The sequence below is a fragment of the Paraburkholderia fungorum genome (assembly GCF_046026025.1).
GTDB lineage: Bacteria > Pseudomonadota > Gammaproteobacteria > Burkholderiales > Burkholderiaceae > Paraburkholderia > Paraburkholderia fungorum_E.
Map to the genome: position 1 here is coordinate 56,052 of NZ_JAQQFL010000017.1, position 55,184 is coordinate 111,235.

The 55,184-nt window shown below is 62.9% G+C and carries 59 protein-coding genes, 1 tRNA gene and 1 riboswitch (2 of these 61 cut by a window edge); of the genes, 48 read left to right on the forward strand and 12 right to left on the reverse strand.

Going from position 1 to position 55,184, the window contains the following annotated elements; genetic code table 11:
• The 3 genes from PQR67_RS19590 to PQR67_RS19600 form a co-directional block, all read left to right on the forward strand.
• Positions 1-426, forward strand: the 3' portion of a protein-coding gene (locus PQR67_RS19590; RefSeq protein WP_408462633.1) for a shikimate kinase. It extends 126 nt beyond the left edge of the window; 426 of the gene's 552 nt are visible here — the last part of the coding sequence; the start codon falls outside the window, past its left edge; its stop codon occupies positions 424-426.
• A complete protein-coding gene (gene aroB / locus PQR67_RS19595) occupies positions 426-1,511 on the forward strand; it encodes a 3-dehydroquinate synthase (protein ID WP_408462636.1) in 1,086 nt (361 codons plus the stop codon). Before PQR67_RS19590 ends, aroB begins: the two co-directional genes overlap by 1 nt.
• 128 nt (positions 1,512-1,639) lie before the next feature.
• A complete protein-coding gene (locus tag PQR67_RS19600; RefSeq protein WP_408462900.1) occupies positions 1,640-2,791 on the forward strand; it encodes a deoxyguanosinetriphosphate triphosphohydrolase in 1,152 nt (383 codons plus the stop codon).
• Positions 2,792-2,857: 66 nt separating this feature from the next.
• Here the strand turns inward: PQR67_RS19600 and PQR67_RS19605 are convergent, their stop codons facing one another.
• Together PQR67_RS19605 and PQR67_RS19610 are read right to left on the reverse strand one after the other, a co-directional pair.
• Positions 2,858-3,238, reverse strand: a complete 381-nt coding sequence (locus tag PQR67_RS19605) for an ElaB/YgaM/YqjD family protein (protein ID WP_408462639.1) — start codon at positions 3,236-3,238, stop codon at positions 2,858-2,860.
• 350 nt (positions 3,239-3,588) lie between these two features.
• Positions 3,589-4,311 (reverse strand): OmpW/AlkL family protein, encoded by a 723-nt coding sequence (locus PQR67_RS19610; RefSeq protein ID WP_408462642.1) that lies wholly within the window; start codon positions 4,309-4,311, stop codon positions 3,589-3,591.
• 188 nt (positions 4,312-4,499) lie between these two features.
• Between PQR67_RS19610 and PQR67_RS19615 the strand changes: the two genes are divergently transcribed.
• The 3 genes from PQR67_RS19615 to PQR67_RS19625 all read left to right on the forward strand — a co-directional run bounded on the left by PQR67_RS19615 (position 4,500) and on the right by PQR67_RS19625 (position 11,808).
• The gene (locus PQR67_RS19615) at positions 4,500-5,207 is read left to right on the forward strand and encodes a transposase (RefSeq protein WP_028199609.1); all 708 of its coding nucleotides are present in this window, start codon (positions 4,500-4,502) and stop codon (positions 5,205-5,207) included.
• Between the two features lie 295 nt (positions 5,208-5,502).
• Positions 5,503-10,206, forward strand: coding sequence for a glutamate synthase-related protein (locus PQR67_RS19620; protein WP_408462645.1), 4,704 nt, complete (start codon positions 5,503-5,505; stop codon positions 10,204-10,206).
• Between the two features lie 132 nt (positions 10,207-10,338).
• Complete coding sequence (locus tag PQR67_RS19625) at positions 10,339-11,808, forward strand: glutamate synthase subunit beta (RefSeq protein WP_408462648.1); 1,470 nt, start codon at positions 10,339-10,341, stop codon at positions 11,806-11,808.
• Between the two features lie 243 nt (positions 11,809-12,051).
• Here PQR67_RS19625 and PQR67_RS19630 read toward each other — a convergent pair whose 3' ends face one another.
• Complete coding sequence (locus PQR67_RS19630) at positions 12,052-13,317, reverse strand: D-amino acid dehydrogenase (RefSeq protein WP_408462651.1); 1,266 nt, start codon at positions 13,315-13,317, stop codon at positions 12,052-12,054.
• A 17-nt stretch (positions 13,318-13,334) separates the two neighbouring features.
• Positions 13,335-14,594: an MFS transporter gene (locus tag PQR67_RS19635; RefSeq protein WP_408462653.1), complete on the reverse strand. Its 1,260-nt coding sequence runs from the start codon at positions 14,592-14,594 to the stop codon at positions 13,335-13,337.
• Positions 14,595-14,837: 243 nt separating this feature from the next.
• Here PQR67_RS19635 and PQR67_RS19640 point away from each other — a divergent pair, with 243 nt between their 5' ends.
• Complete coding sequence (locus PQR67_RS19640) at positions 14,838-15,764, forward strand: tyrosine-protein phosphatase (protein ID WP_408462656.1); 927 nt, start codon at positions 14,838-14,840, stop codon at positions 15,762-15,764.
• 208 nt (positions 15,765-15,972) lie between these two features.
• Here the strand turns inward: PQR67_RS19640 and PQR67_RS19645 are convergent, their stop codons facing one another.
• Together PQR67_RS19645 and PQR67_RS19650 are read right to left on the reverse strand one after the other, a co-directional pair.
• Positions 15,973-17,244, reverse strand: a complete 1,272-nt coding sequence (locus PQR67_RS19645; RefSeq protein ID WP_408462659.1) for an ATP-binding protein — start codon at positions 17,242-17,244, stop codon at positions 15,973-15,975.
• A complete protein-coding gene (locus tag PQR67_RS19650; RefSeq protein WP_408462662.1) occupies positions 17,241-17,981 on the reverse strand; it encodes a response regulator in 741 nt (246 codons plus the stop codon). The genes PQR67_RS19645 and PQR67_RS19650 overlap by 4 nt, the downstream gene beginning before the upstream one ends.
• 430 nt (positions 17,982-18,411) lie before the next feature.
• On the opposite strand from PQR67_RS19650, the gene PQR67_RS19655 reads away from it, so the two are divergent.
• From PQR67_RS19655 to PQR67_RS19670, 4 genes are all read left to right on the forward strand, one after another.
• Complete coding sequence (locus PQR67_RS19655; RefSeq protein WP_408462665.1) at positions 18,412-18,609, forward strand: hypothetical protein; 198 nt, start codon at positions 18,412-18,414, stop codon at positions 18,607-18,609.
• Positions 18,610-18,654: 45 nt separating this feature from the next.
• Positions 18,655-18,822, forward strand: coding sequence for a DUF6726 family protein (locus PQR67_RS19660; RefSeq protein ID WP_408462903.1), 168 nt, complete (start codon positions 18,655-18,657; stop codon positions 18,820-18,822).
• Positions 18,823-18,825: 3 nt separating this feature from the next.
• Entirely contained in the window at positions 18,826-19,563 is a 738-nt protein-coding gene (locus tag PQR67_RS19665; RefSeq protein ID WP_408462668.1) for a hypothetical protein, read from the forward strand.
• Between the two features lie 127 nt (positions 19,564-19,690).
• Positions 19,691-20,362 (forward strand): flagellar basal body L-ring protein FlgH, encoded by a 672-nt coding sequence (locus PQR67_RS19670; RefSeq protein ID WP_408462671.1) that lies wholly within the window; start codon positions 19,691-19,693, stop codon positions 20,360-20,362.
• Positions 20,363-20,423: 61 nt separating this feature from the next.
• Here PQR67_RS19670 and PQR67_RS19675 read toward each other — a convergent pair whose 3' ends face one another.
• The 5 genes from PQR67_RS19675 to PQR67_RS19695 all read right to left on the reverse strand — a co-directional run bounded on the left by PQR67_RS19675 (position 20,424) and on the right by PQR67_RS19695 (position 25,216).
• On the reverse strand, positions 20,424-21,164 hold the full coding sequence (locus PQR67_RS19675) for a response regulator (protein WP_408462674.1): 741 nt from the start codon (positions 21,162-21,164) through the stop codon (positions 20,424-20,426).
• A 101-nt stretch (positions 21,165-21,265) separates the two neighbouring features.
• Positions 21,266-21,907 carry a hypothetical protein gene (locus PQR67_RS19680; protein WP_408462677.1) on the reverse strand — a complete coding sequence of 214 codons (642 nt, stop codon included), beginning with the start codon at positions 21,905-21,907 and terminating at the stop codon, positions 21,266-21,268.
• 87 nt (positions 21,908-21,994) lie between these two features.
• Positions 21,995-22,456, reverse strand: coding sequence for a hypothetical protein (locus tag PQR67_RS19685; RefSeq protein WP_408462680.1), 462 nt, complete (start codon positions 22,454-22,456; stop codon positions 21,995-21,997).
• A 166-nt stretch (positions 22,457-22,622) separates the two neighbouring features.
• A complete protein-coding gene (locus PQR67_RS19690; protein ID WP_408462906.1) occupies positions 22,623-23,396 on the reverse strand; it encodes an SDR family NAD(P)-dependent oxidoreductase in 774 nt (257 codons plus the stop codon).
• Positions 23,397-23,464: 68 nt separating this feature from the next.
• A complete protein-coding gene (locus tag PQR67_RS19695) occupies positions 23,465-25,216 on the reverse strand; it encodes an ABC transporter ATP-binding protein/permease (protein ID WP_408462683.1) in 1,752 nt (583 codons plus the stop codon).
• Positions 25,217-25,564: 348 nt separating this feature from the next.
• A riboswitch (TPP riboswitch) is annotated at positions 25,565-25,688 on the forward strand.
• Positions 25,689-25,919: 231 nt separating this feature from the next.
• Here PQR67_RS19695 and PQR67_RS19700 point away from each other — a divergent pair.
• The 29 genes from PQR67_RS19700 (at position 25,920) to tatC (ending at position 48,049) form a co-directional block, all read left to right on the forward strand.
• Positions 25,920-27,050, forward strand: coding sequence for an FAD-dependent oxidoreductase (locus PQR67_RS19700; RefSeq protein ID WP_408462686.1), 1,131 nt, complete (start codon positions 25,920-25,922; stop codon positions 27,048-27,050).
• Between the two features lie 88 nt (positions 27,051-27,138).
• Positions 27,139-27,336: a sulfur carrier protein ThiS gene (thiS, locus tag PQR67_RS19705; protein ID WP_408236041.1), complete on the forward strand. Its 198-nt coding sequence runs from the start codon at positions 27,139-27,141 to the stop codon at positions 27,334-27,336.
• Between the two features lie 38 nt (positions 27,337-27,374).
• Positions 27,375-28,190 (forward strand): thiazole synthase, encoded by an 816-nt coding sequence (locus PQR67_RS19710; protein WP_408462688.1) that lies wholly within the window; start codon positions 27,375-27,377, stop codon positions 28,188-28,190.
• A complete protein-coding gene (gene thiE / locus PQR67_RS19715; protein ID WP_408462691.1) occupies positions 28,187-29,290 on the forward strand; it encodes a thiamine phosphate synthase in 1,104 nt (367 codons plus the stop codon). The genes PQR67_RS19710 and thiE overlap by 4 nt, the downstream gene beginning before the upstream one ends.
• 94 nt (positions 29,291-29,384) lie before the next feature.
• On the forward strand, positions 29,385-30,206 hold the full coding sequence (locus PQR67_RS19720; RefSeq protein WP_408462693.1) for an ABC transporter ATP-binding protein: 822 nt from the start codon (positions 29,385-29,387) through the stop codon (positions 30,204-30,206).
• The gene (gene mlaE, locus PQR67_RS19725) at positions 30,203-30,970 is read left to right on the forward strand and encodes a lipid asymmetry maintenance ABC transporter permease subunit MlaE (RefSeq protein ID WP_408462696.1); all 768 of its coding nucleotides are present in this window, start codon (positions 30,203-30,205) and stop codon (positions 30,968-30,970) included. Before PQR67_RS19720 ends, mlaE begins: the two co-directional genes overlap by 4 nt.
• Positions 30,971-31,061: 91 nt before the next feature.
• Positions 31,062-31,619, forward strand: a complete 558-nt coding sequence (mlaD, locus tag PQR67_RS19730; protein WP_408462699.1) for an outer membrane lipid asymmetry maintenance protein MlaD — start codon at positions 31,062-31,064, stop codon at positions 31,617-31,619.
• A gap of 11 nt (positions 31,620-31,630) precedes the next feature.
• A complete protein-coding gene (locus tag PQR67_RS19735) occupies positions 31,631-32,638 on the forward strand; it encodes an MlaA family lipoprotein (protein ID WP_408462701.1) in 1,008 nt (335 codons plus the stop codon).
• A gap of 114 nt (positions 32,639-32,752) precedes the next feature.
• The gene (locus PQR67_RS19740; RefSeq protein WP_408462704.1) at positions 32,753-33,385 is read left to right on the forward strand and encodes an MlaC/ttg2D family ABC transporter substrate-binding protein; all 633 of its coding nucleotides are present in this window, start codon (positions 32,753-32,755) and stop codon (positions 33,383-33,385) included.
• Positions 33,382-33,675 (forward strand): STAS domain-containing protein, encoded by a 294-nt coding sequence (locus PQR67_RS19745; protein WP_408462706.1) that lies wholly within the window; start codon positions 33,382-33,384, stop codon positions 33,673-33,675. Before PQR67_RS19740 ends, PQR67_RS19745 begins: the two co-directional genes overlap by 4 nt.
• A 171-nt stretch (positions 33,676-33,846) precedes the next feature.
• Positions 33,847-34,779: an ABC transporter ATP-binding protein gene (locus tag PQR67_RS19750; RefSeq protein WP_408462708.1), complete on the forward strand. Its 933-nt coding sequence runs from the start codon at positions 33,847-33,849 to the stop codon at positions 34,777-34,779.
• A complete protein-coding gene (locus PQR67_RS19755; RefSeq protein WP_408462711.1) occupies positions 34,776-35,540 on the forward strand; it encodes an ABC transporter permease in 765 nt (254 codons plus the stop codon). The genes PQR67_RS19750 and PQR67_RS19755 overlap by 4 nt, the downstream gene beginning before the upstream one ends.
• A 15-nt stretch (positions 35,541-35,555) precedes the next feature.
• Positions 35,556-35,795 carry a BolA family protein gene (locus PQR67_RS19760; protein ID WP_028199637.1) on the forward strand — a complete coding sequence of 80 codons (240 nt, stop codon included), beginning with the start codon at positions 35,556-35,558 and terminating at the stop codon, positions 35,793-35,795.
• Between the two features lie 111 nt (positions 35,796-35,906).
• Positions 35,907-37,169 carry a UDP-N-acetylglucosamine 1-carboxyvinyltransferase gene (gene murA, locus PQR67_RS19765; protein WP_494471408.1) on the forward strand — a complete coding sequence of 421 codons (1,263 nt, stop codon included), beginning with the start codon at positions 35,907-35,909 and terminating at the stop codon, positions 37,167-37,169.
• Positions 37,166-37,864 (forward strand): ATP phosphoribosyltransferase, encoded by a 699-nt coding sequence (hisG, locus tag PQR67_RS19770; protein WP_408462714.1) that lies wholly within the window; start codon positions 37,166-37,168, stop codon positions 37,862-37,864. The genes murA and hisG overlap by 4 nt, the downstream gene beginning before the upstream one ends.
• Positions 37,865-37,925: 61 nt before the next feature.
• Positions 37,926-39,260 (forward strand): histidinol dehydrogenase, encoded by a 1,335-nt coding sequence (hisD, locus tag PQR67_RS19775; RefSeq protein ID WP_408462717.1) that lies wholly within the window; start codon positions 37,926-37,928, stop codon positions 39,258-39,260.
• A 161-nt stretch (positions 39,261-39,421) separates the two neighbouring features.
• Positions 39,422-40,492 carry a histidinol-phosphate transaminase gene (gene hisC, locus PQR67_RS19780; protein ID WP_408462720.1) on the forward strand — a complete coding sequence of 357 codons (1,071 nt, stop codon included), beginning with the start codon at positions 39,422-39,424 and terminating at the stop codon, positions 40,490-40,492.
• Positions 40,493-40,606: 114 nt separating this feature from the next.
• A complete protein-coding gene (hisB, locus tag PQR67_RS19785) occupies positions 40,607-41,194 on the forward strand; it encodes an imidazoleglycerol-phosphate dehydratase HisB (protein ID WP_054036619.1) in 588 nt (195 codons plus the stop codon).
• 59 nt (positions 41,195-41,253) lie between these two features.
• Entirely contained in the window at positions 41,254-41,874 is a 621-nt protein-coding gene (locus PQR67_RS19790; RefSeq protein WP_408462723.1) for a YchE family NAAT transporter, read from the forward strand.
• Positions 41,871-42,512 (forward strand): imidazole glycerol phosphate synthase subunit HisH, encoded by a 642-nt coding sequence (gene hisH / locus PQR67_RS19795; RefSeq protein ID WP_408462726.1) that lies wholly within the window; start codon positions 41,871-41,873, stop codon positions 42,510-42,512. Before PQR67_RS19790 ends, hisH begins: the two co-directional genes overlap by 4 nt.
• A gap of 214 nt (positions 42,513-42,726) precedes the next feature.
• A complete protein-coding gene (gene hisA / locus PQR67_RS19800; RefSeq protein ID WP_408462729.1) occupies positions 42,727-43,479 on the forward strand; it encodes a 1-(5-phosphoribosyl)-5-[(5-phosphoribosylamino)methylideneamino]imidazole-4-carboxamide isomerase in 753 nt (250 codons plus the stop codon).
• A gap of 211 nt (positions 43,480-43,690) precedes the next feature.
• The gene (hisF, locus tag PQR67_RS19805) at positions 43,691-44,464 is read left to right on the forward strand and encodes an imidazole glycerol phosphate synthase subunit HisF (protein ID WP_408462732.1); all 774 of its coding nucleotides are present in this window, start codon (positions 43,691-43,693) and stop codon (positions 44,462-44,464) included.
• Position 44,465: 1 nt separating this feature from the next.
• Positions 44,466-44,876, forward strand: coding sequence for a phosphoribosyl-AMP cyclohydrolase (gene hisI, locus PQR67_RS19810; RefSeq protein ID WP_408462735.1), 411 nt, complete (start codon positions 44,466-44,468; stop codon positions 44,874-44,876).
• The gene (locus PQR67_RS19815; protein ID WP_408462738.1) at positions 44,873-45,265 is read left to right on the forward strand and encodes a phosphoribosyl-ATP diphosphatase; all 393 of its coding nucleotides are present in this window, start codon (positions 44,873-44,875) and stop codon (positions 45,263-45,265) included. Before hisI ends, PQR67_RS19815 begins: the two co-directional genes overlap by 4 nt.
• 96 nt (positions 45,266-45,361) lie before the next feature.
• Positions 45,362-45,757, forward strand: a complete 396-nt coding sequence (locus PQR67_RS19820; protein ID WP_408462741.1) for a DUF4870 family protein — start codon at positions 45,362-45,364, stop codon at positions 45,755-45,757.
• Between the two features lie 72 nt (positions 45,758-45,829).
• Complete coding sequence (locus PQR67_RS19825; RefSeq protein WP_408462744.1) at positions 45,830-46,195, forward strand: histidine triad nucleotide-binding protein; 366 nt, start codon at positions 45,830-45,832, stop codon at positions 46,193-46,195.
• A 242-nt stretch (positions 46,196-46,437) separates the two neighbouring features.
• Positions 46,438-46,677: a Sec-independent protein translocase subunit TatA gene (tatA, locus tag PQR67_RS19830; RefSeq protein ID WP_408462747.1), complete on the forward strand. Its 240-nt coding sequence runs from the start codon at positions 46,438-46,440 to the stop codon at positions 46,675-46,677.
• A 39-nt stretch (positions 46,678-46,716) separates the two neighbouring features.
• The gene (tatB, locus tag PQR67_RS19835; protein ID WP_408462750.1) at positions 46,717-47,235 is read left to right on the forward strand and encodes a Sec-independent protein translocase protein TatB; all 519 of its coding nucleotides are present in this window, start codon (positions 46,717-46,719) and stop codon (positions 47,233-47,235) included.
• Between the two features lie 34 nt (positions 47,236-47,269).
• Positions 47,270-48,049 (forward strand): twin-arginine translocase subunit TatC, encoded by a 780-nt coding sequence (gene tatC, locus PQR67_RS19840; RefSeq protein WP_408462753.1) that lies wholly within the window; start codon positions 47,270-47,272, stop codon positions 48,047-48,049.
• A gap of 220 nt (positions 48,050-48,269) precedes the next feature.
• Here tatC and PQR67_RS19845 read toward each other — a convergent pair whose 3' ends face one another.
• Complete coding sequence (locus tag PQR67_RS19845; RefSeq protein WP_028199653.1) at positions 48,270-49,493, reverse strand: Do family serine endopeptidase; 1,224 nt, start codon at positions 49,491-49,493, stop codon at positions 48,270-48,272.
• Positions 49,494-49,512: 19 nt separating this feature from the next.
• On the opposite strand from PQR67_RS19845, the gene PQR67_RS19850 reads away from it, so the two are divergent.
• The 8 genes from PQR67_RS19850 to PQR67_RS19885 all read left to right on the forward strand — a co-directional run.
• Positions 49,513-50,259 carry a Nif3-like dinuclear metal center hexameric protein gene (locus PQR67_RS19850; protein WP_408462756.1) on the forward strand — a complete coding sequence of 249 codons (747 nt, stop codon included), beginning with the start codon at positions 49,513-49,515 and terminating at the stop codon, positions 50,257-50,259.
• Positions 50,260-50,480: 221 nt separating this feature from the next.
• Positions 50,481-51,101 (forward strand): ubiquinol-cytochrome c reductase iron-sulfur subunit, encoded by a 621-nt coding sequence (gene petA / locus PQR67_RS19855; RefSeq protein ID WP_408462759.1) that lies wholly within the window; start codon positions 50,481-50,483, stop codon positions 51,099-51,101.
• On the forward strand, positions 51,101-52,480 hold the full coding sequence (locus PQR67_RS19860; protein ID WP_408462762.1) for a cytochrome b: 1,380 nt from the start codon (positions 51,101-51,103) through the stop codon (positions 52,478-52,480). Before petA ends, PQR67_RS19860 begins: the two co-directional genes overlap by 1 nt.
• A gap of 23 nt (positions 52,481-52,503) precedes the next feature.
• The gene (locus PQR67_RS19865; protein ID WP_408462765.1) at positions 52,504-53,259 is read left to right on the forward strand and encodes a cytochrome c1; all 756 of its coding nucleotides are present in this window, start codon (positions 52,504-52,506) and stop codon (positions 53,257-53,259) included.
• Positions 53,260-53,354: 95 nt separating this feature from the next.
• A complete protein-coding gene (locus tag PQR67_RS19870; protein WP_006052302.1) occupies positions 53,355-53,966 on the forward strand; it encodes a glutathione S-transferase N-terminal domain-containing protein in 612 nt (203 codons plus the stop codon).
• Between the two features lie 74 nt (positions 53,967-54,040).
• Positions 54,041-54,571, forward strand: a complete 531-nt coding sequence (locus tag PQR67_RS19875) for a ClpXP protease specificity-enhancing factor (protein WP_408462768.1) — start codon at positions 54,041-54,043, stop codon at positions 54,569-54,571.
• A gap of 19 nt (positions 54,572-54,590) precedes the next feature.
• Positions 54,591-54,666, forward strand: a tRNA-Thr gene (locus tag PQR67_RS19880).
• A gap of 426 nt (positions 54,667-55,092) precedes the next feature.
• A protein-coding gene (locus tag PQR67_RS19885) for a methyltransferase (protein WP_408462771.1) crosses the window boundary here: on the forward strand, positions 55,093-55,184 show its beginning. Its footprint extends 1,033 nt past the window's final position; 92 of the gene's 1,125 nt are visible here — the first part of the coding sequence; it begins with the start codon at positions 55,093-55,095; its stop codon lies off the right edge, out of view.

A 55,184-nucleotide genomic window follows, 5' to 3' on the forward strand; every position in this document is an offset into this window, starting at 1 on the left:
GAGGCGCGCACGGGTGCGCGCATCCCGGTGATCTTCGAGCTGGAAGGCGAAGCGGGCTTTCGCGAACGCGAGGCGCACGTGATTTCCGAGTTGACCGGGCGCGACAATATCGTGCTGGCCACGGGCGGCGGCGCGGTGCTGCGGCCGGAAAACCGCGAAGCGCTGCAAAATCGGGGCGTGGTGATCTATTTGCGCGCCAATCCGCATGATTTGTGGCTGCGCACCCGGCGCGACAAGAGTCGCCCGCTTTTGCAGACCGAAGACCCCAAAGCGCGCCTCGAAGCGCTCTACGAAGTACGCGATCCGCTATACCGGGAATGCGCGCACTTTGTGATTGAAACCGGCCGGCCTTCAGTCAACGGACTCGTCAACATGGTTCTGATGCAGCTCGAGATGGCCGGCGTCGCCAAACACCCTGCGCCATAATGGGCCATATGATTACCGTCAATGTCGAACTGGGCGAGCGTGCCTACCCCATCCATATCGGTGCCGATCTGATCGGCCAGACCGCGTTGTTCGCACCGCATATCGGCGGCAGTTCGGTCACGATCGTCACGAACACTACGGTCGACCCGCTCTATGGCGATACGCTGCGCGCGGCGCTCGCGCCGCTTGGCAAGCAGGTGTCCACGGTCGTCTTGCCGGACGGCGAAGCGTACAAGAACCTCGAAACACTGAACCTGATTTTCGACGCGCTGCTGGGCTCGCGCGCGGATCGCAAGACCACGCTGATTGCTCTCGGCGGCGGCGTGATCGGCGACATGACGGGGTTTGCCGCGGCCTGCTACATGCGCGGCGTGCCGTTCATCCAGGTGCCGACCACCTTGCTGTCGCAAGTCGATTCGTCGGTGGGGGGCAAGACCGGCATCAATCACCCACTCGGCAAGAACATGATCGGCGCGTTCTACCAGCCGCAGGCCGTGATCGCCGACATCGGCGCACTGCGCACGCTGCCGGCGCGCGAATTGGCGGCAGGCGTTGCCGAGGTGATCAAGACCGGTGCGATTGCCGACGCCGGCTTCTTCAGTTGGATCGAGGCGAACATCGAGTCGCTCAACCGCCGCGAACCCGAAGCGCTGGCCGAGGCGGTCAAGCGCTCGTGCGAGATCAAGGCGTCGGTCGTGGCGCAGGACGAGCGTGAAGGCGGATTGCGCGCAATCCTCAACTTCGGGCACACCTTCGGCCATGCGATCGAAGCCGGACTCGGCTACGGCGAATGGCTGCACGGCGAGGCGGTCGGCTGCGGGATGGTGATGGCGGCGGACCTGTCAGTGCGCATGGGGTATCTCGACGAAGCCGCGCGCAAGCGCCTGGTCGACGTGATCGTTGCGGCGCATTTGCCTACCCGCGCGCCCGCGCTCGGCGATTCGCGTTACGTCGAACTGATGCAGGTCGACAAGAAGGCGGAAGCCGGTGCAATCAAATTCATTCTGCTGAAGCGTTTCGGTGAGACGCTCATCACCCAGGCGCCTGACGCCGAGGTGCGCGCCACGCTGGCCGCCGCGATCTAGACCGATTCGGCGAGAGTCTGGCAGCAAGGCAACACGCACCAGCGTCACGAGGCGCCGCCCATGTTTCGGAGATTCCGGTGACTGACAGGCGCAGCGACGATGTAAAGCATGACCCGGCAGGCACGCCCGTGAGCGGCGTGCCATCGCAGGAAGCACTCGAAGCGCATCTCGCGCCGTATGCGGCGCATTCAGCCCAGTCGCGCGGGCGCCGCTATCCCGAAGCCGCGCCGAGCGCGCGCACCGAGTTCCAGCGCGATCGCGACCGTATCGTTCACTCGACGGCATTCCGCCGGCTCGAGTACAAAACTCAGGTGTTCGTGAATCACGAGGGCGACCTGTTTCGCACGCGCCTCACGCATAGCCTCGAAGTCGCGCAGATCGCCCGTTCGGTCGCCCGCAATCTGCGCGTCAACGAAGATCTCGTCGAAGCCATTTCGCTTGCGCACGACCTCGGTCACACGCCTTTCGGCCATGCGGGCCAGGATGCGTTGAACGAATGCATGCGCGAACATGGCGGTTTCGAGCACAACCTGCAAAGCCTCGCGGTGGTCGACGATCTGGAAGAGCACTACGGTGCGTTCAACGGCCTGAACCTCTGCTTTGAAACCCGGGAAGGCATTCTTAAGCACTGCTCGCGCGAGAACGCCCGGCGGCTCGGCGCGCTAGGCGAGCGTTTTCTGGAGGGGCGGCAGCCTTCGATAGAAGCACAGATCGCCAATGTCGCCGATGAGATCGCGTACAACAATCACGATGTCGACGACGGTTTGCGCTCAGGGCTGCTCACGGTGGAGCAACTCGCCGAAGTGGAGCTATGGCAGACACACTACGCGGCGGCGCGTGGCGACTTCCCGCAGATCGAAGGGCGGCGGCTGATTCACGAGACCGTGCGCCGCATTATCAATACGCTGATCGTCGACTTGATCGATACGACCTCGCTTAATCTCGCAAGGCTTGCACCCACCTCGCTGGACGCCGTGCGCGCGGTGCCGCCACTGGTCGCGCACAGCGAAGCGATCGCCACCCAGGCCGCGGCGCTCAAGCGCTTTCTGTTCAAGAATCTGTACCGCCACTACCGTGTCATGCGCATGGCCAACAAGGCGCGCCGCGTGGTGACCGGCCTGTTCGACGCGTTCACGGAAGATCCGCGGCTATTGCCGCCTGGCTATCAATCCGCCGACGCATCGCAGCAACCACGCCTGATCGCCCACTACATCGCGGGCATGACGGATCGATACGCAGTAAAGGAGTATCAGCGGCTGTTCGTGATCGACGACAACTGATCGGCCTGAGGCCGATCTCGCCGTTCAGCGCAATCCTCCCGGTGCAACCCGCCTGGCGCAACCTGCCTAGCGCAGCCGCGACGCCAGCAGCGCGCCCGCGATCAGTGCAACGCCGCCGACGATCGCAATCGTCTGCCACGGGTTTTCACGCACATAGTCGTCAGCGTCGGCGATCGCGACTTCGGCGCGTTCGCGCACGGCTTCGCGGGTATCGTTCAGGCGGACACGGGCGGCGTCAAGCTGTTTGCGCAGTTTGCTGCGCAGCGCCACGGCGTCGGCCTGGGTACCGTCTGCCAGGGTGGATTCGAGTTCCGACATCAGGGTGCGCAGTTCGCCTGCGATATCTTCGGCCGCATGGCGGCTATGGCGAGCGATGCGCCGGGCACGGCGGCTGGTGCTGGTCCAGGATTCGCCGAGGGCGTCTCGTGTGTTCGGAAGTGCTGTCATGGTCGCTCCATCGATGAAGGTGAAAGGGTCCCACGCTGTCACGGCACATACGCGTTGCTGCCGTGTGGGGAAAAACCACCGGAACGCAACTTCGGTGCCTAACTCACAGCCCCCATGAACCACGGCGTGGACCGCTATTCCTCAGCAGATATTGCACGAGCCAACCCGATAGCGGGTCAAATTTACAAACGCTTACGCCCGCCCGCCATAGGACTACGCAGATCGCGAAGGTCCCCGGCGCGCGCGAACGACGAAAAACGCCGTCGTTGGATCCATTGGATATTTGACGGCGTTGTCCAAGCCACGAAAATTCGACTACCCTAATTCAACGGCCCCAATTTCTTGACGCGTTAGAAACGGTAACCGATGTTGACGTAGGAAACGATCGGGTTCAGCTTGATCTTGGTTTGCGATTGCACGTTCAGTGTACCGACCGGGGTGTTTGCAGCGGTGTTCAGCTTGGCGGTCGTGCTGAGCGGCAGGTACGAAATCGACACCCCCGCGAACCAGTGCTGGTTGAACGCATAGGTGAAACCCGCATTAAACACCGGCTCCCACGAACTATCCGTGGAGACGCTGGTCGGACCATGCAGAACACCTGCTTCGAATGCACCATTGGTGATCTTGGCGTCGGTGAACCAGATGCGGCTCACACCAATGCCAAGATACGGGCGGAACGAGGCGGTGGGGGCGTTGAAGTAGTACTTGAACAGCAGAGTCGGGCTCCACTGTTTCGCCTGACCGAGCTTGCCGAATTGTTCGAGGTTGCCCGTGCCGTTCAGGTCGAACGAAGGCGGGACACCAATGACGAATTCAGTGGCGATGTGATCAGTGACGAAGTAGCCGGCGGTGAAGCCGAGCGTATCGGCTGAACCGAGTGATGCGCCGGTGTTGGCTTCAGTGATATTGGTCGGGCTGCCGCCTATGCTCGTCACGCTCAACGGTTGGCTACTCGATTGAGGCGCAAGATGGAACCAGCCTGTCGTGACGTAAAAGCTTCCGGCCGATTGCGCGTGTGCTGCCGTCATGCAGGCGAGCGCCGCGATCCCCGTTACGGCCTGTTTTAATTTCATATGTGCTCCTCCAGAAAAGGCCCGCTCATTATGACTACAACGTTTGAAACAAACCATACGCGGCGGTTAGAGCTTTCTCCCTAGGCCCCGCGCGGTTTCCGGCTTAGCCGCGCTGCGCCGAACCCCGGGCGCGCGAGGTTCCTTGGACCTTCGGGTATGTACCAACGCGACTAATTGGATACTCCAGCATGGCACGGCTTGCACGTCTCTATGTCCCTGACCAGCCGCAGCACGTCATCCTCCGTGGACTCGATCAGCAGCCCGCATTTGTCGACGACCAGGACTACGAGCTTTTCATCGACTGCTTGAAAGCGGCTTCTCGCGACCATCACTTGTCCATCCACGCGTATGCGTTGATGCCTGGCGCTGTGCAACTGCTCGTCACGCCGACTGAAGAGTCGAGTCTGCCGAAAGCAATGCAGGCGGTGGGGCGCCGATACGTGGCGCACTTCAACCGGCGCTACGCGCGCCGCGGCACCTTGTGGGAGGGGCGCTACCGCGCCACGGTGATCGAAGGCGAGCGCTACTTCCTGCTCGCGAGCCGGGTCGTCGAGATGTGCCCGGTGCGCACCGGGCTCGTGAGCGCGCCCGAGGACTACCGCTGGTCGAGCTACCGTCACCATATCGGCCTGACGCTAGACAGCCTGATTACCGATCACCCGCTGTACTGGTCGCTCGGCAACACGCCGTTCGAGCGACAGCGCGCCTACCGCGAGTTGTGCGAGCAGCCGCTCGACGAACGCGAAGCCAGTCAGCTTCAGCAGGCCACCCTGAAAGGCTGGGTTTTGGGCAGCGATACCTACCGCGAATGGGCGGCGCGGGCCGCCAACCGGCGCGTTTCACCGCTGCCGCGAGGACGGCCGCGCAAGGTCCGCGAAACGCCGCAGACGCAATAAAGCGTTTCGCATCAAAGGGCTGTATCGAAACGGCATCTTCGCATGCCGTTTTCTTTTGCACCTTTTTGATGTGGCACCAATAAAAAATAGCCGCGATGCACCAATCTGATAATTGGGGTTCAATCATCACGTTTTATTTGCTATTCCATTGATTCGTCGCGTATATTCCGAATTCCGGCGCTTTTCGATATGCGTAGCAACAAGCGTACTGAGTCGCCGACGTGGTTGCGGTGCGAACTGCGGCAATAGAAAAACGGTTTAACGGCCTGTCCGGCCCCTCACAGACGGTGTCCCCATGAACGACCACCAGCAACCGGTTCACCCGGTTCCCGCCGCGCAAGGTCTGTACGACCCGCAAAACGAACATGACGCCTGCGGCGTCGGCTTCGTCGCTCACATCAAGGGCAAGAAAAGCCACGAGATCATCGAGCAAGGCCTGAAGATTCTCGAGAACCTCGACCACCGGGGCGCCGTGGGCGCCGATCCGCTGATGGGCGATGGCGCGGGCATCCTGATCCAGATCCCGGACGGTTTCTATCGTGAGGAAATGGCCAAGCAGGGCGTCGTGCTGCCCCCGAACGGCGAATACGGCGTCGGCATGGTCTTCCTGCCGAAGGAACACGCCTCGCGTCTCGCCTGCGAACAGGAACTGGAACGCACGGTGAAGGCCGAGGGCCAGGTCGTGCTGGGCTGGCGCGACGTGCCGGTCGACCACACCATGCCGATTTCGCCCACCGTCAAGGCGAGCGAGCCGCTGATCCGCCAGATCTTCATCGGCCGCGGCAAAGACATCATGGTGACCGACGCGCTCGAGCGGAAGCTGTACGTGATCCGCAAGACCGCGAGCCACCGTATCCAGGCGCTCAAGCTTCAACACGGCAAGGAATACTTCGTGCCGTCGTGCTCGGCGCGCACGGTCGTCTACAAGGGCCTGCTGCTGGCCGGTCAGGTCGGCGTGTATTACCGCGACCTGCAGGACGAGCGCACGGTGTCGGCGCTGGCGCTGGTGCACCAACGCTTCTCGACCAACACGTTCCCGGCGTGGGAACTGGCTCATCCGTACCGCATGATCGCCCACAACGGCGAAATCAACACGGTGAAGGGCAACGTCAACTGGCTGAACGCCCGCACCGGCGCGATCGCGTCGCACGTTCTCGGCGACGACCTGCCGAAGCTGTGGCCGCTGATCTACCCGGGTCAATCCGACACGGCATCGTTCGACAACTGTCTCGAACTGCTGGTGATGGCCGGCTACCCGCTGGTCCACGCCGTGATGATGATGATCCCGGAAGCCTGGGAACAGCACACGCTGATGGACGACAACCGCCGCGCGTTCTACGAATACCACGCCGCGATGATGGAGCCGTGGGACGGCCCCGCCGCGATTGCCTTTACCGACGGCCGTCAGATCGGCGCCACGCTCGACCGTAACGGTCTGCGTCCGGCGCGCTACATCGTCACCGACGACGATCTCGTGATCATGGCGTCCGAAGCAGGCACGCTGCCGATTCCCGAGTCGAAGATCGTCAAGAAGTGGCGTCTGCAGCCGGGCAAGATGTTCCTGATCGACATGGAGCACGGCCGCATCATCGACGACAAGGAACTGAAGGACAACCTCGCCAACGCCAAGCCGTACAAGAGCTGGATCGACGCGGTCCGGATCAAGCTCGACGAAATCGAGCCGAAGGCCGAAGACGTCGCCACGGAACGCCGCGAAGCCGCGGCCTTGCTGGATCGTCAGCAGGCGTTCGGCTACACGCAGGAAGACCTCAAGTTCCTGATGGCGCCGATGGCGCAAGCCGGCGAAGAAGCCGTCGGTTCGATGGGCAACGACTCGCCGCTGGCGGTCATGTCCAACAAGAACAAGACGCTGTATCACTACTTCAAGCAGTTGTTCGCGCAAGTCACGAACCCGCCGATCGACCCGATCCGTGAAAACATGGTGATGTCGCTGGTGTCGTTCGTCGGTCCGAAGCCGAACCTGCTGGACACGAACAACATCAACCCGCCGATGCGTCTCGAAGTGTCGCAGCCGGTGCTCGACTTCAAGGACATCGCCAAGATCCGCGCGATCGATCAGTACACGGGTGGCAAGTTCAGCTCATACGAGCTGAACATCTGCTACCCCGTGGCCTGGGGCAAGGAAGGCATTGAAGCGCGTCTGGCTTCGCTGTGCGCGGAAGCGGTCGATGCGGTCAAGTCCGGCTACAACATGCTGATCGTGTCGGACCGCAAGACCGACCGCGACAACGTCGCGATTCCGGCATTGCTGGCCACCGCCGCGATCCACACGCACCTCGTCCAGCACGGTCTGCGCACGAGCGCGGGGCTGGTCGTGGAAACCGGCTCGGCGCGTGAAACGCACCACTTCGCGCTGCTCGCGGGCTACGGCGCGGAAGCCGTGCACCCGTACCTCGCGATGGAAACGCTCGGCCAGCTCGCAGCCGGCCTGAAGGGCGACCTGTCGGCGGAAAAGGCGGTCTACAACTTCACCAAGGCTGTCGGCAAGGGCCTGATGAAGGTCATGTCGAAGATGGGTATTTCGACGTACATGTCGTACACCGGTGCGCAGATTTTCGAAGCGGTCGGGCTGGCTGAAGACCTGGTGGTGAAGTACTTCAAGGGCACGTCGTCGAAGGTCGGCGGCATTGGTCTGTTCGACGTCGCGGAAGAAGCGATCCGTCTGCACCGCGACGCGTTCGGCGACAACCCGGTGCTCGCGAACATGCTCGACGCGGGTGGCGAGTACGCCTATCGCGTGCGTGGCGAAGAACACATGTGGACGCCGGATGCGATCGCCAAGCTGCAACACTCGGCGCGCAGCAACTCGTACCAGACGTATAAGGAATACGCGCATCTGATCAACGATCAGACCCGGCGCCATATGACGTTCCGCGGCCTGTTCGAGTTCAAGCTCGATCCGGCCAAGGCCATCCCGCTCGACGAAGTCGAATCGGCGAAGGAAATCGTCAAGCGCTTTGCTACTGGCGCCATGTCGCTGGGCTCGATCAGCACGGAAGCCCACGCCACGCTGGCGGTCGCGATGAACCGCATCGGCGGCAAGTCGAACACCGGCGAAGGCGGCGAGGACGTGAACCGTTATCGCAACGAACTGCGCGGCATTCCGATCAAGAACGGCGACACCATGAAGTCGGTGATCGGCGACGAAGTGATCGTCGACATTCCGCTGAAGGACGGCGATTCGCTGCGCTCGAAGATCAAGCAGGTGGCGTCGGGCCGTTTCGGCGTGACGGCGGAATACCTGGCGTCGGCCGATCAGATCCAGATCAAGATGGCGCAAGGCGCAAAGCCGGGCGAAGGCGGTCAGTTGCCGGGTCACAAGGTGTCGGAATACATCGGCAAGCTGCGTTACTCGGTGCCGGGCGTCGGCCTGATTTCGCCGCCGCCGCACCATGACATCTACTCGATCGAAGATCTGGCGCAACTGATTCACGACCTGAAGAACGCCAACTCGGCGGCCAGCGTGTCGGTGAAGCTGGTGTCGGAATCGGGCGTGGGCACGGTGGCCGCGGGTGTCGCCAAGGCCAAGGCCGATCACGTCGTGATCGCCGGCCATGACGGCGGCACGGGCGCCTCGCCGCTGTCGTCGGTGAAGCATGCCGGCACGCCGTGGGAACTGGGTCTGGCGGAAACGCAGCAGACCTTGGTGCTGAACCAGCTACGTGGCCGGATCCGCGTGCAGGCCGACGGTCAGATGAAGACCGGCCGCGACGTCGTGATCGGCGCGCTGCTCGGCGCGGACGAATTCGGCTTCGCGACGGCGCCGCTCGTCGTCGAAGGCTGCATCATGATGCGCAAGTGCCACCTGAACACCTGCCCGGTCGGCGTCGCGACGCAAGATCCGGTGCTGCGTGCGAAGTTCCAGGGGCAGCCGGAGCATGTCGTGAACTTCTTCTTCTTTGTTGCGGAAGAAGCGCGCGAACTCATGGCGCAACTGGGCATCCGCAAGTTCGACGACCTGATCGGCCACGCCGAACTGCTCGACATGAAGAAGGGCATCGAGCACTGGAAGGCAAAGGGTCTCGACTTCTCGCGCGTGTTCTATCAACCGCAAGTGGCGGCCGAAGTGGCGCGCAAGCACGTGGACGTGCAGGACCACGGTCTCGACAAGGCACTCGACCACGTGCTGATCGAAAAGTCGAAAGCCGCGATCGAGAAGGGCGAGCACGTCTCGTTCATTCAGCCGGTGCGCAACGTGAACCGTACGGTCGGCGCAATGCTGTCCGGCACGATCGCGAAGAAGTACGGCCACGACGGCCTGCCTGACGACACGATTCACATCCAGTTGAAGGGCACCGCGGGTCAGAGCTTCGGCGCGTTCCTCGCGCGAGGCGTCACGCTGGATCTGGTCGGCGACGGTAACGACTACGTCGGCAAGGGTCTTTCGGGTGGCCGCATCATCATCCGTCCGACGAATGATTTCCGCGGCAAGTCGGAAGAAAACATCATTTGCGGCAACACGGTGATGTACGGCGCGATCGAAGGCGAAGCGTTCTTCCGCGGCGTTGCCGGCGAGCGTTTCTGCGTGCGTAACTCGGGTGCGACAGCGATTGTCGAAGGCACGGGCGACCACGGTTGCGAATACATGACAGGTGGCACGGTGGTGGTGCTCGGCGAAACGGGCCGTAACTTCGCGGCCGGCATGTCGGGCGGTATCGCCTACGTGTTCGATCCGGACAGCACGTTCGCGGGCAAGTGCAACAAGTCGATGGTCGCGCTCGAGCCGGTCTTGCAACAGGCCGAACAGGAACGCACGGTCGACAAGAGCCTGTGGCACAGCGGCACAACCGACGAAGCCCTGCTCAAGGGTCTCATCGAACGTCACTTCCAGTTCACGGGTTCGCCGCGTGCAAAGGCGCTGCTCGAAAACTGGGACGCGTCGCGCCGTCAGTTCGTGAAGGTGTTCCCGACCGAATACAAGCGCGCACTGGGCGAGATGGCCGCGAAGAAGGCGAACAAGGAAGTGCTCGCTGCCTGACTTGCCATATAGCCGCTTCGCTGGTCACCAGCACAGAAGACGTCACAACTAGCCGTACCCGCCGCCTCTCGATGATTCGACGCGCGGCGGGTGTAGATCACCTCACCTGATACAGATAGAGAAGAGAACCACATGGGCAAGGCAACCGGTTTTCTCGAGTTCGAGCGCCGCCACGAGGCGTACGAAGCTCCGCTCACGCGTGTGAAGCACTACAAGGAATTCGTTGCGGCACTGACCGACGACGAAGCCAAGATTCAAGGCGCGCGTTGCATGGACTGCGGCATTCCGTTTTGCAACAACGGCTGCCCGGTGAACAACATCATCCCGGACTTCAACGACCTGGTGTTCCATCAGGACTGGAAGACCGCGATCGAAGTGCTGCATTCCACGAATAACTTCCCCGAGTTCACGGGCCGCATCTGCCCGGCGCCGTGTGAGGCAGCCTGCACGCTCGGTATCAACGACGACGCAGTGGGCATCAAGTCGATCGAACACGCCATTATCGACAAAGCGTGGGCCGAAGGCTGGGTTGCACCGCTGCCGCCGAAGCACAAGACCGGCAAGAAGGTCGCCGTGGTCGGTTCCGGCCCCGCTGGTTTGGCCGTCGCGCAGCAACTCGCGCGCGCGGGGCACGATGTCACCGTGTTCGAAAAGAACGACCGCATCGGCGGTTTGCTGCGTTATGGCATTCCTGACTTCAAGCTGGAAAAGTGGCTGATCGACCGCCGCATGCGTCAGATGGAAGCCGAAGGCGTGACGTTCCGCGCCAACGTGTTCGTCGGCAAGGCGGATTCGCTGCCGGAGTACATCGGCAATACGGCGAAGGAAACCATCACGCCGGCCGAACTGAAAGAGCAGTTCGACGCGGTGGTGATCGCCGGCGGTTCGGAAACGCCGCGCGATCTGCCGGTGCCGGGCCGTGAGCTGGAAGGCATCCACTACGCGATGGAATTCTTGCCGCAGCAGAACAAGGTCAATGCCGGCGACAAGGTCGCGAACCAGTTGCTCGCCAAGGGCAAGCACGTGGTCGTGATCGGTGGCGGCGACACGGGTTCGGACTGCGTCGGTACGTCGAACCGTCATGGCGCGAAGAGCGTCACGCAATTCGAACTGCTGCCGCAACCGCCGGAAGAAGAGAACAAGCCGCTCGTGTGGCCGTACTGGCCGATCAAGCTGCGCACCTCGTCGTCGCATGACGAAGGCTGCTCGCGCGATTGGGCGGTTGCCACCAAGCGCCTCGAAGGCAAGAATGGCAAGGTCGAGAAGCTGATCGCCGCGCGCGTCGAATGGAAGGACGGCAAGATGCAGGAAGTGCCGAACTCGGAATTCGAAATGAAGGCCGATCTGGTGCTGCTGGCCATGGGCTTCACGCAACCGGTGTCGCCGGTGCTCGAAGCGTTCGGCGTCGACAAGGACAACCGCGGCAACGTGCGTGCCGCGACCGAAGGCGACAAGGCGTATTACGCGTCGGTGGACAAGGTCTTCACCGCGGGCGATATGCGTCGTGGCCAGTCGCTGGTGGTGTGGGCGATTCGCGAAGGCCGTCAGTGCGCACGTTCGGTCGATGCGTTCCTGATGGGTCATTCGGAACTGCCGCGCTAACGTAACGTCTCCAGCCGGTTTCCGCCCGATGGTGCGGAAACCGGCTAATGCTTGCAGGACGAGGTGGAGACGACAAAGCGGTACATCAGCCGTATCGCGAAGCGGTAAAAAACAAAGCCGGGCACCTGAGAGGGTGACCCGGCTTTTCCGTTTTTTGCGACGCTAGGCGCGTCCGGTGGTGTTAGTTGAAGTGCTTAGCCTACGCGTCGAGGCGCGAGCGACTTCCCGCATCGAATCGTGCGATCAGCGCCGATAGCGGTTCAACGTCAGCCCGTCGAGGTCGATCTCCGGCTTGCGCTGCGTAATCAGATCGGCGACCACCCGGCCCGAACCCATCGACATCGCCCAACCCGTCGAACCATGTCCGACGTTTAGCCAGAGTTTGTCCACGCCGGACGGGCCGAGCAACGGCGCGCCATCCGGGGTCATCGGCCGGCGGCCGACCCAGAAGTGCGCGGAGGTTGGATTGGCCGCGTGCGGAAACCAGTCGCTGAGTACTTTCATCAGCGTCTGCAAAGCCTGTTCGCGCAGGGTTGTCTGGCGATTGCCGAGCTCCGCGGTGCCGGCCACGCGCAGGTTGTTGCCAAAGCGCGTGATCGCCGTTTTCAGCGATTCGTCCATGAGTGCCGCCAGCGGGGCCTTTTCTTCGTCGGTGATGGGCAGCGTTGCCGAGTAGCCTTTGACCGGGTAGAGCGGCACCTTCACGCCGAGCGGCGCGAGCAGCAGCGCACTGTCCACGCCCAGCGCCACCACCACCGCATCGGCTTGCAAAGTCTCGTTGCCGCGTTCGCTCTCGAGACGCACCGCGTGAACCGCACCGCCTCGCACGTCGAGCGAGCGCACTTTGGTATCGAAGCGAAACCGCACGCCGTTGCGCTCGCAGATCGCCCGCAGTTCGCGGGTGAAGCGGGCGCAATCGCCGGCTTCGTCGTTGGGGAGATAGAGGCCGGAGAGCGGCGTCTGACGCGCCCAGCGCAAACCTGGTTCGATCTCGACACACTGCGCCGCGCTGACTTCACGATACGCGATGCCGGCGTCGCGCAGGACCGCGAGAGCCGGCTGCGCGAGTTCGACGTCGTATTCGCTGCGGAACAACTGCAGATAGCCCTGACTGCGGCCATAGTCGAACGGATGACGGGCGCGGAATTCGTGCAGACAGTCCCGGCTGTAATAGGCGATGCGTTGCATGCGCTGCTTGTTGACCCGAAAGCGCTCGAGGTCGCATTCGCGCAGCCAGCGCATGATCCAGCGCCATTGGGCCGGATCCAGGGTCGGGCGGAAGATAAGCGGCGAGGCCGGCTTGAACAGATACTTGAGGATCTTGGCCGGCATGCCGGGCGCGGCCCATGGCGTCACATAACCCGGCGCGATCACGCCGGCATTGCCGAAACTGGTGGAGAGCGCGACGTCCGGCTCGCGCTCGATCACGGTGACGTCGCAGCCTTGCTGGCGCAGATAAAACGCGGTGGCGACGCCGATCACGCCGCCGCCCAGAACAATCGTTTTCATGTGGTTGTGCGGCGGTTTCAGGCGGCAGGACGAGCCGCGCCGAGTACTTTACCCTTGGTTTCCGGCAGACACACCGCGGCCACGATCACCAGCAGATAGCCCGACCCGGCGACGATGCCCATCGCCTTCACCAGCGTCATGGTTTGCGACAGTGTACCGACCAGGATCGGAAAGAACGAGCCGAGACCGCGGCCCAGGTTGTAGCAGAAGCCTTGCCCCGAGCCGCGGATCGAATTCGGATAGAGCTCCGACAAATACGCGCCGACGCCCGCGAAAATTCCCTGTACGACGATGCCGAGCGGGAAGCCGAGCGCGAGCATCATGCCGTCGGTGATCGGCAGCATTGTGTAGACCATGCCGAGCACGAACGAGCCAATCGCGAACAGCACGAACGACGCGCGCCGGCCTATCTTGTCGCACAGAATCGCGCCGACGATATAGCCGGTGAACGAGCCGACGATCAGCACGATCAGATAGCCGCTGGTGTTGAAGACCGACAGATGGCGCACGGTTTTCAGATAGGTCGGCAGCCAGGTGGTGATCGCGTAATAGCCGCCGAGCATGCCGGTGCACAGCACGCTGCCCAGCAGGGTCGTTTTGAGGTATGGGAAGGAGAATATCTGCAGGAAGTGCGAGGTATCGAAGCCGCTTTCGCGAGCGCGGCGGGTTTCGAGAAAGATGTCAGGATCGCTGACATTGCGGCGAATGTAGAAGATCCACAGCGCGGGCAGCAGGCCGATCCAGAAGCAGGCGCGCCATGCGACCTGTTCGGGCAGCAAGGCGAAAAACGCCCAATAGATGATGGCCGCCGCGGCCCAGCCGAATGACCAGCTGCTCTGCACGGTGCCGACGGCTTTCGCGCGATGCTGAGGTGAGCGGATGGTCTCGGCCATCATGATCGTCACGACCGACCATTCACCGCCGAAGCCGATGCCTTGCAGCGTGCGGGTGGTCAGCAGTTGCCAGAACGAGTGGGTGAAGCCCGACAGGCAGGTAAAGATCGCGAAGGTGGCAATGGTCCACTGGAGGACGCGCACGCGTCCATAGCGGTCGGCGAGAATCCCGGCGAGCCAGCCGCCGATCGCCGACGAAATCAGCGAACTGGTCGCGATCATGCCGGCTTCGCTTTTGGTCATGCCCCATGTCGCGATCAGCGTCGGAATAAGGAATGAGTAGATCATGAAATCAAAAGCGTCGACTGCGTAGCCGCCGAAGCCGGCATAGAGGGTGCGGCGTTCGCGCTGTGTCAGTTCGGTGAACCATTGGAGAGAGGGCATGTTTTTTTGTTGTCTCCAGGTGGTTTTTGCCTTCCGGCGGCTTGATCGTGGGTTTTTTGTATTCTAAGGGGACGGGGCGGGGTGCGGCCAGCCGTGGTCAAAAATGCCTGGCGGATAAGGGACTCCATTCCGGTTCCTTACCAACTACTACTATGTAACCCAAAAATTATTGCGCGCCGTTAAACTGCGCCGGCAGCGCTCGAGCTGCGCCTACCCTTCTCACGCCCGCGCTCGCCACTGCTAATGCCCGCCACCGCAAAAACCTGCTCGCCATTCCGCCGCTCCGCGAGCACGCCTTTGCGAGCAGACCCATCGCGCCGCGCGTTCCTGAGATCGTCGGCAAGCATGCTGCTGCTCTCCGGTATGGGCAGCACGCTGCTGTCGGCCTGCGGAGGTGGAAATCTGGACACCGATCAGCCGGCAACGCCGCGCCTCGCCTCGGTGAGCAACTTTCGCGATGTGGCGGGCGCGGCCGCCGGCTATCCCACGGTCGATGGCAAGCAGATGCGCCGTGGCGCCTTCTATCGTGCGAACGCGCTGACCCTCGGCGCTACCGACGCGACCGCCCTCGATAAACTCGGCATCGCCTCGGTCTACGATCTGCGCACGCCTGGCGAAATCGCACGCACGGCGGATATCCTGCCGAGCGGGGCGACGTCGCAGGCGCTCGACGTGCTGGGGGTCAGCGACTTCGTCACGCCGACGTTCGATACCGCGGGCGCCGCCGTCGCGTTCATGGAAGCCCAGGCGCGCGCCTATGTCACCGGCGCCGCCCAGCGCGTCGGTTACGGCGAGCTCCTGACGCGGCTCGCCAATGGCGCCGGTCCGCAACTGTTTCATTCCAACGCGGGTAAGGATCGGGCCGGCTGGGTTGCGGCGCTCCTGCTCAGCATCGCCAACGTGCCAATCGATGTGATCACGCAGGACTATCTGCTGAGCAACGTCTATCTGGCCCAATCGATCCAGCAACAGACCGCCACGTTGCGTGCGCAGAATGGCGACGCGGCTGCAACGACCGCGTCACCGTTGCTCAACGTGCAGGAAAATTACCTGCAAGCCGGGTTCGATCAGGTGCAGGCGAGCTACGGCACGATGGCGAGCTATCTGACACAAGGACTCGGGCTGTCGCAAGCGACGATCGACATGTTGCACGACCGCCTGGTCGGGTGACTCGCGCTTGCCGGGCCTGGTATTGAGCGGAACACGTCGGCCGGCACGGACGAAAAAAAGTCCGCCCCATGTAACCGGGCGGACAGAGAAGGGCGGCATCGAGGTTGCCGGGGGCGACTATAAGGCCGCAACCCGCGCGCAAACCTGTTCAGTAAGGGCGCGTAAGTGCCCGTGCTCGCGAAGCCCGCTCAGCCCTTCCGGATCTTCCTCATGACTGCGCCGGCGCAACCGGCAATTCGATCCGTACTTCCAGCCCGCCGTGCGCGTGATTGCGCACCTGGCAGCGTCCGCCACGATCGTGTGCGAGCCGTGCGACGATCGCGAGACCCAGGCCGCAATGACCTTCGCCGCCGCGCGCGGCGTCGAGCCGTACGAACGGTTTCAGCGCCGCGGCGATGCGCTCGTCGGGAATGCCCGGGCCGTGGTCGCGTACGCTGATCACCCAATGCCGGTCATTGCGCGCCGTGGCGATATCCACCGGCGGCGAGCCGTGCTCGAGCGCGTTGTCGACGAGATTCGTGACCAGCCGGTCGAGCAAGGTGCGCGGCAGGGCGAACGACGGGCCGGCGCGCAAATCGAGCGTGAACAGCGGTGTCTCGGTGTTGTCGCTGGCGGAAAACTGTTCCCGCAGGAATTCGTCGACTTCGACCGGCGGCCCGGCATCGGCGGACTGGCCGGCAAACTCCAGAAACTGCTGGACGATGTTGGTCAGCGAGTCGACGTCGCGGATCAGTCCGGCCCGCTCGTTTTCCGCGACCAGCACGCTCGCGCGCAACTTGAGCCGCGTGAGCGGTGCTTTCAGGTCGTGCGCGACGCCGGCCAGCATCACTGCCTGGTCGTCGCCGGCCTCATTCAGGCGCCGCATCATGTCGTTGAAGGAGCCGATCAGATCGCGCAATTCACGCGGGCCTTGCACGGTCACGGGCTCCGGCCGGCCGCCTGAACCGAACGCGCGGGCGGCGTCGGCCACGCGCGACAGCGGCCGCTGCATCTGCCAGACCGCGAACAGCGACAGGATCAGTGCGGCCGCCAGCATCGAGACGGATTCGATCAGGAAGCGCGGGCGCGGCGGTACGTCCACCGGCACGACGACCCAGTTCGACTTGCCGGGGAACAGCACCCATAGCTGCGGCGGATGCAGGTCGTCGACGGCGATCTGCGTGCCGGGCGGCAGGTTCTCGCGCAAATGCCGGCTCAATTCGACCAGCGGATGAGCGGTGGGCGGGCGCAGATGGACGCTCGACGGCATGTTCCAGGTAGGCACGAGATGCACCCGCATGGCGGGCGCGAGCGCGGCGCCCTTCATCGGCTCGCCGTTGACGGCTTGCAGCACCAGCAGAATGCCGCGCGCGAAGCCGTCGATTTCGTGGCGCGGCGGCTGCATCACCACCAGCACGAACCAGCCGGCCTGAATCGCGAACAACACCGCTGTCGACAGCAACGCCATTCTGCCGAACAGTGTGTTCAGCGGGTTTCTCATGCGCTTGAGGCAGCCTCGTCGGCGAACGGCGTGCCGTCGGCGTCGGGCACGAACACATAGCCTTTGCCGCGCACCGTCTGCACGTAGCACGGATTGGACGGGTCGTCTTCGATCACGCGGCGCAGGCGCCAGATCGGCACGTCGAGACTGCGGTCGCGGAACGCGAGATTGTCACGATGCACGAGATCGTGAATCAGCACGCGCGACAGCACCTTGTAAGGATTGTTGACAAAGATCTTTAGCAGCGCGAACTCACTGTCGCGCAGCGGCAGCTTGGTGTCGTCGCGTGACAGCGCGCGGGTGGCGAAGTCGAGTTCGAACGGGCCGAAGCGATACGGCTTGCGGGCTTCCGGCGCACTCGTGGTGGACGGCCCGCGGCGGCGCAGCACCGTATGAATGCGCGCGAGCAGCTCACGCGGGTCGAACGGCTTGGTCAGATAGTCGTCCGCGCCGAGCGAAAGCCCGACGATGCGGTCGGCCACCGTACCGCGCGCCGTCACGAAGATCACCGGAATGTCGTCGCCGGCGGCGCGCAAGGCGGTGAGCGCGCGTAGGCCGTCGGTGTTCGGCATCATGATGTCGAGCACGACGACCGACGGCCGTTCACGTTCGAGCCGGCGTTGCAGATGGGTGCCGTCGTGCAGCACGGACGCGTCGAAGCCGTTCGTCTGCAGAAACTTGCAAAGCAGATCGCGTACGACCGGATCGTCGTCGACGATAAGGACCTGTGGATTCATGGCGAAATTCTAGACTGGCCCGCGCGACACACGGCCGACTGTTTTCTTACCAATGCTTACGTAAGTTCGCGCCATCTTTGCCGATTCGGGCGCCAGTCCCGCCAGCAAAGGCTCACCGCATATTTCAGGGCTGCACATTTGGCAACAGGCGAGTCGCGCACCGGCAATGTGCAGCGCGGCGCGGCCGTCATTTTGCATCGCTCAAATTCCCTCGATGGAAGAATTCGCCCCCAATTGCTACGGCTGGCAAGGGGTCGCAACGCGTCGTAAGAACCGCCGGAAAGCGCGCGTTCCTTCGTGCATCGCCACTGCGGGCGCGGCGAGATGATTCGTCGTGCAGTACGTTGCGTCGCATGTCGAAAACAGCCTAACGCCTTGGGCCCACGGCAAGCGGCGTGAAATCGAAACCTAGCGCCACGCGAGGCTCATCATGACCGTTCACAGCCATCTCAGCTCAACCCGCTTTTCTTCGCTCGCACCTATGCAGGCGGCGGAAAAGCCCGCAACTTCAAACAATGCAGCAGCGACGCCGCAGGCACCGGAGTCGGTGACCGAGGCACCGGTTCCGTCGGCGCCGCCGTCGCTGCCGTCGGGGCTCGTCGGGCATCACGTCAACACCACCGCCTGACGCATCGAGGCCCGTGTGTCGACCCCAAGCATTCCTGACCGTTTCATCCGTGTCACTGCGTGGTTGACGCTCGGCGCGGCGCTGCTGCCACTCGGCGGCTGCGCCGTCGCCGCGCTGCCGTGCCGGCTGACGTCGGCCACGCTGAAAGTCATCCCGGTCGTCGGCCATGCCGCGGCCACACCGTTCGACATGTGTTCATCCGCTATCGACTGAATCATGACACTCAAACGGATTGCCTTCGCGCTGGCGCTGCTGGGCGGCATGTTCTCGCTGGTTGCTCAGACCCAGGCGCAGGCCCAGGTCCATCCGCAGCCGCCCGCGCGCGATGCGAATGCGGCCAGTGCCGTGCCGAAGGGCGCTTTGCCCGAGGCACGCCGGCGTTCGCAGGACACGCCGTTCGCGTTTCGCGGCATCGCGCTTGGCACCACGCTGGACGAATTTCGCGCCGGCTCGACCGTGCGCGCCACGCCGCTCGGCAGCGTGCCCGTCTGCGAGACGGACGTGCAGGCGGGCGCGCTCGGCATGCGCTTGAAATCGCGCGAGAGTCTGACGGTTGCATGCCGCTGGGCGCATCACACCGACGATGGCTGGGCGGTGTCGCAAGCGGTCGTCGACGGCGTGCCGGCGCTCGAGCATGTGCTGCGCTTTGCGCGTGTCGACGGCCAGAGCGCCCTGCGTCTGTACGAGATTTCTTTCGTGATCGACGAGATCACCGCCGAAGACTTGCGCGACGCGCTCGCGGATCGCTACGGCGCGCCGCGTCTGGTGACGCAAAGCGTGTCGTCGCCGGGCGCGCTGCCGGTCTATGTGTGGGACAACGCGGTGAGTTCGATCACCTTGTGCTTTCTGCCGGGCACTCGCAACGGCACGCTCACGTATCTGCTGAAGGGCTCGGATGCATGGGTGAAATCGGTCGTACGACAATGGCAGGCAAGCGGTGCCGAGGCGGGTTGATGTGCCGGCTCATGGTTCGCGTTGTTTGCGGGTTCAGGCAAGGTCCTGGTTGCGTCGTTGAGCGAAGCATCGGCACCGTAACCGCACGGTTCGTTTTCAATCCGGCCGATCCGGCCAGGGAGCAAGTATGACTGCGCTACGTCTCACTGTCGCGCTAGGCGCGGCGGCCTGTCTCGCGGCTTGCGGCAGCAGCCAGCAGCCGTCAATCGTTGAAACGCCGATGTCGCCGCCGATCGCATCGGCGCCGCTGAACGTCAATACGCAGGGTGCGATCTATCAGGCCGGTGCGCCGTTGCTGCTTTACGAAACGCCGCGTGCCCAGCATATCGGCGACGTGCTGACGATCCGCTTGTCGGAGTCATACAGCGGCAACAATAGTTCGACCGCGGCCGCCAGCCGTTCGAGCAACATCACCGCGACCGCGGCCGATCAGTCGACCAACGCCGCCGCGCGGCTGGCGAGGCTGTTCAATGTCGGCTCGGCCAGTACCGACTACAAAGGGCAGGGCAGTCTCACCGATACCAGCGGCATGACCGGCACACTGGCCGTGACCGTGATCGGCACGATGTCGACCGGCAATCTGGTGGTGTCGGGCGAGAAGATGATCGCGATGAGCGGCAACCGCGACCGCTTGCGCCTGTCGGGTATCGTCAATCCGAAGGATATCGAAGCCGGTAACTATGTGGCGTCGAGCAAGGTTGCCAACGCGCGCATCGAACAGGCCGGCGTGGGGATGGTGTCCGACGCCACCACGATGGGCTGGCTGCAGAGGATGTTTTTGAGCGTACTGACTTTCTGAAGCCGGGCGCGCGGCATGCATGCGAACTGTGCGGCATGCCGGGCATCTTCTCTCATGGGTCTTACGCAAGCGGCGGCGCGTTGCGTTCCGCAGCGCCGATTTCACCGTCCGGTACGAACACATAGCCGCGTCCCCAGACCGTTTGCACATAGCGCGGCTCGGACGGATCCACTTCGATCAGCCGCCGCAAGCGCCAGATCGATACGTCAAGGCTGCGGTTGCGATGCGCCTCGCTATTGCCGTGCAGTTTTTCCAGCAACTGCGCGCGGGTGAGCACCGTCATCGCATGCGTGACAAACACCTTGAGCATCGCGAATTCGCTTGAACGTAGCGGAATGCGCTCGCTGTCGCGGCGCAATTCGCGCGCCGGAAAATTGACCTCGAAACGGCCGAAGCGATAGGGCGCGCGTTGCTCTGGCGCGCTCGGCGCAATCGCACCACGGCGGCGCAGTACCGTGCGTATCCGCGCGACCAGTTCGCTCGGTTCGAATGGTTTGCCGAGATAGTCGTCGGCGCCGAGTTCGAGGCCGATCACACGGTCGATCGGATCGGCGCGCGCGGTCAGCAGGATCACGGGAATGTCGTCGCCCGCGACGCGCAATGCGCGCAGCGCGCTGATGCCGTCGAGCTCCGGCATCATGATGTCGAGCACGACCAGCGCGGGACGCTCGTTCTGCAACGTGCGCTGCAGCGCCATGCCGTGTTCGAGCGTGGACACCTGGAAGCCACGCCCCAGCAGATATTCGCTGACGAGCTCGCGTACGACGGGGTCGTCGTCGACGACCAGAATGGATTGGTTCATCCAGGTCATCTTAGTCATCCGCGCGAGCAGCGCAAAGCACGTAACGCTTTCGAATCCTTTCTCGCGTAAGAGAAAGCAAGCAGGCGCCAGAGCGGTTTCCTCTAGTTCGCCAGCGACGTCTGCATGGTCTGCATCGGTTGCGGGCCGAGGTCGGTCTGATCGACCACCATCTTGTCGATCAGACCATTGAGCTTGGTCGATGCCGTGGAGAAACGGTCGGTGTTGAGACCACCGGTCTGGTAGCGCGCGGTGACGAGAATGCGCCCGTGCTGGATCAGCGTCAGATCGATGATCGACAGATACTGGATCGTTTCGTCGCTAAACGAGCGGCGGCCGTAATCGATCGCCGCGTTGTAGACGAGGCGCGCCTCGCATCCGGCGGGCGACGTGCCCGGATTGTAGACGTCCGAACGAATGCCGCGCCGCTCGAGCGCTAGCTGCAGCGCCGGTACGAAATCGCCGACCGACACGGTTTGATTCACTTCGATGCAGACGTTGTGCACGTCCGCCCGCCGGCCGTTGATGAAGGTCGGCGACGAGTAGTTCGCCGCGATCGCGTAGCCCGCCTGAATCACGGAACCGGTGGCGTCGGCCGCCGAGATCAGCGTCCAGGCGCAACCGTTCAGGCCCAATGCGAGGCTGGCCGAGGCGGCGAGCCGGGCGCCGGGCCGCCGCAACATGACCCACGCGGCCAAAGAGGCCCGCGTGAAAGCGTAAGCGCGCAAGCTTGGCATGGCGGTCATGAGGCGGTGCCTGGTGGCGGTGAAGAAGAGCAGCGTCACAAAGGGGCGCGGCGGATAGCGGCGGCTGGCGGCAAGCAGGGTCCGCGCTCAGCGTGTCACGCGCAGGCGCAATTCGTTTTGCCCTTGCACGCTTGCCGTGACGTTCACGCGCCGGTCGTCGGTGGTCACGATGAAATGCTGACGCGTCGGCGTGTTGACGTCATGCACGACGTTCGGAAAACAGGCGGCGATATCGGCGCCGAATTCCTCGAGCGGATCGTTGACCACGCCGTCGGCTTGCCAGTGCGCGCGCCAGTGGCAATCGTAGGCGTGCGTGTTGGCGCGGCAGTCGTCCGCGGCCGACACACCCGGCAGTTGCGCGGCGGGTTGCGCGTGCAACTGCTTGAAGTCGGGGGCGCCGACGATGTGTTTGAGCGCGGGGCAAACGTCCGCCGGCTCGTTGGGCTGGGCGGCAAGCGCTGCGTGCGTGGCGCTCGCGAGCAGCAGTGCTGCGCCAAGAGCGAGCGCTGCGCGCTGGGTCAAAGGATGGGAGCGGCGATCGAATGACATGTGCGGAGAGTCCGGTAGCAGTGAGGGGCGAAGCGGGCCGCACGTGGTACGGCCCGCACGACTATCGTCGCTGCTACAGGGGCATTTCAAAGCAGGGAACAGCTTGCCCGCTTCGCAAATGCTTCCGAACTCTTTTCGCGTGTTTCCGGATGTTGCGGCGTGCCGCCTAGCCGAGCGTGAGGCCGCCGTCGATATGAATCACCTGGCCGGTGATGTGACGCGCTTCGTCGGAGAGCAGGAATGCGATTAGCGCGGCGATATCCGCGGGCTCGGCGACGTGACCGAGCGGTGTTGCTTCGGCGGCGCGGGTCCACACCGATGCATTATCGGCACTTGGGCCGCGATCTTTACGGGTGTAGCCGGGCGCCACGCAATTGACCGTCACGCCATGCGCCGCCAGTTCGGCGGCAGCGGTTTTGGCCAGCGATTCAAGTGCCGCTTTCGCGGCCGCCGTAGCGGCGAACGGTGCGTCCACGCGATAGCGATGTGCGACGAACGAACTGAGCGCGACCACACGGCCTCGCTCCGAGGTGGCCAATGCCGGCGTCGCCCGCTTGACGAGCGTGGCGAACGCGGCCGGCATCGCGGCGAAGGCGGCGCTGAACGCATCCGCGTCGAGTGCGTTGAGCGTTTGCCGTTGCGCATGGCCGGCGTTCGCGACCAGTTGATCCAGCGCGCCGAAATTCGCGAGCGTTTGATGAATCACGTGTTCGGCGGCGCCGCGTTCGGCGAGATCGGCGAACACCGTCGCGCAGCGCGCGCCGTTCGCGCCGCAATCGGCGGCGACTTGTGCGAGACGCTGGCGTGCTTCGTCGTCGGCGCCGCGTGCGTGCAGCATGAGCGCGGTGCGCGGCGCGGCAATGCGCCGGGCCAGTGCCGCGCCGATGCCGGAGCCCGCGCCGGTGATCAGGACGACCCGATCGAAGCCGGAGCCGCTCATGCCAATCGTGCTGCTCGCGTCATCGGTGCTGCTCATGTTGCTCTCGCTGTGCGTGCTGTGGATGCTGTTTATGCGGCGATCGGTTCGCCCGAGCGCTCGACGTCGAGCGTGTCGCCGTGGAACGCCGCCAGCGATTCGCGATGCGCGACGCTGACGATCGCCGCCTTCGGCAGCCGCTCGGTGAACAGGTGATAAAGACGCGCTTCGTTCTCCGCGTCGAGCGCGCTGGTGGCTTCGTCGAGGAACAGGTAATCCGGCTTATGCAACAGCACGCGGGCGCCGGCGAGACGCTGCTGTTCGCCCGGCGAGAGGATGCGCGTCCAGTGTCCCGATTCCTGCAGGCGCTCGGCGTATTCCGACAGGTGGCAGGTGACGAGCGCTTCACGGCATTCCTCGTCAGTGTAGCTGTCCGCAGGGGACGGATAGGTGAGCGCGGCTTTCAACGTGCCGATCGGCATGTAGCTGACCTGCGGGATGAACATCATGCGCGCGTTGACCGGTGCGTCGATCGAGCCGTCGCCGAACGGCCACAAGCCCGCGAGCGCGCGCATCAGCGTGCTCTTGCCCGAACCGGACGGACCCCGCACCAGCCAGCGCGAGCCCGGCGTGATCGCGATATCGCGGATGCGCGACAGCGGGTTGCCGTTCGGCAGCGCGAGTTGGAGGCCGTCGGTGGAAAGCTGGTCTTCGTCGACGAAATGCAGGTTGATGCCGCCGTGGGCGGTGGCGGGCGAGACCGATTCCTTCAGACGCGGCGCGTGCACGATGCGCTTGAATTCACGCAACCGGTTCACGGTGGCGCGCCATTCGACCAGGGTGCCGTAACTGTTGATGAACCACGAAAACGAATCGCTGACCGTGCCGAATGCACTCGAAATCTGCATCAGCACGCCGAACGAGAAAGCGCCCGCGAAGTAGCGGGGCGCGGCGACAACGATCGGAAAGATGATCGCGATCTGACCATAGAAGCTCAGCACGAAGGTGAGCCGCTTGGTGTACTTCATCACCTGCCACCAGTTGTCGCGGATGCGGCCGAACAGCGAGTGCGCGTTCGTCTTCTCCGTTTCCATGCCGTTGTAGAAGGCGATCTGCTCGGCGTTCTCACGCAGACGGATCAGGCCGAAACGGAAATCCGCCTCGACTTTCTGCGCCTGGTAGTTGATCGGCACGAGCGGGTGGCCGACCTTCTGGATGATCAGCGAGCCGACCACGGCGTAGAGCGCGGCGGCCCACACCATGTAGCCCGGAATCTGTATCGGCATGCCGCCGAGCGAAATGGTCAGCGCGCCGGCCAGCGACCACAGGATCGTGATGAACGAGACCAGCGTGACGACCGTGGAGAGCAGATCGAGCGTCAGCGAGAGCGTGGTGGTGGCGAACGATTGCAGGTCGTCGCTGATCCGCTGGTCGGGGTTGTCGGCGAGCCGGTCGCGTTCGATCCGGTAGAAGGCGCTGTCGCGCAGCCATTCGTCGAGATAACGCGAGGTCAGCCACTGGCGCCAGCGGAAGCCGAGCATCTGGCGCAGATAGCGGCCGTACACCGCAAGAATGATGAAGCCGAACGCGAGCCCGGTGAACACCATCAGCAGGTGCGGAAAGTCGTGCACGTTCTTGGTTTGCAGCGCGTTGTAGAAGTCGGCGCTCCAGCGGTTCAGGCGCACGTTGATCCACACGACGAGCAGATTCATCACGATGATCGCGATGAGCAGCCCCCACGCCGTTTTTCGTTCTTCGGAGACCCAATAAGGTTTGATCAGGCTCCAGGCGGAGACTTTGTCGTCTGGCGGCAGCGCGGGGCTGGAAGCGGTATTCGATGTCATGAGCATCCTGATGAAGTGCTGGCCCATCTGGCCGGCCCATCTCGGGCCGACCCCACGGCGGTTTGCGGTACGTGCCCCGGGCGTCGTGCTCGACGAACCCACGCCCGGGTGAGCGCCTGATTCTGGCGCGAAGCCCTTAAGTGAAAATTAATTGCCGCCCGGCGGCTTCGCCTCGATGCCGCCGTCGCGCATGTGGCCAGGCGGCTCCCGCAGCATCCGGTGCTGGCATTGTGCCAGAGCGCCGGCCTCGGCCAAATTGACCGATCGAAAGAGGGTGCCGGATCAATTGCGCGCGACTGCGTGGGCCGCCGGTTTGCGAGTGCCGCGCCTTTTATGGTCTAATGACCTTCGACGAAACAGGGGTGCTTTGCCCACAGGCTGCGTGATTCTCATGCAGCGGCGGCGAGGCTGAGAGAGACCCTTTGCACCCGATCCGGGTAATACCGGCGCGGGAAGTTTCCGGAAGCAGCCACTCTTCCATTCCCCGCCGGGCGGCGTCCGTCATATTTGACGCGCGTTGTGCCTGGCCGGCCTCACCCGCCGGTTTCGTCCTGGGTACGTGCGTTTTTGGGCCGTACAGAAAGGATTCGATGACCGCCTATTCTTCAGACATGTGTTTTGCTTCTCGCCGCGTTGCCGTCGATCACGTCGGCGCGCCGTGCCGCTTTAGCCTTGCTTGCCGCAGCGGCTCGGAGTGGGCGCGATGAATCGTCACGCTCAACCTGATTTCGCGGTACTCGGCGGCGGGCTGTGCGGGCGTCTGGTCGCATGGCGTCTCGCAGGTGCTGGGCATCGCGTGGCGCTCTATGAGCGCGGCGATGCCGCGGGCTCGCAAGCCGCGGCCTGGGTCGCCGCCGCCATGCTGGCGCCGCTGGCCGAAGCCGCCAGCGCCGAACTGCTGATCACGCGCCTTGGTGCGAGTTCGCTCGAGACATGGCCGCAAGTGCTGGCCGAATTGCCCGAACCGGTGTTCTTCCAGCGCAATGGCACGCTCGTCGTGTGGCATCACGCCGACCGGACCGAAGCACCGTTGTTCGAACGCCGCGTGCGCTCGAACGCGCCTGCCGAATTGCTCGACGGCGGCTTCGTGACGCTGGCCGGCGCTCAGCTCGGCGCCGCCGAACCCGCCTTGGCGGGACGCTTCAATCAGGGCTGGCTGCTGCCGCGCGAAGGCCAACTGGATAACCGTCAGGTACTGTCCGCGCTGGCCGCCGGCCTTGCCCAGCGCGGTGTCGAAACACACTGGAACACGGCGGTGGACGATCACGCATTGCCGCCCGCGCGCGTCACGATCGACTGCCGGGGTTTGGGCGCGAAGCCCGTGCTGCCCACGCTGCGCGGCATTCGCGGCGAAGTGGCTCGCGTGCATGCGCCGGGTATCAACCTGACGCGGCCGGTGCGGCTGCTGCATCCGCGCTATCCGCTGTACATCGCGCCGAAGCAGGATGATCTCTATGTGATCGGCGCGACCGAGGTGGAAGGCGAGGACATGTCGCCGGTCAGCGTGCGCTCGGCGCTCGAGTTGCTGAGCGCGGCGTTCTCCGTGCATCCCGGTTTCGGCGAGGCACGTATTCTCGAACTGAATTCGCAGTGCCGCCCGACTTTGCCGGACCACCGTCCGGCTTTGCTGTGGGATGGCGCGCAGACGCTGCGCGTGAACGGCCTGTACCGGCACGGTTACATGATCGTGCCCGAAGTCGCCGACGAAGCCGTGCGCTTTGCCGCGGCGCTGCTCGACGGCCGCATCGGCGACGCCGACGCCTTCGCCGACTGGCAAAGCGCCGCGCGCTGGAGCGAGCTGTTTCAACTGGACTCCGCGCGGGAACCGGCATGAGCGTTGCGCGCCTGCTAAAGACGTAAGCACAGGCAAGCCAGCGCGCGCCACGCCGCTCCCGCTATCGATTGAACCGTATTCGAACACCATGGACATTCATATCAATCAGAAGCCGTTGTCGCTGCCCGAAGGCGCGACTGTCGCCGATGCGCTCGCCGCGTTCGGCGCGCGTCCGCCGTTCGCGGTCGCACTGAACGGCGATTTCGTCGCGCGCACCCAGCATGCGGCACGCGCGCTGCGCCCGGGCGACAAGCTCGATGTCGTGCAACCCGTGGCCGGCGGCTAAGCCCGCGCCATGCTTTGCCGGAGAACAGGATTATGCAAATGACTGCCCCCCAAACCGCCGACGCGCTCACGCTCTACGGCGAAACCTTCGCGAGCCGCGTGCTGCTTGGCACGTCGCGCTATCCGTCGCTGCAATCGCTGTCCGACTCGATCGATGCGGCGCGGCCCGGCATGGTGACCGTTGCGTTGCGCCGGCAAATGAACGAAGGCGGCGCCGAAGCCGGTTTCTTCGACCTGCTCAAGCGCCACGGCGTGCCGCTTTTGCCCAATACCGCCGGCTGCCTGACGATCGGCGAAGCGGTGACGACCGCGCACATGGCGCGTGAAATCTTCGAAACCGACTGGATCAAGCTCGAACTGATCGGTGACGACTACACGTTGCAGCCCGATCCGGTCGGCCTGATCGAAGCGGCCACGCAGTTGATCAAGGACGGCTTCAAGGTGCTGCCGTATTGCACCGAAGATCTGGTGATCGGCCGCCGTCTGCTCGATGCGGGCTGCGAGGCGCTGATGCCGTGGGGCGCGCCGATCGGCACCGGCAAGGGCGTCATCAATCCGTACGGCCTGCGCGTGTTGCGTGAACGCCTGCCGGACGTGCCACTGATCGTCGACGCCGGCCTCGGTGTGCCGTCGCACGCGGCGCAGGTGATGGAGTGGGGCTTCGACGGCGTGTTGCTGAACACCGCCGTTTCGCAGGCAACGCATCCTGACGCGATGGCGCGTGCTTTCGCGCTGGGCGTCGAAGCGGGCCGCCAGGCTTTTCTGGCGGGGCCGATGGCCGAGCGCGAAAGCGCGCACGCGAGCACGCCGGTGGTCGGCATGCCGTTCTGGCATCAAGACGGGAGCGCTGCATGACGCAAACTTTGCCTTTGACCGGCCGCGACCTTTTCTGGCCGCCCGCCGATGAACTCACCGAGGCTGCCGAGCGGATCCGGGCCCGCCTGGGCGACTGGCCGCCGACGCATGCGCCGTGGCGCATCTGCCTGACCGCGCCGGACCATCCAAATGGCGGGGACCTGATCGTTGTCGCCGACGCGCAGCAGCATGGCGAGCAGGTGGCGCGCTGGCTGGTGCAGGGCGCCGGTGTGATCGTCGCGGCCGAGAACACGGCAACGCTCCATCTCGGCGGCGAGAAATACGGCCTGGGAGGTCATCTGGCAGAAGACTGGATGCCCGCGCTGGCGGCGTTTCTGGACTGCGGTTTCGATCCGCACGACGCGCTGGTGCTGGCGCTGGCATGGCGCGACGGCGACGAAACGAAAGCGGACGACGCCTTTCCGGCCAATATCGCCCATTTCCCACGTCTTGTCGGCCTGCCGGCCGCGCCGGCGCAGGCGTTCCCGCGCTGTCCCGAGCGGCTTGGCCTGTATCCGGTGCTGCCGAGCGCGGAGTGGGTCGAACGGGTGGCGGCCTTCGGCGTGAAAACGATCCAGTTGCGCCGCAAATCGGCCGAGCCCGCCGACGAACTGAAGCGCGAAATCGCTCGCTGTGTCGCCGCGGGCCGAGCGCACGATGCCCAGGTTTTCATCAACGATCACTGGCAAGCCGCGCTGGAAGCGGGCGCCTACGGCGTCCACCTCGGTCAGGAAGACGTGCATACGGCCGACCTGTCGGCACTTGCAAGCGCCGGCATCCGCCTCGGTCTGTCAACGCACGGTTTCTACGAGATTCTGAAGGCGCTGCACTTCCGGCCCAGCTACATTGCTTTGGGCGCGGTGTTCCCGACTACCACCAAGGTCATGCCGACCGCACCGCAGGGCCTCAAGCGTCTGGTACGGTATGTCCGCTTGCTCGACGGCGTCGTGCCGCTGGTGGCGATCGGCGGGATCGATCTGCAGGTGCTGCCCCAAGTGCTGGCGACGGGCGTGGGCTGTGCGGCCGTGGTGCGCGCCGTGACCGAGGCGGCCGATCCGGCTGCCGCGGTTTCTGCGTTGCAACATGCGTTTACGCAATAATCGTCAAGTTCAGTAAAGGGACAGGGCACCTCACGGCAGCTTTTGCATGATGGCCCTATAATTCGGCCTTCCGTGTAAAAGGACTGTCAGTTTCGTGTCTTCCTCCCCCGAGACCTTACTCGAGCTGCGCGACGTCGACTTCGGTTATGGCGACCGGCTCGTCCTGTCGAACCTGAATCTGCGCTTCAAGCGCGGCCAGGTCGTCGCGGTCATGGGCGGCTCGGGTTGTGGCAAAACCACGGTGCTGCGCCTGATCGGCGGTCTGGTGCGCGCCCAGCGCGGCCAGATCCTGTTTCATGGCCAGGACATCGGCGCGCAAACGCGCGACGGCCTCTACGCGCTGCGCCGCAAGATGGGCATGCTGTTCCAGTTCGGCGCGCTGTTTACCGACATGTCGGTGTTCGAAAACGTCGCTTTCGCGCTGCGCGAGCACACCGACCTTCCCGAAGAACTGATTCGCGACCTCGTCTTGATGAAGCTCAACGCGGTCGGCTTGCGTGGCGCGCGCGATCTCACGCCGTCGGAGATTTCGGGCGGTATGGCGCGGCGTGTGGCGCTGGCGCGGGCGATTGCGCTCGACCCCGAACTGATGATGTACGACGAGCCGTTCGCCGGCCTCGATCCGATTTCGCTCGGCATCACCGCGAACCTGATTCGCGCGCTGAATCAGGCACTGGGTGCAACCTCGATCCTGGTCACGCACGACGTGCCGGAGTCGTTCGCCATTGCTGATTATGTCTATTTCCTCGCCAATGGCGGGGTGCACGCCGAAGGCACGCCGGCCGAGCTGCGCGCGTCGACGGATGCGACCGTGCGCCAGTTCATCGACGGCGCGCCGGACGGCCCGTTCAAATTCCACTACCCCAGTCAGACGCCGCTCGCGGCGGACTTCGGCATTGGCGGAGGTCAGTCATGATCAGTGCGTTGGGTCGCTCGGTGATCGACGGGTTGGGCACGGCCGGCTATGCCACGCGTTTCTTCTTCCGGCTGCTGCTCGAGTTTTTCCCACTATTGCGCCGGCCGCGTCTTGTCACGAAGCAGATCCACTTCGTGGGTAATTATTCGTTGGTGATCATCGCCGTGTCGGGGCTGTTTGTCGGCTTCGTGCTCGGCTTGCAGGGCTACTACACGCTGAACCGCTACGGTTCGGAGCAGGCGTTGGGGCTGCTGGTCGCGCTTTCGCTGGTGCGCGAACTCGGGCCGGTGGTCACGGCGCTCCTGTTCGCGGGCCGCGCCGGCACGTCGCTTACGGCCGAGATCGGTTTGATGAAGGCGGGCGAGCAACTCACCGCCATGGAAATGATGGCGGTGGACCCGGTGAAGGTGGTGGTGGCGCCGCGGCTGTGGGCGGGCATCATTTCCATGCCAATTCTGGCCGCGATTTTCAGCGCGGTCGGTGTGTTCGGTGGTTATGTGGTCGGTGTGCTGCTGATCGGCGTCGACGCCGGCGCGTTCTGGTCGCAGATGCAAGGCGGTGTCGATGTCTGGCGCGATGTGGGCGCCGGGGTCATCAAGAGTGTGGTGTTCGGCCTCGCGGTGACCTTCGTGGCGCTGTATCAAGGCTACGAAGCCAAGCCGACACCGGAAGGCGTGTCGCGCGCCACGACCAGAACGGTCGTGTACGCGTCGCTTGCGGTGCTCGGCCTCGATTTTCTGTTGACCGCACTGATGTTCAGCTAAAACCGCGCTGTACGTTTTCGCTCAGCGGGCGCGCCTCGGCTTGCGCGTGACCGGAGCGGGGGCAGCGTGGCGGATTCACTTTGGGATGACGATGAAAAAGACTGCTCTCGACTTCTGGGTCGGCCTGTTTGTGGTGTTGGGTTTCGTGGCGTTGCTGTTCCTCGCGCTGAAGGCCGGCAACATGAGCTCGTTGTCGTTTCAGGCAACGTACCCGGTCAAGCTCAAGTTCGACAATATCGGCGGATTGAAGGCGCGCGCACCGGTGAAGAGCGCGGGCGTGACGGTCGGCCGGGTCGACTCGATCGGCTTTGACAGCAATGCGTATCAGGCTGTCGTCACGATCGACATCGACAAGCAATATCCGTTTCCGAAAGACACCTCGGCGAAGATCCTGACTTCGGGTCTGCTCGGCGAGCAATACATCGGGCTCGAACCCGGCGGCGATAGCGAGATGCTTAAAGCGGGTGACACGATTACGATGACACAATCGGCGATCGTGCTGGAAAACCTGATCGGACAATTCCTGTATAGCAAGGCCGCGGACTCGGGTGCGTCCAAGCCGGGCACGGGTTCGGCTGCTCCTGCCGCCGCCCCGGCCACAGCGCCCGCGGCGCCGACTCCGCCCGCTTCCGGCGCGGCCGGTCAATAAGGAGAATAAAAATGCAGACCCTACGAAAACACGGCGTACGCACTGTCCAGATAGCAACGTTCGCGTTGGCGGCCGCTACGCTCGCCGGCTGTTCGACCGTGCAGACGCCGACCAAGGGCGATCCGCTCGAGGGCTTGAACCGCACCATCTTCACCGTCAACGACAAGCTCGACCAGTACGCGCTGAAGCCGGTCGCCAAGGGCTACGTCTTTATCACGCCGCAACCGGTGCGCGACAGCGTCACCAACTTCTTCTCGAATATCGGCGACGTCTACATTGCGGCGAACAACCTGCTGCAGTTGAAGATCACCGATGGCGTCGAAGACATCATGCGGATCGTGATCAACACGGTGTTCGGCGTCGGCGGCCTGTTCGACGTGGCGACGCTCGCCAAGCTGCCCAAGCACGACAACGACCTCGGCCTGACGCTTGGCCACTACGGCGTGCCGGCAGGGCCGTACCTGGTGCTGCCGCTGTTCGGGCCGAGCACGGTGCGCGACGCGGTCGGCTCGATCGGCAATTACTATGTGAATCCGCTCAGCTACATTCATCCGGACGGTCTGAGCTGGATGCTGTATGGCCTGAACGTCGTCAACACGCGCGCGAATCTGTTGAGCGCGAGCGATGTGCTCGAAGGCGCCGCGCTGGATAAGTATTCGTTCGTGCGCAACGCGTATCTGCAACGCCGTCAGTATCTGTTGTCGGACGGCAAGCAATCGCAGACGCTGCCGAACTACGGCGATGAAGCACCGCTGCCGAAGTATGACGACGTCGACAGCGGCGCGGCAGGCACGCCGGCTGCTGCCGCGAAAGCGTCGGCCGCCTCGGGCGCGGCCGCAACGCCGCCGCAGGCCACTTCTGCGACCGGCGCCGCCACGGCGGCAGCACCGGAAGGCGCTTCCGGCACCTACGCAACGCCGCCGCTCGATCTGAACGGCGGTCCGGAAACCACGCAGATTCCTGCCGGCCAACTGGTCCCGCCGCAGCGTTTCAACTTCCCGTCATTCAAATTGCGTTGATCGTGCAGCCGTAACACCTCGAAACGACTCTCGCAGTTTGCGCATGGATTGCTGCTGAACTCGCGTGTTAATGTCGGCTCAAACGGTTGCACTATTTTTAAGGCAAGGCTCGATATGAAAAAATTCTTCCTGATTCCGTTGTTTGCTGCGTTGTTTTCGTTCGTCAGTGTCGGTGCCTCGGCACAAACGGTCGACTCCAGTTCGCCCGACACCCTGATCAAGACCGTCACGCAGCAAGTGGTCGATGCGGTGCGCGCCGACAAGTCGATCCAGCAAGGCGACATTTCGCACATTACCCAGCTCGTCAACGAAAAGATCCTGCCGTACACCGATTTCCGCCGCACCACGCAACTGGCGATGGGCCGGAACTGGCGCACCGCGACGCCGGAGCAGCAAAACGCCGTGGTCGAGCAGTTCAAGATGCTGCTGATCCGTACCTACTCGGGCGCGCTCGCGCAAGTGAAAGACCAGCAGATCCAGTACAAGCCGTTTCGCATGAGCCCGGACGACACCGATACGGTGGTGCGCTCTGTGGTGATGAACAACGGCTCGCCGATCGAACTGGACTACCGTCTGTACAAGACGCCGCAAGGCTGGCGCGTGTATGACATCAACGTGCTCGGCGCGTGGCTGATCCAGGCGTATCAGCAGCAGTTCAACGAGCAGATCCAGCAGAAGGGCGTGGACGGACTGATCCAGTTCCTCACGCAGCGCAACCAGCAACTCGCCGCGGGCAAGCAGTCGTGAGCGAAGTGCTGAACGCCGTCGCAAACCGCTTCGAAAGCGGTGCGACGCTGACCCACGAGAGCGCGAAAGTCGCGTTCGAGGCCGGTTTGCAGCGCATCGCCGCGGGCGCGACCGGCGTGGATTGCGCGCCGCTCGTGCAATTCGATTCAACCGCGCTTGCCGTTCTGCTCGCATGGGAGCGTGCCGCCCAGGCACGCGGCATCGTGTTCGAGATCGTCAACCTGCCGGCTGGTCTCGCCAGCCTCGCACAAGCCTACGGCGTCGACACCCTCATTGCGACGCGACATTGACGCTCCCATAGCGTCACTTCCAATCGCCCTGGCTCAGCCGGGGCAGCCGCTTTTTGCCCTATAATCAAACGTTTTTTGGGGCATATAACCGGCCCCAATTTCGTCCCTTCCAGCACTTTTGCGCCCCCTCAGGGCGCCCTTTAGGCGCCGCGACACACGCGGCCCACAGTCATGTCAGCCATAGAAATTCGTAACGTCAAGAAGCGCTACAAGGACTTGCAAGCGCTCAAGGGCGTCAGCCTCACGGTGGAAGAAGGCGAGTTCTTCGGACTGCTCGGTCCGAACGGCGCGGGCAAGACGACGCTCATCAGCATACTCGCCGGTCTCGCGCGTGCCGACGAAGGCAGCATCGCGGTGCGCGGCCATGACGTGGTCAGCGATTTCCGCGAGGCGCGTCGTGCGCTCGGCGTGGTGCCGCAGGAGCTCGTGTTCGATCCGTTCTTCACCGTGCGCGAAACCTTGCGCATCCAGTCCGGCTATTACGGGCTGCGCAATAACGACGCGTGGATCGACGAGATCATGGCCAATCTCGACCTCACCGACAAAGCCGACGCCAACATGCGCGCGCTGTCGGGCGGCATGAAGCGCCGTGTGCTCGTGGCGCAGGCGCTGGTGCACCGGCCGCCGGTGATCGTGCTGGATGAGCCGACCGCGGGCGTCGACGTCGAATTGCGTCAAACCTTGTGGAAATTCATCTCGCGCCTGAATCGCGAGGGCCACACGATCGTGCTGACCACGCACTATCTGGAAGAAGCCGAATCGCTGTGCGACCGCATTGCCATGTTGCGGCGCGGCGAGGTCGTGGCGCTCGAGCGCACCAGCGCGCTGTTGCAACGCTTTGCCGGCATGCAGTTGTTTCTGCGCTTTACAGAAGGCGTGTTGCCGGCCGAGTTGCGCTCCCTCGAAGTAGACAGCGGTACGGGTAACGGCAATGGCCGCCAGCACCTGCTGCGTCTCGCGAGCTATGACGACGTCGAGCGGATTCTCGCGCAGTGCCGCGCGGCGGGCTGCACATTTGAAGAGATCGAGGTCCGCAAGGCCGACCTCGAAGACGTGTTCGTTCAGGTGATGAACGGTCCGGAAGTGATCGAGGGGCTGGCATGAGCGGCTACAGTGGTTTCAGCACGCTGTTTTACAAGGAAATTCTGCGGTTCTGGAAGGTCGCGTTCCAGACCGTGCTGGCGCCGGTCATCACCGCCCTGCTGTATCTGACGATTTTCGGCCACGCGTTGCGCGGTCACGTTGAGGTCTATCCGGGCGTGGAGTACACGAGCTTCCTGATTCCCGGCCTCGTGATGATGAGCGTGTTGCAGAACGCCTTTGCAAATAGCTCGTCCTCGCTGATCCAGTCGAAGATCACCGGCAACCTGGTGTTCGTGCTGCTGCCGCCGCTCTCGCACTACGAAATGTTCGGCGCGTATGTGCTCGCGGCCGTGGCACGGGGTCTGGCCGTCGGCTTCGGCGTGTTCATCGTGACCATCTGGTTTGTGCCGGTCAGCTTCTGCGCGCCGCTTTACATCATCGCGTTCGCCATTTTCGGCGCGGCGATTCTCGGCACGCTCGGTTTGATCGCCGGCATCTGGGCCGAAAAGTTCGATCAGCTTGCTGCATTTCAAAACTTTCTGATTATGCCGCTCACGTTCCTTTCGGGCGTGTTCTACTCGACGCATACGCTGCCACCGGTGTGGCGCGAAGTGTCGCGGCTCAATCCCTTTTTCTACATGATCGACGGCTTTCGCTACGGTTTCTTCGGGATGTCGGATATCAATCCGCTCGAGAGCCTGGCGATCGTTGCCGGTTTCTTTGTGGTGCTGGCCGTGGTGGCGATGCGCATGCTCGCCTCCGGCTACAAACTGCGCCACTGATCAGGAGCTTCTCTCATGTTGCCGACTCCCGAACAGGTCAAGCAATACATCGCGGCTGGGCTCGCTTGCCAGCATCTCGAAGTCGAGGGCGACGGTCAGCATTTCTTCGCGACCATCGTTTCGCCGAGCTTCGAAGGCAAGCGTTTGATCGCGCGCCATCAACTCGTGTACGCGGCGCTCGGCGACCGCATGCGTGAAGAAATCCACGCGCTCAGCATGAAGACGCTGACGCCCGCCGAATGGCAGAACGCGTAATCTGGAAATTTAGTGCGAATTACTCAAGAAGGGCGCGACGCGGGTAGCGGCGCGTCGAACACAGTTAAAGCGGGCCCGGCAGAAGTCCGGGTCAATCAGGAACTGACAGGCATGGATAAACTCGTCATTGAAGGTGGCTACCCGCTGTCGGGCGAAGTCGTCGTCTCAGGCGCGAAGAACGCGGCGTTGCCAATCCTGTGCGCGAGTCTGCTCAGCGCGGAACCGGTGCATCTGGAGAACGTGCCCGACTTGCAGGACGTGCGCACGATGCTCAAGCTGCTCGGCCAGATGGGCGTGCAGATCGAGAGTGGCGAGGGCCGCGTGTCGCTGGACGCGTCGAAGGTCGATAACCTCGTCGCACCGTACGAAATGGTGAAGACCATGCGTGCGTCGATTCTGGTGCTCGGCCCGTTGGTGGCGCGCTTCGGTCACGCCAAGGTGTCGCTGCCGGGCGGTTGCGCAATCGGCGCGCGTCCGGTGGATCAGCACATCAAAGGCCTGCAGGCCATGGGCGCCGAAATCACGATCGAGCACGGCTTTATCGAAGCGCGCGCAGAGCGTCTGAAGGGCGCTCGCATCGTGACCGACATGATTACGGTGACTGGCACGGAAAACCTGCTGATGGCGGCGGTGCTTGCCGAAGGCGAGACAGTCATCGAGAACGCCGCGCGTGAGCCGGAAGTGGGCGACCTCGCGCATCTGCTGGTCGCGATGGGCGCGAAGATCGAAGGCATTGGCACGGACCGTCTGGTGATCCAGGGCGTCGACAAGCTGCATGGCGCGAAGCACACGGTGATTCCGGATCGAATCGAAGCCGGTACATTCCTGTGCGCGGTGGCTGCTGCCGGCGGCGATGTCACATTGCGTAAAGTGCGCCCGCTGATCCTTGAAGCCGTGACCGAAAAGCTGCGCGAAGCCGGCGTCACGATCGAAGAGGGCGACGACTGGATGCGCGTGCGCATGGACAAGCGTCCAGGCGCCGTGAGCTTCCGCACCTCCGAATACCCCGCGTTCCCGACCGACATGCAAGCGCAGTTCATGGCGCTCAACACGATCGCGGACGGCACCTCGCAAGTCGTCGAGACGATCTTCGAGAACCGCTACATGCACGTGCAGGAATTGAACCGCCTTGGCGCGAGCATCACGATCGACGGTAACACCGCGCTCGTAACCGGCGTCGAGAAGCTGTCGGGTGCGAAGGTGATGGCGACTGACCTGCGTGCTTCGGCCAGCCTCGTGATCGCCGCGCTGCGCGCCGAAGGCGAAACGCTGATCGACCGGATCTATCACCTGGATCGGGGCTACGACCGGATGGAGACCAAGCTCAACGCCATCGGCGCCAAGGTGCGCCGAATCGCCGGGAGCCAGGCATGAGCTCGATGCCGCAAACCTCGTCTTCGCCGGCCGTGAGCGCACCGCTCACACTGGCTTTGTCGAAAGGGCGTATCTTCGAAGAGACGCTGCCGCTGCTCGCCGCAGCCGGCATTGAAGTCGCCGAAGACCCGGAAACCTCGCGCAAGCTGATTTTGCCCACGACGGACGCGAACGTGCGAGTGATCATCGTGCGCGCCACGGACGTGCCGACCTATGTCGAATACGGCGCTGCCGACTTCGGCGTGGCGGGCAAAGACGTATTGCTCGAGCACGGCGGCAGCGGACTATATCAGCCGGTCGACCTGGATATCGCGCGGTGCCGGATGTCGGTCGCGGTGGCGGCCGGCTTCGATTACGCGAACGCGGTGCGCCAGGGCGCACGCCTGCGCGTGGCGACCAAGTACGTTGAAACCGCCCGTGAGCATTTTGCCGCCAAGGGCGTGCACGTCGACCTGATCAAGCTGTACGGTTCGATGGAGCTGGCGCCGCTGGTCGGCCTCGCCGACGCGATCGTCGACCTGGTGAGTTCGGGCAATACCTTGCGCGCCAACAATCTTGTCGAGGTGGAGGAGATCATGCAGATTTCGTCGCGCCTCGTTGTGAACCAGGCGGCGCTGAAGCTCAAGCGCGCCGCGCTGCGGCCGATCCTCGACGCGTTCGAACGCGCGTCGAAGGCCGGCTCTACGGCGGCCTGAATCGCTTGACCACGTGCGTGGTCAAGCTTTTAACGCGCGCCTTACCGAAACGGATACCCGTATGTCTATCAAGATTCGCAAACTCGATTCCAGCGCGCCCGACTTTCACAAGGCGCTGCACGCGGTGCTCGCGTTCGAGGCGAGCGAGGACGAAGCAATCGAGCGCTCGGTTGCGCAGATTCTGAACGACGTGAAAGCACGCGGCGACGCCGCGGTGCTCGAGTACACGAATCGCTTCGACCGTGTCGAGGCGAAGAGCGTCGAGGCGCTCGAATTGCCGATGTCCGAACTCGAAGCCGCGCTCGAAAGCCTGGAGCCGAAGCGCCGTGCGTCGCTCGAAGCGGCGGCCGCGCGCGTGCGCGGTTACCACGAGAAGCAGAAGATCGAGTGCGGCAGCCATAGCTGGCAGTACACGGAAGCCGACGGCACCGTGCTCGGCCAGAAGGTCACGCCGCTGGATCGCGCGGGTATCTATGTGCCGGGCGGCAAAGCGGCGTATCCGTCGTCGGTGCTGATGAACGCGATTCCCGCACGGGTGGCCGGCGTGCGCGAAATCGTCATGGTCGTGCCCACGCCGGACGGCGTGAAAAATCCGCTGGTGCTGGCGGCTGCCTTGCTGGGCGGCGTGGATCGCGTGTTCACGATCGGCGGCGCGCAGGCGGTGGCCGCACTCGCGTACGGCACGGAAACGGTGCCCGCGGTCGACAAGATCTGCGGCCCGGGCAACGCCTATGTCGCGTCGGCCAAGCGCCGGGTGTTCGGCACGGTTGGGATCGACATGATCGCCGGACCGTCGGAAATTCTCGTGCTGTGCGACGGCACGACGGACCCGCGCTGGATCGCGATGGACCTGTTCTCGCAAGCCGAGCACGACGAGCTCGCGCAATCCATCCTGCTCTGCCCGGACGATGCATTCATCGCCCGGGTGCGCGACGCGATCAACGAACTGCTGCCTACCATGCCGCGTCAGGACGTGATCCGCGCGTCGCTCGAAGGCCGTGGTGCGCTGATCAAGGTGCGCGATATGGCCGAAGCCTGCGCGATCGCCAACGACATTGCGCCGGAACACCTCGAAATCTCCGCGCTGGAGCCGCATCAATGGGGCCAATTGATCCGCCATGCCGGCGCGATCTTCCTCGGCCGCTACACCAGCGAAAGTCTCGGCGATTACTGCGCCGGACCGAATCACGTGTTGCCTACGTCGCGTACCGCACGGTTCTCTTCGCCGCTGGGCGTCTACGATTTTTTCAAGCGTTCGAGCGTGATCGAAGTCAGTGCGGAAGGTGCGCAGACGCTTGGTGAGATCGCCGCCGAACTCGCTTACGGCGAAGGCCTGCAGGCACATGCCCGCAGCGCCGAATACCGGATGCGGCAAGGCAGCGGTGAGCGCGGATAACCGGTTAGGCGCGAGGCGGGCATCGAACCGGTGCCCGCGAACTTCACCGACGGATTTCGCGCGGTTTTCCGTTAAATAACGACAATACAGACCAATCCGGTGCAATCCGCAAGCCGCCGATACCCGGCCGGCGTACTGGGTGCGGCCCGGTCCACTGACTTATGACGACACCTCAAGACATCATCCGCCGCGACGTGCTCGCGATGACGAGCTATCCGGTTCCTGACGCCACGGGCTATATCAAGCTCGATGCGATGGAAAATCCATTTCCGCTGCCGCCGGTGCTCGCCGCCCATCTGGGCGAACATCTGGCCGGTGTGGCGCTGAACCGCTACCCGGCGCCGCGCCCGGAAGCGCTGATCGAAAAGATCAAGCGCGTGATGGGTGTGCCCACGGGGTGCGAGGTGCTGCTCGGCAACGGCTCGGATGAGATCATCAGCATGGTGTCGGTGGCGTGCGCGAAGCCGGGCGCCAAGGTACTCGCGCCGATGCCGGGTTTCGTGATGTATCAGATGTCGGCGAAGCTGGCGAACCTGGAATTCATCGGCGTGCCGCTGAAGCCCGATTTCACGCTCGACACTGAAGCGATGCTGGCGGCGATCGCCGAGCATGCGCCGGCGATCGTCTATCTGGCCTATCCGAACAACCCGACCGGCACGCTATACGACGACGCGGACATGGAGCGCATCATCGCCGCAGCGAACCAGAGCCTCGTGGTGATCGACGAAGCGTATCAGCCGTTTGCCCAGCAAAGCTGGCTGCCGCGCGCCGATGCCTTCGACAACGTCGTCGTGATGCGTACCGTGTCCAAGCTCGGCCTGGCCGGCATCCGGCTGGGTTATCTGGTCGGCAAGCCTGTCTGGCTTACCGAATTCGACAAGGTGCGGCCGCCCTACAACACCAACGTGCTGACGCAAGCCGCCGCCGATTTCCTGCTCGACCACGTCGACGTGCTCGACAGTCAGGCCGCGCAATTGCGCGAAGAACGCACGAAACTCGCGCAGGCCGTGGCCCAGTTGCCGGGCGCCGAAGTGTTCCCGAGCGCCGGCAACTTCCTGCTGGTGCGGGTGCCTGACGCATCCGTTATGTTCGAAACGCTGCTGGCAGCACGGGTTTTGATCAAAAACGTGAGTAAAATGCACCCATTGCTGGTCAATTGCGTGCGTTTGACCGTCGGTTCGCCCGAAGAAAACGCCCAGTTGATCGCCGGACTGAAACTCGTGTTGCACTGAACGGCAGGCTAAATGGCCGCGTGAGCGCTTTTCGCTACGGAGAAAAGCGCGCGCGGTCCGCCGTTTTCCCATCCCACATACCTATCGCTTTCTAGCTAGATTCGAGGAATTACCATGCGCCTTGCGGAAGTCGTTCGCAACACCAGCGAAACGCAGATCCGTGTGAAGATCAATCTGGACGGCACCGGTCAGCAGAAGCTGGCTACCGGCGTGCCGTTTCTTGATCACATGCTCGACCAGATCGCACGGCATGGCCTGTTCGATCTCGACATCGAAGCGCATGGCGACCTCGAAATCGACGACCACCATACGGTCGAAGACGTCGGCATCACGCTCGGCCAGGCCGTCGCGAAGGCAATTGGCGACCGCAAGGGCATCCGCCGCTACGGTCATTCTTACGTGCCGCTCGACGAAGCGCTGTCGCGCGTTGTGATCGACTTTTCCGGCCGTCCGGGCCTGGAATTCCACGTGCCGTTCACGCGCGCGCGCATCGGTACGTTCGACGTCGATCTCTCCATCGAATTTTTCCGCGGCTTCGTGAATCACGCCGGCGTCACGCTGCATATCGACAATCTGCGTGGCCTGAACGCCCATCATCAGATGGAAACGGTGTTCAAGGCGTTCGGGCGTGCATTGCGCATGGCTGTCGAGATGGACGAACGCGCGGCGGGGCAGATCCCGTCGACCAAGGGCAGCCTTTAAGCGCCCATTTACCAGCCTCGAGACCAGGACCGGCTGCGCTTGCCCGCATCCGGTGTGCGATGGATATTCTGAAGTCGTTTATTTCGCTGCTGGCGCTGATCAATCCGGTCGGCGCTATCCCGTTCTTCATGAGCCTGACGGCGCATCAGAGCGACGCCGAGCGGCGCAGAACCATCCGCATCGCTGCGATTTCGGTGTTTTGCGTGATTGCGGTGACCACGCTGCTCGGGCAGCAGATCATCAGCTTCTTCGGCATTTCGGTCGGATCGCTCGAAGTAGGCGGCGGAATCATCATGCTGCTGATGGCGATCAACATGCTGAACGCGCAGATCGGCAATAGCCGTTCGACGCCGGAAGAGCGTCACGAAGCCGAGCAGAAGGACAACATCGCGGTCGTGCCGCTGGCGATTCCGCTGTTGACCGGTCCAGGCGCGATCAGCACCACGATCATCTATGCGGCCGGCTCGGCGCACTGGTACGACCGGTTGAGCCTCGTGGCGATTGGCGCGGTATTGGCGGCGATCTGCTTTTTTTCGTTGCGCCTCGCCGAACCGATTGCCCGTTGGGTAGGTCGCACGGGTATCAACATCGGCACGCGGCTCATGGGTTTGATGTTATCGGCGCTGGCGGTGGAATTCATCGTCGATGGATTGAAGGCATTGCTGCCTAACTTGAAATGAAAACTTCGATAGCGATTGTGGATTACGGAATGGGCAACCTGCGCTCGGTTGCCCAGGCATTGCGCAAAGCTGCGCCGGAGGCGGACGTGGCGATCGTCGATCGGCCCGAAGCGATCCGCTCGGCCGACCGCGTGGTGCTGCCCGGTCAGGGTGCCATGCCCGACTGCATGCGCAGTCTGGCCGAATCCGGCCTGCAGGAAGCAGTCATTGAAGCCTCGCGCAGCAAGCCGCTGATGGGCGTGTGCGTGGGCGAGCAGATGCTGTTCGACTGGAGCGCCGAGGGCGGTACGCCCGGTTTGGGCCTGTTGCCGGGCAAAGTGCTGCGCTTCGACCTGGAAGGCCAGGTGCAGGACGACGGCTCGCGCTTCAAGGTGCCGCAAATGGGCTGGAACCGTGTGCGTCAGGCGCTGCCACATCCGTTGTGGGACGGCGTCGCGGATAACGCGTTTTTCTACTTCGTGCACAGCTATTACGTCGTGCCGGACAACGCCGCCCATACCACGGGCGAAACGGTGTACGGTGTGCCCTTTACCTCGGCGGTGGCGCGGGATAACATCTTTGCGACCCAATTTCACCCGGAAAAGAGCGCCGAGGCGGGGCTGCGTGTGTATCGCAACTTCGTGCACTGGAACCCGTGAGCGCCTTGTTTCGCTTTGTTGCCGTGCGCCGTTCCGCGACATGCGGGGCGGTTGCCGCGCGCCACCATCGCAGCGCGACGATTTCCTCGCGCGAAGGCACCCGGCAAGGGTGCCGAAAGAGTTGTACTAAACTAGCGGAACGGCGTTACGGCGAGCTGGCTGACCAGTCGCTGCCGCCAACCTTCAACCACCTCCCAGACAACACCCGATTGCTATGCTGCTGATTCCCGCCATCGACCTGAAAGATGGTCACTGTGTACGCCTCAAACAGGGCGATATGGACCAGGCGACGATATTTTCCGAGGAACCGGCGGCAATGGCCCGACATTGGGTCGACCGCGGCGCCCGTCGTCTGCATCTCGTCGACCTGAACGGCGCGTTCGCCGGCAAGCCGAAAAACGAAGACGCGATCCGCGCGATCATTGAGGAAGTCGGTGGCCAGATTCCGGTCCAGCTGGGCGGCGGTATCCGCGACCTGAACACGATCGAGCGCTATCTGGACGACGGTTTGTCGTACGTCATCATCGGCACGGCCGCGGTGAAGAATCCAGGCTTCCTGCAGGACGCGTGCACGGCTTTCGGCGGCCACATCATCGTCGGTCTCGATGCGAAAGACGGCAAGGTTGCCACCGACGGCTGGAGCAAGCTGACCGGTCATGAAGTGGCCGATCTGGCGCGCAAGTTCGAGGACTACGGCTGCGAGTCGATTATCTACACCGACATTGGCCGCGACGGCATGCTGCAGGGCATCAACATCGAAGCGACGGTGCGTCTCGCCCGCGCGGTGAAGATTCCGGTGATCGCGAGCGGTGGCTTGTCGAACCTCACGGACATCGAGTCGCTGTGCGAAGTCGAGGGCGAAGGCATCGAAGGCGTGATCTGCGGCCGGGCGATCTACTCGGGCGATCTGGATTTCGCGGAAGCGCAAACCCTGGCGGACCGGTTGCGCGAATCGGACGACGCTTAAGGTTCAATGCCTGAAGCGTCGCGGTCAACCCGGATTCGACGCAGCAGCGGACTTGAAAGCGGACGCAACGGCGCGTCCTGACAGCGCGTCAAGCCGCATCTCGGTGTTTGAAGATTGTGCGGTCTGACGCGGCTAGCCGCGCCGGCACAGCGCCGCTCGCGAAGAATCAGGCGAGCGGCCTCATCAGCGGTATTGGCAGAATTGCAAGATCATGGCTCTAGCTAAACGCATCATCCCCTGTCTCGACGTCACGGCTGGTCGCGTGGTCAAGGGTGTCAACTTCGTCGAACTGCGCGACGCCGGCGATCCGGTAGAAATCGCGCGCCGCTACGACGCTCAGGGCGCCGACGAACTCACCTTCCTCGACATCACCGCCACTTCCGACCAGCGCGATCTGATCCTGCCGATCATCGAAGCGGTCGCTTCCCAGGTGTTCATTCCGTTGACGGTCGGCGGCGGCGTGCGTGCGGTCGAAGACGTGCGGCGGCTGTTGAACGCGGGCGCGGACAAGATCAGCATGAACTCGTCGGCGGTCGCGAATCCGCAACTCGTGCGCGACGCGACAGACAAATACGGCTCGCAATGCATCGTCGTTGCCATCGACGCGAAGCGCGTTTCCGCGGACGGCGAACCGCCGCGCTGGGAAGTTTTCACGCACGGCGGGCGCAAGGCCACCGGCCTCGAAGCCGTCGAATGGGCGCGCAAGATGGCCGAACTGGGCGCGGGCGAAATCCTGCTGACCAGCATGGACCGCGACGGCACCAAGAGCGGCTTTGATCTCGCGCTCACCCGCGCCGTATCCGATGCGGTGTCGATTCCGGTGATCGCCTCGGGCGGCGTCGGCTCGCTGCAGCATCTGGCCGACGGCATCAAGAACGGCCACGCGGATGCCGTGCTGGCCGCCAGCATCTTCCACTACGGTGAACACACCGTGGGCGAGGCCAAGCGCTTCATGGCCGATCAAGGCATTTCGGTGAGGTTGTGACGTGGTGAATCCCTCGGCAGTAGAGTGGCTCGACAAGGTCAGGTGGGACGCGAACGGCCTTGTGCCGGTGATCGCGCAGGAAGCGTCGAGCAACGACGTGCTGATGTTCGCGTGGATGAACCGCGAAGCCCTGGCGAAAACCATTGAATTGGGCCGTGCCGTGTATTTCTCGCGCTCGCGCCAGCGCCTGTGGTTCAAGGGCGAAGAATCCGGCCACGTGCAGCATGTGCATGAAGTGCGGCTCGATTGCGACGAAGACGTCGTGCTGTTGAAGGTCGAGCAGGTGTCGGGCATCGCGTGCCACACCGGCCGTCACTCGTGCTTTTTCCAGAAATTCGAAGGCACGGTTGAAGATGGCGGCTGGGTTGCTGTCGATCCCGTGTTGAAAGATCCCGAACACATCTACAAATGACGCAATCCACGCAATCCACCGAACCGGCTTCGTCCACCAGGGACACCCTGCTGCGCCTCGCGGCCATCATCGACAGTCGCAAGGGCGGCGATCCGGACGTTTCGTACGTATCGCGCCTGTTCCACAAGGGCGACGACGCGATTCTCAAGAAGATCGGCGAAGAGGCCACCGAAGTCGTGCTGGCCGCCAAAGACACTCGCCACGGCGGTGCGCCGAAAGCGCTGGTCGGCGAAGTGGCGGACCTCTGGTTTCACTGCCTCGTGATGTTGTCGCATTTCGACCTGAGCCCGGCCGAGGTGCTTGCCGAACTCGAACGCCGCGAAGGCCTGTCGGGCATCGAGGAAAAGGCGTTGCGCAAGAGCCGCGAGCGCGAAGAGAACGGCGACTGATTGTTGCCGCCTTGTCGCACAGCGTCTTGAAGTGGCGAACGTCGGCACCCACATTGCACTGAACGCATAGGATCGCATCCTCGGGAGGACGCAAGCATGGAACAGTCGCAAGGAAATTATCCGCCGCCGGTCTACCGCAACGCAATCGAGCCCGAACGGGAACGCAGTCTGCGCACACTCACGCATGTGCTGTACGCGCTGTACGCCGTGCACTGGCTGACGGGTGGTCTGACGATTCTGATCGCGATCATCATCAACTACGTGAAGCGGGCCGATGTCGCGGGTACGCCTTACGAGGCGCATTTCGAGTGGCAGATCCGCTCGTTCTGGATGGCCTTGCTGGGTTATGCGATCGGCGGCCTGCTGCTGTTCGTGTTGATCGGCATTCCGGTTCTGTGGGCCGTCAGCATCTGGATGTTGTACCGTATTATCAAAGGCTGGCTGTATCTGTACGATAACAAGCCGTTCGCGAATCCGCGCGGCTGGGTTTGAGTCGACTCCGGTTGCGGCCGGGACCGGACCGCGCCGCGCTTTGCGCGCTAGCCATACTGTGTCAGGAATACGATGAGCCACGACCCAAACTGCCTGTTCTGCAAGATCGCCGCCGGCGAGATTCCGTCGACCAAAGTCCACGAAGACGAAGAGTTTGTTGCCTTCCGCGACATCCGCCCGGCAGCCGAAACGCATGTGCTGGTGATTCCCCGCAAGCACGTCGCCACGTTGTCGAATTGCACCGAAAGCGAGGCGCCGCTGCTTGGTAGAATGCTTATCTTGGTAGCGCGTCTGGCCGAGCAGTTGGGCGTGGCGTACACCGGCGGCGAAACCGGTTTTCGCACGGTAATCAATACAGGGCCGGGTGGCGGGCAAGAGGTGTATCACCTGCACGCGCACATCCTCGCGGGGCCGCGTCCGTGGCAGCGAATGGGCTGACAAAAAAGCATGCGGCGAAGCGCGCGGCGAGTTTTGGCGGTCGACACTCGCAGAGCTACGCTTTTTACTGAACTGTAATGATGACGACGTGATCGTCGGGTCAGAATGGCACACCGTGTCGCGGGTTGAATCGAAACAGCTCGCGGCAACGTATAGATGGAGCGTACGCGCTTCGATTCACGCCGCAAGGCGCACGAGTTTTGCCGCATCACGATGCGGTGTCGGGGTTAAGGAGAGTAGTCATGGGTTCGTTGAGCATTTGGCATTGGCTGATCGTGTTGTTGATCGTGGCGCTCGTGTTCGGCACGAAAAAGCTGCGCAATATCGGTACCGATCTGGGTGGCGCGGTGAAGGGCTTCAAGGAAGGCATGAAGGAAGCGGAAACGCCTGGAGGCGAAGCGCAGCAGCGCGAACTGCCGCGTAACGGCACCGTGGATGTGGATGCGAAGGAAAAGACGCCGCGTTCCGGCGATTACCGCTAAGTCGCGGCCCAACCGCGTTACTGACGGACACTCCACTTCATGCTGGACCTCGGTCTAACCAAGATGGCGCTGATCGGCGTCGTCGCGCTGGTCGTACTCGGGCCTGAGCGCCTGCCTCGCGTCGCCCGCACGGCCGGCGCGTTGTTCGGCCGCGCACAGCGGTATATCAACGACGTGAAGGCGGAAGTCACACGCGAAATCGAACTCGACGAATTGCGCCGCATGAAAACCGAGTTCGAAGCGGCGGCGAGCAACGTCGAAACCAGCGTTCAGGACAATCTGCGCAAGCATGAAGCCGAACTGAACGACGCGTGGAACAGCGGCACGTCGGTGTCGCCGAGTATTGCTGGCGGCGCGCTTGAAGATGCCGGCAATTCGCCGTGGCAAACCAGTACGCCACCGTCAGGCCCCAAACGCAAGAACTGGCGCGTCAAGCAGACCACCATGCCGACCTGGTACAAGCGCGCCACCGCGCGCCGCACTCGCGTGCAATCAGGTGCTGCGCGCGTGGCGCGGCATACACCGGCCACCATGCGTCGTCCGACGCGGTTCTTCTGATGATCAGAACGACAATCTCTAACCGAGGGCCGGTGTGAGCGACCCCCAGCAAACCCAGGACGAAGGCACTGAAGAGACCTTCATTTCCCACCTCGTTGAATTGCGTGACCGGATCATCCGCGCCGGCCTTGCTGTCATCGTGGTGTTTGTCGGGCTCGTGTATTGGGCACCGGACATCTTCCGGCTGCTGGCGCGGCCCTTGATGCAGAATCTGCCGAAGGACGGCAAGATGATCGTCACGGATGTGACCGGCTCGTTCTTCGTGCCGATGAAGGTGACCATGCTGGTCGCCTTCGTGATCGCGCTGCCAATCGTGCTGTACCAGATCTGGGCGTTTGTCGCGCCGGGTTTGTATCAGCATGAGAAGAAGCTCGTCGGGCCGCTGGTGGGCAGCAGCTACACGCTGTTCCTGTGCGGCATGGCGTTCGCGTACTTCGTGGTGTTTCCGACCATCTTTCGTGTGATGGCGCATTACAACGCGCCGCTCGGCGCGGAGATGACCACCGATATCGACAACTACCTGAGCTTCGTGCTCACCATGTTCCTTGCATTCGGCGTGACGTTCGAAGTGCCGATTGTGGTGGTGCTGCTGGTCCGCATGAACGTGCTGACCATCAAGAAGCTCAAGGAAATCCGTCCGTATGTGATCGTGGGCGCATTCGTGATTTCGGCGGTGGTGACGCCGCCGGATGTGTTCTCGCAACTGATCCTGGCGATTCCGCTCATCGTGCTGTATGAGGCGGGCATCATCGCGGCGCGGTTGATTGTCGGCAAGCAGAAGCCCGTGGTCGCCGACGATAGTCCGCCGGCTTGAGCGGAACGCGCTTCCCGCGCGTGACTCCGGTGCTGGCCGGGATTGGCTAAAACGGCTAAACAAACAAAAAGGGCAGTCCGTCATGGACCGCCCTTTTTGTTTTACGGTGTCGTTGCTGTTTGGCTTGCGGTGTCGCCAGTTGCCTGGCTCAAGGGTATCGGCCGCGGCAGAGGCGTGTGGGGTCGGCGCTATGCCGCGTACCGCATGCCGCTGCCGTGTTTCAACCGCCGTCGTCGTCCTGGTCACCGCCGCCGCCGTTGTCTTCCGCCGGTTGCTTCGGCGGCGGCGGGCGCTTGCCGATGGTCACGTCCAGGTCCATCTCGCGGCTCTTGCGCACCAGGTGGACCTTCGCTGCCGTGCCCGGCTTGATCTGCGCGATGACATTCAACAGGCGCGTCGTGTCGGTGATCTCCTGGCCGTTCACGCTCACCAGGATATCGCCTGGCTTGATGCCTGCACGGTCGGCCGGACCGTTCTTCAGGACGCCCGCGACAATCGCACCCGATTTCTGCTCAAGTCCAAACGATTCGGCGATTTCCGGCGTCACATCCTGCGGCTCCACGCCGATCCAGCCGCGCGTGACGGAGCCCGTTGTGATGATGCTCTCCAGCACGCTGCGCGCGGTCGAGACGGGAATCGCAAAGCCGATGCCGAGCGAGCCGCCCGAGCGCGAATAGATGGCGGTATTGATGCCGAGCAGATTGCCGTTCACGTCGACCAGGGCGCCGCCGGAGTTGCCCGGGTTGATGGCCGCGTCGGTCTGAATGAAGTTCTCGAACGTGTTGATGCCGAGGTGATTGCGCCCGAGCGCGCTGACAATGCCCATGGTCACCGTCTGGCCGACGCCGAACGGGTTGCCGATCGCCAGCACGACGTCGCCCACGCGCGTCTGGTCCATGCGGCCGAGCGTGATGGTGGGCAGATTGGTCATGTTGACCTTCAGCACCGCCAGATCGGTCTCAGGATCGACGCCGATCACCTTCGCCTCGGTGGTGCGACCATCGGCGAGAGCAATTTCGATCTGATCGGCGCCGTCCACGACGTGCTGGTTCGTTAGAATGTAACCTTCCGAACTCACTATCACACCCGAGCCGAGATTCGACGCGGGCTGTTCCTGCTGCTTGCCTTTGTTCTTGTCACCAAAGAAGTAGCGGAACAGCGGATCTTTCGCGCGCGGATCGGGCGGCAGTGAGCCATCCTTGCTGGAGAACACGTTGACTACCGCGGGCATGGCTTTTTGCGCGGCGTCTGCATACGACGCCTGTGCAGGGCCTGTGCCGATGCCTGGCGCCACTTCCCGAAGGGCGACGATCGGTTCGGCAAGTTGCTTGCCGAATTGCCCTTGACGCTGGAGCCACTGCGGTTTGAGAGTCGCAATGATGAACATCAGCGCCAACAGCACGGTCACCGCTTGGGCAAAGAACAGCCAAAAGCGTCTAAGCATCTGAAGACTAGAGGTTTATATGGATCGGATCGAACTTGAATTGTACTTGAACAATCTTCTTGAAACCGCGCGCTTCAAGGACTATTGCCCCAACGGATTGCAGGTGGAGGGGCGCCGCAAAATCAACAAACTCGCGACCGGGGTGACGGCTTCAGTGGCCTTCCTCGAGGCCGCGCTCGATTGGGGCGCGGACGCGGTGCTGGTCCATCACGGCTACTTCTGGCGCAACGAGGCGCCGCAAATCACCGGGCGCAAACACGCGCGCCTGAAGCTGCTGATCGCCAACGACCTGAACCTGTTCGCCTATCACCTGCCGCTCGACGACCATCCCGAGTTCGGCAACAACGCGCAGATCGGACAAAAGATGGGCTGGATCAGCGACGCGCGCTTCGGCGAGAACGATCTCGGCTGGCTCGCCACCTTCCCGATGCCGATCACGCTCGCCCATTTCACCGCGCAAGTCGAGCAGACGCTCGGGCGTACGCCGCTCGTATTCGGCGACCCCGATCGCGAGCTGCGCCGGGTGGGCTGGTGCACGGGCGCCGCGCAAGGCATGTTCGACGCCGCGATCAATGCAGGCGCCGACGTCTACCTGACGGGCGAAGTGTCGGAATCGGTCATGCACACCGCGGCGGAAAGTGGGGTGGCGTTCCTCGCGGCCGGCCATCACGCCACCGAGCGTTTCGGCGTGCAGGCGGTGGGCAAGCATCTGTCCGAGCAGTTCGATATCGAGCACCTGTTTATCGATATCCCCAATCCAGTCTGAATTGAAAATCGGGATTAGATAAGAAAAAGGCACGAATAACGCAGAGGACACTTAAAAGGAGGTGTGAAAAAGTTTGCGATCCGTACGGAGAAACCCTGAGTTATCAAGGGCTTCGCACGGTTTTTGGCAATGGGGCCTTGTAAATGCCGACTCCATTCGCGCAAACTAGCGGCGGTAGAAGCGACGTGAAGGAAAAATCCAACTCAGAAGTGGGGCGTGTAATGCGAGACAAGGAAGATGAACGCGTCGACGGCGGCCGCCGTACCTGGCTGATAGCGACGACCGTAGCAGGTGGCATAGGAGGCGTTGCCACTGTCGTACCCTTTGTTAGTTCGTTTGCACCATCTGAAAAGGCCAAGGCAGCCGGAGCCCCGGTCGAAGTCGATATCAGCGATCTCAAACCCGGCGACATGAAAACGGTTGCCTGGCGCGGTAAGCCGGTATGGATCATCAATCGCACCGACCGGATGCTCACCGATGTCCAGAAGGCCGATAACGAAGTAGCGGATCCCCACACCAAGAATCCCTTTTCGATGCCGTTGCCGGAGTACTGCAACAACGAATACCGTTCACGCACCGATCACAAGAATCTTTTCGTCGCCGTCGCCGTGTGCACCCATCTGGGCTGCACGCCGACGCCGCGCTTCCAGGAGGGGCCGCAGCCCAATCTTCCAGACGACTGGCCAGGCGGCTTCCTATGCCCTTGCCACGGCTCCACCTATGACATGGCCGGCCGCGTCTTCAAGAACAAACCTGCGCCGCAGAACCTCGACATCCCGCCTTATATGTTCACGTCGGCCACCAGCCTCGTGATCGGCAAGGACGAGAAAGGAGAAGCGTAATGGCGATCGAGCATGAAGTAGAGACAACCGGGCTGGTTGGCTGGATCGACCGGCGCTTCCCCATGACGTCCACATGGAAGAAGCACGTTTCCGAGTACTACGCGCCGAAGAACTTCAACTTCTGGTACTTCTTCGGTTCGCTCGCGCTGCTGGTGCTGGTCAATCAGATCGTCACCGGCATTTTCCTCACCATGAACTACAAGCCCGACTCGACGCTGGCGTTCGCGTCGGTCGAGTACATCATGCGCGAGGTGCCGTGGGGCTGGCTGATCCGCTATATGCACTCCACGGGCGCGTCGATGTTCTTCGTCGTCGTGTATCTGCATATGTTCCGTGGGCTGCTGTACGGCTCGTACCGCAAGCCGCGCGAACTGGTGTGGGTATTCGGCTGCGCGATCTTTCTGTGTCTGATGGCGGAGGCGTTTTTCGGTTACCTGCTGCCGTGGGGCCAGATGTCGTTCTGGGGCGCGCAGGTGATCGTGAACCTGTTCTCGGCGATTCCGTTCATCGGCCCGGATCTGTCGCTGTGGATCCGCGGCGACTACGTCGTGTCGGACGTGACGCTGAACCGCTTCTTCGCGTTTCACGTGATCGCGATTCCGCTCGTGTTGATCGGCCTCGTGGTCGCTCACCTGGTGGCGCTGCACGAGGTGGGTTCGAACAACCCCGACGGCATCGAGATCAAGGCGAAGAAGGGCGCGGACGGGATTCCGCTCGACGGCATTCCGTTCCATCCGTACTACTCCGTGCACGACTTCATGGGCGTGTCGGTGTTCCTGGCGATCTTCGCGGCGATCATTTTCTTCGCGCCGGAGATGGGTGGGTATTTCCTTGAAGCGAACAACTTCATCCCCGCCAATCCCCTGCAAACGCCGCAGGAAATTGCGCCGGTGTGGTACTTCACGGCGTTCTATGCGATGCTGCGCGCCACCACCGATCCGTTCAAGATCGTGCTGATGATCATCGTCGCGCTGCTTGGCCTGTATGCACTGGTGCGCGCGCGCGGCAAGTGGAAGCTCGGCTTGCCGGTGCTCGCGGTGCTGGTGGTGCTGGCCATGGCGTTCACCGAATCGAAGTTCTGGGGTGTGGTGGTGATGGGCGGCGCGGTGATCTCGCTGTTCTTCCTGCCGTGGCTCGACCGCTCGCCGGTCAAGTCGATCCGTTACCGGCCGTTTTTTCACAAGGTGTTCTACGGGATCTTCGTGCTCGCTTTCCTGACGTTGGGCTTCCTCGGCACTAAACCGCCGTCACCCGCCTCGACGTTGATTGCTCAGGTGTGCGCGCTGATCTACTTCGCGTTTTTCCTCGGCATGCCCGTCTGGACGCGGCTTGGCACGTTCAAGCAGCCACCCGAGCGGGTGCGGTTCAAGCCCCACTAATCGCGAGCCAGGAGAACACGAAGATGAAAAAACTGCTTTCGACGTGCGCGCTGATCGGCGCGACACTGCTCGCGGTGCTGGCCGGACCGGCGCACGCGGACGAGAATTTCCCTCTCGACCGCGCGCCCGATAACGCGGAGAATTTTGCTTCGTTGCAGCACGGCGCACAATTGTTTGTAAACTACTGCCTGAATTGTCACAGTGCGAATCTGATGCGCTACAGCCGGCTGACCGACCTCGGCATTACGCCGAGCGAAATCCAGTCGAACCTGTTGTTCAGCACGGACAAGATCGGCAACACCATGACCGTGGCGATGCGTCCGGACGACGCAAAAGCGTGGTTTGGCGCGGCTCCGCCGGATTTGTCGGTGGAAGCGCGGGCGCGTAGCAAGGATTGGCTATATACGTATCTGCGCAGTTTCTATCGCGACAATACGCGGCCAACCGGCTGGAACAATCTGGTGTATGAAAACGTGAGCATGCCTCACGTGTTGTGGCAACTTCAGGGGCAACGTACCGCGAAGTTCGGTGACGAAGTCGACGAAAAAACAGGCGAGACGGTGCACAAATTTGTTGGCTTCCAACAGGTCACGCCGGGGACGATGTCGCCGGTAGATTATGATTCTGCTGTGGCCGACCTCGTGTCGTACCTGTCATGGATGTCCGAACCGACGCAGAAAACCCGCAAGCAGCTTGGCGTGTGGGTACTGCTGTTCCTTGGCGTCCTGAGCTTTTTCGCCTGGCGACTGAACGCCGCGTACTGGAAAGATATCAAATAATCACGCCGTCACCCGGCGTGGGGCCGGCGCCAGGAAAAGCCTGTTGAACGGTTTTTCCGCGCGCTGGCCTTTCAGCTTTTTGAGGAAACGTAAATATGATGGTTCTGTATTCCGGCACAACTTGCCCGTTCTCCCAGCGCTGCCGGCTGGTGTTGTTCGAAAAGGGCATGGACTTCGAGATCCGCGACGTCGACCTGTTTAACAAGCCGGAAGACATCGCTGTGATGAATCCGTACGGTCAGGTGCCGATTCTCGTGGAACGGGACCTGATTCTGTACGAATCGAACATCATCAACGAGTACATCGACGAGCGCTTCCCGCACCCGCAACTGATGCCGGCCGATCCGGTTCAGCGCGCCCGCGCCCGCCTGTTCCTGCTCAACTTCGAAAAGGAACTGTTTGTTCACGTCGGCACGCTCGAGAACGAAAAGGGCAAGGCCGCCGAGAAGAATCACGAGAAGGCGCGTCTCGCCATCCGCGATCGTCTGACGCAGCTTGCACCGATCTTCCTGAAGAACAAGTACATGCTCGGCGAAGAGTTCTCGATGCTCGACGTCGCGATCGCGCCGTTGCTGTGGCGTCTGGACCATTACGGCATCGAGCTGTCGAAGAACGCTGCACCGCTGATGAAGTACGCCGAGCGCATTTTCAGCCGCCCGGCTTATATCGAAGCGCTGACGCCTTCGGAAAAGGTGATGCGTCGTTGAGTTTGGCTTTGGGGTGAGGGCGCCGCGTCTCGAATGTTTTCCGTGCGCGCCCAAACCCGGTAAGAGGACTGTTGATGCAAGAGATTTCCACCAAGCCCTATCTGCTGCGCGCATTGTACGAGTGGTGCACGGATAACGGCTACACGCCGCATATTGCGGTCCGGGTCGACAATCAGACGCGCGTGCCGCGTCAGTTCGTGCGTGACAACGAGATCGTGTTGAACATCAGCTTCGAGGCGACCAGCCAGTTGCAGATGGGCAACGAATGGATCGAGTTCAGCGCGCGCTTCTCCGGCAAGTCGCACAAGATCGAAGTGCCGATCACGAATATTCTCGCGATCTACGCACGCGAAAATGGCCAGGGCATGGCGTTCCCGGTCGAATCGGCGGGCGGCGAAGCGCAGGATTCGGGTGCGGATGCGGAACTGGCGGACGAACCTGAATTGCCGGCTACGCCCGTCAGCGTGGGGCCGCGTGCGGTCGACACGTCGTCGTCTGCTGCTGATTCTGCCGCTGCGAAGGCGGATAACGTTGCCGACGAGCCGCAACCTGACGATGACGGCTCGAAAGGTGGCGGAAGGGCTCGCCTCAAGATCGTGAAATGAAGTAGAATCACGGCCTCATGCCGGCTTAGCTCATCAGGTAGAGCGCTTGACTTGTAATCATGAGGTGGCGGGTTCGAGTCCTGCAGCCGGCACCAGTTGTACGAAAACGGGTTTCTGAAGAATTTCAGAAACCCGTTTTTTATTTGGGGCGGAAATTGGATGAGCAGGATGGGTTCGCGCTCTGCGGTCCTTGCTGCACGGGGCAGAAGAGGCGAACGCTTGCTGAACCAGGATGTTGGGTGAGACCGGAAAAGGGCTCATTTTCACCATATCTCATTCACCTTGTCGATTGTGGACATTTTAGTCTACGTCGGTCTCGCTATTCGTTCATAGTCTGCTTCAGACGGCCATGGCGTGAGCCGCTTTCGGGCGACCATTGACAGATACCGTCCCGCGAGCCCGCCCTTGAGGGGTACTATTCGGGCGTCAGTCGGCATCACGATCAGTCACTCCGGCGGGCAACGCCCCCGAGACGCAACGTTTCATCGCGTCACTCCTGCAACACAGACCCCACCTTCATCATGACCAGCCCCGCAACCATCACCTGGCCCGAAGCCGACGGCCCTCGCTCCGCGCGTTGGCGTTCCGAAGCCGCAGTGCCCGCGCCCAGGCG

What these genes read in the sequence shown, in the direction of transcription:
- tatA (WP_408462747.1), top strand. Translation starts at nt 46,438, where the DNA reads ATGGGTTCGTTGAGCATTTGGCATTGGCTGATCGTGTTGTTGATCGTG.
- hisD (WP_408462717.1), top strand. Translation starts at nt 37,926, where the DNA reads ATGTCTATCAAGATTCGCAAACTCGATTCCAGCGCGCCCGACTTTCAC.
- PQR67_RS19825 (WP_408462744.1), top strand. Translation starts at nt 45,830, where the DNA reads ATGAGCCACGACCCAAACTGCCTGTTCTGCAAGATCGCCGCCGGCGAG.
- hisB (WP_054036619.1), top strand. Translation starts at nt 40,607, where the DNA reads ATGCGCCTTGCGGAAGTCGTTCGCAACACCAGCGAAACGCAGATCCGT.
- mlaD (WP_408462699.1), top strand. Translation starts at nt 31,062, where the DNA reads ATGAAAAAGACTGCTCTCGACTTCTGGGTCGGCCTGTTTGTGGTGTTG.
- PQR67_RS19790 (WP_408462723.1), top strand. Translation starts at nt 41,254, where the DNA reads ATGGATATTCTGAAGTCGTTTATTTCGCTGCTGGCGCTGATCAATCCG.
- PQR67_RS19655 (WP_408462665.1), top strand. Translation starts at nt 18,412, where the DNA reads ATGACCGTTCACAGCCATCTCAGCTCAACCCGCTTTTCTTCGCTCGCA.
- thiE (WP_408462691.1), top strand. Translation starts at nt 28,187, where the DNA reads ATGACGCAAACTTTGCCTTTGACCGGCCGCGACCTTTTCTGGCCGCCC.
- PQR67_RS19860 (WP_408462762.1), top strand. Translation starts at nt 51,101, where the DNA reads ATGGCGATCGAGCATGAAGTAGAGACAACCGGGCTGGTTGGCTGGATC.
- PQR67_RS19685 (WP_408462680.1), bottom strand. Translation starts at nt 22,456, where the DNA reads ATGTCATTCGATCGCCGCTCCCATCCTTTGACCCAGCGCGCAGCGCTC.
- PQR67_RS19700 (WP_408462686.1), top strand. Translation starts at nt 25,920, where the DNA reads ATGAATCGTCACGCTCAACCTGATTTCGCGGTACTCGGCGGCGGGCTG.
- hisG (WP_408462714.1), top strand. Translation starts at nt 37,166, where the DNA reads ATGAGCTCGATGCCGCAAACCTCGTCTTCGCCGGCCGTGAGCGCACCG.
- PQR67_RS19820 (WP_408462741.1), top strand. Translation starts at nt 45,362, where the DNA reads ATGGAACAGTCGCAAGGAAATTATCCGCCGCCGGTCTACCGCAACGCA.
- PQR67_RS19755 (WP_408462711.1), top strand. Translation starts at nt 34,776, where the DNA reads ATGAGCGGCTACAGTGGTTTCAGCACGCTGTTTTACAAGGAAATTCTG.
- PQR67_RS19665 (WP_408462668.1), top strand. Translation starts at nt 18,826, where the DNA reads ATGACACTCAAACGGATTGCCTTCGCGCTGGCGCTGCTGGGCGGCATG.
- PQR67_RS19605 (WP_408462639.1), bottom strand. Translation starts at nt 3,238, where the DNA reads ATGACAGCACTTCCGAACACACGAGACGCCCTCGGCGAATCCTGGACC.
- PQR67_RS19690 (WP_408462906.1), bottom strand. Translation starts at nt 23,396, where the DNA reads ATGAGCGGCTCCGGCTTCGATCGGGTCGTCCTGATCACCGGCGCGGGC.
- PQR67_RS19710 (WP_408462688.1), top strand. Translation starts at nt 27,375, where the DNA reads ATGACTGCCCCCCAAACCGCCGACGCGCTCACGCTCTACGGCGAAACC.
- PQR67_RS19875 (WP_408462768.1), top strand. Translation starts at nt 54,041, where the DNA reads ATGCAAGAGATTTCCACCAAGCCCTATCTGCTGCGCGCATTGTACGAG.
- PQR67_RS19740 (WP_408462704.1), top strand. Translation starts at nt 32,753, where the DNA reads ATGAAAAAATTCTTCCTGATTCCGTTGTTTGCTGCGTTGTTTTCGTTC.
- tatB (WP_408462750.1), top strand. Translation starts at nt 46,717, where the DNA reads ATGCTGGACCTCGGTCTAACCAAGATGGCGCTGATCGGCGTCGTCGCG.
- PQR67_RS19610 (WP_408462642.1), bottom strand. Translation starts at nt 4,311, where the DNA reads ATGAAATTAAAACAGGCCGTAACGGGGATCGCGGCGCTCGCCTGCATG.
- hisC (WP_408462720.1), top strand. Translation starts at nt 39,422, where the DNA reads ATGACGACACCTCAAGACATCATCCGCCGCGACGTGCTCGCGATGACG.
- PQR67_RS19815 (WP_408462738.1), top strand. Translation starts at nt 44,873, where the DNA reads ATGACGCAATCCACGCAATCCACCGAACCGGCTTCGTCCACCAGGGAC.
- PQR67_RS19870 (WP_006052302.1), top strand. Translation starts at nt 53,355, where the DNA reads ATGATGGTTCTGTATTCCGGCACAACTTGCCCGTTCTCCCAGCGCTGC.
- murA (WP_494471408.1), top strand. Translation starts at nt 35,907, where the DNA reads ATGGATAAACTCGTCATTGAAGGTGGCTACCCGCTGTCGGGCGAAGTC.
- PQR67_RS19695 (WP_408462683.1), bottom strand. Translation starts at nt 25,216, where the DNA reads ATGACATCGAATACCGCTTCCAGCCCCGCGCTGCCGCCAGACGACAAA.
- PQR67_RS19850 (WP_408462756.1), top strand. Translation starts at nt 49,513, where the DNA reads ATGGATCGGATCGAACTTGAATTGTACTTGAACAATCTTCTTGAAACC.
- PQR67_RS19680 (WP_408462677.1), bottom strand. Translation starts at nt 21,907, where the DNA reads ATGACCGCCATGCCAAGCTTGCGCGCTTACGCTTTCACGCGGGCCTCT.
- PQR67_RS19845 (WP_028199653.1), bottom strand. Translation starts at nt 49,493, where the DNA reads ATGCTTAGACGCTTTTGGCTGTTCTTTGCCCAAGCGGTGACCGTGCTG.
- aroB (WP_408462636.1), top strand. Translation starts at nt 426, where the DNA reads ATGGGCCATATGATTACCGTCAATGTCGAACTGGGCGAGCGTGCCTAC.
- hisF (WP_408462732.1), top strand. Translation starts at nt 43,691, where the DNA reads ATGGCTCTAGCTAAACGCATCATCCCCTGTCTCGACGTCACGGCTGGT.
- PQR67_RS19615 (WP_028199609.1), top strand. Translation starts at nt 4,500, where the DNA reads ATGGCACGGCTTGCACGTCTCTATGTCCCTGACCAGCCGCAGCACGTC.
- hisA (WP_408462729.1), top strand. Translation starts at nt 42,727, where the DNA reads ATGCTGCTGATTCCCGCCATCGACCTGAAAGATGGTCACTGTGTACGC.
- PQR67_RS19735 (WP_408462701.1), top strand. Translation starts at nt 31,631, where the DNA reads ATGCAGACCCTACGAAAACACGGCGTACGCACTGTCCAGATAGCAACG.
- PQR67_RS19635 (WP_408462653.1), bottom strand. Translation starts at nt 14,594, where the DNA reads ATGCCCTCTCTCCAATGGTTCACCGAACTGACACAGCGCGAACGCCGC.
- PQR67_RS19750 (WP_408462708.1), top strand. Translation starts at nt 33,847, where the DNA reads ATGTCAGCCATAGAAATTCGTAACGTCAAGAAGCGCTACAAGGACTTG.
- PQR67_RS19640 (WP_408462656.1), top strand. Translation starts at nt 14,838, where the DNA reads ATGCCCGCCACCGCAAAAACCTGCTCGCCATTCCGCCGCTCCGCGAGC.
- thiS (WP_408236041.1), top strand. Translation starts at nt 27,139, where the DNA reads ATGGACATTCATATCAATCAGAAGCCGTTGTCGCTGCCCGAAGGCGCG.
- PQR67_RS19670 (WP_408462671.1), top strand. Translation starts at nt 19,691, where the DNA reads ATGACTGCGCTACGTCTCACTGTCGCGCTAGGCGCGGCGGCCTGTCTC.
- PQR67_RS19675 (WP_408462674.1), bottom strand. Translation starts at nt 21,164, where the DNA reads ATGAACCAATCCATTCTGGTCGTCGACGACGACCCCGTCGTACGCGAG.
- PQR67_RS19760 (WP_028199637.1), top strand. Translation starts at nt 35,556, where the DNA reads ATGTTGCCGACTCCCGAACAGGTCAAGCAATACATCGCGGCTGGGCTC.
- PQR67_RS19625 (WP_408462648.1), top strand. Translation starts at nt 10,339, where the DNA reads ATGGGCAAGGCAACCGGTTTTCTCGAGTTCGAGCGCCGCCACGAGGCG.
- hisH (WP_408462726.1), top strand. Translation starts at nt 41,871, where the DNA reads ATGAAAACTTCGATAGCGATTGTGGATTACGGAATGGGCAACCTGCGC.
- PQR67_RS19645 (WP_408462659.1), bottom strand. Translation starts at nt 17,244, where the DNA reads ATGAGAAACCCGCTGAACACACTGTTCGGCAGAATGGCGTTGCTGTCG.
- mlaE (WP_408462696.1), top strand. Translation starts at nt 30,203, where the DNA reads ATGATCAGTGCGTTGGGTCGCTCGGTGATCGACGGGTTGGGCACGGCC.
- PQR67_RS19650 (WP_408462662.1), bottom strand. Translation starts at nt 17,981, where the DNA reads ATGAATCCACAGGTCCTTATCGTCGACGACGATCCGGTCGTACGCGAT.
- PQR67_RS19630 (WP_408462651.1), bottom strand. Translation starts at nt 13,317, where the DNA reads ATGAAAACGATTGTTCTGGGCGGCGGCGTGATCGGCGTCGCCACCGCG.
- PQR67_RS19620 (WP_408462645.1), top strand. Translation starts at nt 5,503, where the DNA reads ATGAACGACCACCAGCAACCGGTTCACCCGGTTCCCGCCGCGCAAGGT.
- petA (WP_408462759.1), top strand. Translation starts at nt 50,481, where the DNA reads ATGCGAGACAAGGAAGATGAACGCGTCGACGGCGGCCGCCGTACCTGG.
- PQR67_RS19865 (WP_408462765.1), top strand. Translation starts at nt 52,504, where the DNA reads ATGAAAAAACTGCTTTCGACGTGCGCGCTGATCGGCGCGACACTGCTC.